This window comes from Fuerstiella sp. (genome assembly GCA_022447225.1).
Lineage (GTDB): Bacteria > Planctomycetota > Planctomycetia > Planctomycetales > Planctomycetaceae > S139-18.
This window is the reverse complement of sequence record JAKVAZ010000006.1, coordinates 749728-797558: the sequence shown is the minus strand read 5'-3', so window position 1 is coordinate 797558 and position 47831 is coordinate 749728. Positions and strand designations below refer to the sequence as shown.

At 53.7% G+C, this 47831-nt stretch carries 32 protein-coding genes; 19 read left to right on the top strand and 13 right to left on the bottom strand.

Annotated features, from left to right (window positions below; all coding sequences use genetic code 11):
* Positions 1-147: 147 nt before the first annotated feature.
* The 3 genes from MK110_07475 (at position 148) to MK110_07465 (ending at position 3521) form a co-directional block, all read left to right on the top strand.
* Positions 148-312 (top strand): hypothetical protein, encoded by a 165-nt coding sequence (locus MK110_07475; GenBank protein MCH2211126.1) that lies wholly within the window; start codon positions 148-150, stop codon positions 310-312.
* Between the two features lie 83 nt (positions 313-395).
* Complete coding sequence (locus MK110_07470; protein ID MCH2211125.1) at positions 396-1571, top strand: MFS transporter; 1176 nt, start codon at positions 396-398, stop codon at positions 1569-1571.
* A 135-nt stretch (positions 1572-1706) separates the two neighbouring features.
* The gene (locus tag MK110_07465) at positions 1707-3521 is read left to right on the top strand and encodes a hypothetical protein (GenBank protein MCH2211124.1); all 1815 of its coding nucleotides are present in this window, start codon (positions 1707-1709) and stop codon (positions 3519-3521) included.
* Positions 3522-3529: 8 nt separating this feature from the next.
* Here the strand turns inward: MK110_07465 and MK110_07460 are convergent, their stop codons facing one another.
* The 3 genes from MK110_07460 to MK110_07450 all read right to left on the bottom strand — a co-directional run bounded on the left by MK110_07460 (position 3530) and on the right by MK110_07450 (position 7350).
* On the bottom strand, positions 3530-4567 hold the full coding sequence (locus MK110_07460; GenBank protein MCH2211123.1) for a sugar transporter: 1038 nt from the start codon (positions 4565-4567) through the stop codon (positions 3530-3532).
* A gap of 278 nt (positions 4568-4845) precedes the next feature.
* Positions 4846-6576 (bottom strand): ABC transporter ATP-binding protein/permease, encoded by a 1731-nt coding sequence (locus tag MK110_07455; GenBank protein MCH2211122.1) that lies wholly within the window; start codon positions 6574-6576, stop codon positions 4846-4848.
* A 228-nt stretch (positions 6577-6804) separates the two neighbouring features.
* On the bottom strand, positions 6805-7350 hold the full coding sequence (locus MK110_07450; protein ID MCH2211121.1) for a hypothetical protein: 546 nt from the start codon (positions 7348-7350) through the stop codon (positions 6805-6807).
* Between the two features lie 376 nt (positions 7351-7726).
* Between MK110_07450 and MK110_07445 the strand changes: the two genes are divergently transcribed.
* Positions 7727-9091 carry a PQQ-like beta-propeller repeat protein gene (locus MK110_07445; GenBank protein ID MCH2211120.1) on the top strand — a complete coding sequence of 455 codons (1365 nt, stop codon included), beginning with the start codon at positions 7727-7729 and terminating at the stop codon, positions 9089-9091.
* Between the two features lie 106 nt (positions 9092-9197).
* Here the strand turns inward: MK110_07445 and MK110_07440 are convergent, their stop codons facing one another.
* Positions 9198-10577, bottom strand: coding sequence for a DUF1501 domain-containing protein (locus MK110_07440; GenBank protein ID MCH2211119.1), 1380 nt, complete (start codon positions 10575-10577; stop codon positions 9198-9200).
* A gap of 436 nt (positions 10578-11013) precedes the next feature.
* Positions 11014-12297: a BBP7 family outer membrane beta-barrel protein gene (locus tag MK110_07435; protein MCH2211118.1), complete on the bottom strand. Its 1284-nt coding sequence runs from the start codon at positions 12295-12297 to the stop codon at positions 11014-11016.
* Positions 12298-12842: 545 nt separating this feature from the next.
* Between MK110_07435 and MK110_07430 the strand changes: the two genes are divergently transcribed.
* From MK110_07430 to MK110_07420, 3 genes are all read left to right on the top strand, one after another.
* The gene (locus tag MK110_07430) at positions 12843-13526 is read left to right on the top strand and encodes a LysM peptidoglycan-binding domain-containing protein (protein ID MCH2211117.1); all 684 of its coding nucleotides are present in this window, start codon (positions 12843-12845) and stop codon (positions 13524-13526) included.
* Positions 13527-13689: 163 nt separating this feature from the next.
* Entirely contained in the window at positions 13690-14073 is a 384-nt protein-coding gene (locus MK110_07425; protein ID MCH2211116.1) for a hypothetical protein, read from the top strand.
* Complete coding sequence (locus MK110_07420; protein MCH2211115.1) at positions 14070-14441, top strand: hypothetical protein; 372 nt, start codon at positions 14070-14072, stop codon at positions 14439-14441. Before MK110_07425 ends, MK110_07420 begins: the two co-directional genes overlap by 4 nt.
* Here the strand turns inward: MK110_07420 and MK110_07415 are convergent.
* From MK110_07415 to MK110_07395, 5 genes are all read right to left on the bottom strand, one after another.
* A complete protein-coding gene (locus MK110_07415) occupies positions 14438-15874 on the bottom strand; it encodes an ATP-dependent DNA helicase (GenBank protein ID MCH2211114.1) in 1437 nt (478 codons plus the stop codon). The genes MK110_07420 and MK110_07415 overlap by 4 nt on opposite strands.
* A gap of 150 nt (positions 15875-16024) precedes the next feature.
* Entirely contained in the window at positions 16025-17284 is a 1260-nt protein-coding gene (locus MK110_07410; GenBank protein ID MCH2211113.1) for a 6-phosphofructokinase, read from the bottom strand.
* A 240-nt stretch (positions 17285-17524) separates the two neighbouring features.
* A complete protein-coding gene (gene accC / locus MK110_07405; GenBank protein ID MCH2211112.1) occupies positions 17525-18862 on the bottom strand; it encodes an acetyl-CoA carboxylase biotin carboxylase subunit in 1338 nt (445 codons plus the stop codon).
* A gap of 178 nt (positions 18863-19040) precedes the next feature.
* Positions 19041-19547 (bottom strand): acetyl-CoA carboxylase biotin carboxyl carrier protein, encoded by a 507-nt coding sequence (gene accB, locus MK110_07400; protein MCH2211111.1) that lies wholly within the window; start codon positions 19545-19547, stop codon positions 19041-19043.
* 281 nt (positions 19548-19828) lie between these two features.
* Positions 19829-20938 carry a Xaa-Pro peptidase family protein gene (locus tag MK110_07395; protein ID MCH2211110.1) on the bottom strand — a complete coding sequence of 370 codons (1110 nt, stop codon included), beginning with the start codon at positions 20936-20938 and terminating at the stop codon, positions 19829-19831.
* A 375-nt stretch (positions 20939-21313) separates the two neighbouring features.
* On the opposite strand from MK110_07395, the gene ppdK reads away from it, so the two are divergent.
* The 8 genes from ppdK (at position 21314) to MK110_07355 (ending at position 36625) form a co-directional block, all read left to right on the top strand.
* Complete coding sequence (gene ppdK, locus MK110_07390; GenBank protein MCH2211109.1) at positions 21314-24043, top strand: pyruvate, phosphate dikinase; 2730 nt, start codon at positions 21314-21316, stop codon at positions 24041-24043.
* 255 nt (positions 24044-24298) lie between these two features.
* The gene (locus MK110_07385) at positions 24299-26068 is read left to right on the top strand and encodes an ABC-F family ATP-binding cassette domain-containing protein (protein ID MCH2211108.1); all 1770 of its coding nucleotides are present in this window, start codon (positions 24299-24301) and stop codon (positions 26066-26068) included.
* A 116-nt stretch (positions 26069-26184) separates the two neighbouring features.
* Positions 26185-26973: an MBL fold metallo-hydrolase gene (locus tag MK110_07380; GenBank protein ID MCH2211107.1), complete on the top strand. Its 789-nt coding sequence runs from the start codon at positions 26185-26187 to the stop codon at positions 26971-26973.
* A 112-nt stretch (positions 26974-27085) separates the two neighbouring features.
* Entirely contained in the window at positions 27086-28657 is a 1572-nt protein-coding gene (gene cimA, locus MK110_07375; protein MCH2211106.1) for a citramalate synthase, read from the top strand.
* A 170-nt stretch (positions 28658-28827) separates the two neighbouring features.
* Positions 28828-31890 (top strand): valine--tRNA ligase, encoded by a 3063-nt coding sequence (locus MK110_07370; GenBank protein ID MCH2211105.1) that lies wholly within the window; start codon positions 28828-28830, stop codon positions 31888-31890.
* 136 nt (positions 31891-32026) lie between these two features.
* Positions 32027-33505 carry a DUF1501 domain-containing protein gene (locus MK110_07365; GenBank protein ID MCH2211104.1) on the top strand — a complete coding sequence of 493 codons (1479 nt, stop codon included), beginning with the start codon at positions 32027-32029 and terminating at the stop codon, positions 33503-33505.
* Between the two features lie 299 nt (positions 33506-33804).
* On the top strand, positions 33805-34914 hold the full coding sequence (locus MK110_07360) for a dipeptidase (protein ID MCH2211103.1): 1110 nt from the start codon (positions 33805-33807) through the stop codon (positions 34912-34914).
* A gap of 265 nt (positions 34915-35179) precedes the next feature.
* Positions 35180-36625 carry a hypothetical protein gene (locus MK110_07355; protein MCH2211102.1) on the top strand — a complete coding sequence of 482 codons (1446 nt, stop codon included), beginning with the start codon at positions 35180-35182 and terminating at the stop codon, positions 36623-36625.
* Between the two features lie 42 nt (positions 36626-36667).
* Here MK110_07355 and MK110_07350 read toward each other — a convergent pair whose 3' ends face one another.
* The 3 genes from MK110_07350 to MK110_07340 form a co-directional block, all read right to left on the bottom strand.
* Positions 36668-37579: a hypothetical protein gene (locus MK110_07350; protein MCH2211101.1), complete on the bottom strand. Its 912-nt coding sequence runs from the start codon at positions 37577-37579 to the stop codon at positions 36668-36670.
* Positions 37580-37801: 222 nt separating this feature from the next.
* Entirely contained in the window at positions 37802-39571 is a 1770-nt protein-coding gene (locus MK110_07345) for an exo-alpha-sialidase (GenBank protein ID MCH2211100.1), read from the bottom strand.
* 68 nt (positions 39572-39639) lie between these two features.
* On the bottom strand, positions 39640-41001 hold the full coding sequence (locus MK110_07340) for an MFS transporter (protein MCH2211099.1): 1362 nt from the start codon (positions 40999-41001) through the stop codon (positions 39640-39642).
* A gap of 823 nt (positions 41002-41824) precedes the next feature.
* Between MK110_07340 and katG the strand changes: the two genes are divergently transcribed.
* The 4 genes from katG (at position 41825) to MK110_07320 (ending at position 47799) form a co-directional block, all read left to right on the top strand.
* Positions 41825-44029, top strand: coding sequence for a catalase/peroxidase HPI (katG, locus tag MK110_07335; GenBank protein ID MCH2211098.1), 2205 nt, complete (start codon positions 41825-41827; stop codon positions 44027-44029).
* 334 nt (positions 44030-44363) lie between these two features.
* Positions 44364-45050, top strand: coding sequence for an FKBP-type peptidyl-prolyl cis-trans isomerase (locus tag MK110_07330; GenBank protein MCH2211097.1), 687 nt, complete (start codon positions 44364-44366; stop codon positions 45048-45050).
* 469 nt (positions 45051-45519) lie between these two features.
* Positions 45520-47073: an OprO/OprP family phosphate-selective porin gene (locus MK110_07325; protein ID MCH2211096.1), complete on the top strand. Its 1554-nt coding sequence runs from the start codon at positions 45520-45522 to the stop codon at positions 47071-47073.
* A gap of 588 nt (positions 47074-47661) precedes the next feature.
* Entirely contained in the window at positions 47662-47799 is a 138-nt protein-coding gene (locus MK110_07320) for a hypothetical protein (protein MCH2211095.1), read from the top strand.
* Positions 47800-47831 lie beyond the last annotated feature (32 nt).

Genomic DNA, 47831 nt, shown 5'->3' with positions numbered 1-47831 from the left:
ATCTTGGCCATCCGTATGAACACGAATGTGTGGCTATAATCCGTAACACCCGAATGTCTTCACTGACATCAGTGCTCTGCACTCTCGTCCTTTTCAGCTTTACCACAGCCTGATGCTGGTGCAGCAATATGGTGTCTGGAACAAATTTTGTTTGGAAGCGACTATCCATTTACGACAGTCGATGCGTCAGTCGACGGCCTGCGCATCCTGAACGCTCTGCTTGCGGGGACGGCCCTGGCGGGTCAGGATGTAAATGAGATCGAAGATCTGATCCATCGTGACAGTCTGGCAATTCCTGGAATCGAAATATGATGGCTGTAAGAAATGTGGATTTCGTGTAAGAAACTCCTGTGAAAAAATCCGTTGTCAAATCTGCTGAAGGAAGTCAACGTTCGGTGAATCTAAATTCGCTTGGCGTGATTAGCCTGTTGCACTACTTCGTGGACTCTTACGCGTCGGTTTTTGGACCATTGGTGGCACTGGCGCGGCTGGACCCGGCCCGCATCGGCATCCTTGCGATGCTCTACTCGGCGTCAACTTCGTTTAGTCAGCTTGCATTCGGGTATCTTTCAGATCGTCTGGGATCACGACGATTTGTCGGCCTGGGATTGATGACATCCGCAATTGCGTTGTCCGTTGCCGGGTTACTCATTGAACGACCGATGCTCCTTGCCCTGGTTCTTGTCGTGGGCGGTCTTGGTGTTGCTGCTTTTCACCCGGCAGGTGCGGTACTGGCGGCGAAATCACTGCCGCACAGTCCCACATGGGGAGTTTCTGTCTTCATTACAACGGGGACTACCGGATTCGCGTTGGGTCCCGTGCTGTACGTCCTGTTTGCCGAACAGTATGGCCTGGAAAGCACATGGTGGCTGATGCTGCCGGGGTTACTGGTACTGCCACTGCTGTGGGTTTTGCCCGACTCGGTTGTGTCGGTCCCGTCCGTGTCCGGAGATATCAGACAGAGGGTGCAGACGTTTTTGACAGCCCACGGTCCCGCACTGATGCCGATCTATGTTTTCGTGGTTGTCCGCTCGGCCGTACAGATTTCACTGACATCCTTTGTGCCCTCGATCATGCTTGAGCGGGGCCATCCGACCACGGCGGCCGGTCTTTCAGCCATGTGCTTTAGCGGTGCCGGAGCACTGGGCATGTTGGTATGGGGGATGCTGGCCGGACGCTGTGATCGTCGTCTGCTGCAGGTGATTTCGGTTGTAGGAGGAGTCCCCGTTTCTCTGCTGTTTTTATATGCAGACGACGTTTCGCTGCCTGCCTCTCTGGCTCTTCTCAGTCTGGCGGGATTTTTTATCCTGTCCACAAATACCATGCACATCGTCATGGGGCAGGAATTGTCGCCCGAGAATGCCAGTACGATCTCCAGCATCGTCATGGGATTTGGCTGGGGGGCGGGATCTGCGGGACCGGTGATTGTCGGCGGACTGTCACAATCATGGAGTCTTGAATTGTCACTGGCGTTGGTGTGCCTGATGCCCGCACTGACCTTGCCGCTGGCTCTGTTTCTCCGCGGACGACCGCTCGTATCCGCAGCAGGAGGGATGAGGGATGAGGGATGAGGACAGTTATGCTCAGACTCAAGTTGCAGGAGCAGCATTGCCGGATCATTCTCAATCCGACTCATGCTGGCACAGGCGTGTGGTTTTCACCAGAATGGCTGTCATACAACAGTCCATTAACGAGAGGAACGAGCATTGAAGTCTCAACGAATACGAGCACTTGCAGGATTATCGTTTTTGGTTCTTGTGGCTCCCGCTGTCGCAGACGTTCAGGTCGTTGTGGAAGGTCCGATGGCGCCTCCCTACTGGGCACTTCTGGAACGGCAGCTGATCGAAGCTCACACACCGGCATGTCAGGAATTTTACGATCGTTACTTCGATTCACGCGGTTATTTGCTCTGTGTGGAACGCTGGGGAGGAGACGATGGACCGGATGACGCACCGGAAAATCTGAACGGCTGGCCTATTCTGCATGCGCTTGGGGGGGACGACTCCATTATTGAGATGTGCAATTCCATGTGGGAGGGGCATCTTCGGCAGTACACCGAAGCAAAAACAGTGGACGTACCGTTCGCTCGTGACGGAATGTATTACAAAGAATTTCCGGTGACGATGGACTGGCTGCATAACGGTGAAGGTCTCGCGGTGTTCAATGTGATGCCGTTGTCAGACCCTTACAACATCCAGAACCAAATGCGCATCAAACGATATGCCGGGTTCTACATGAATGAAGATCCACAGGCACCGAACTACGATTCCGAACACAGGATCATTCGCAGCATGTTTAACGGCAGTCGCGGGCCACTGCTTCGCAAAGCCACCGGACTGGACTGGGCTGGGGATCCCATCGAGATCAGAAACCGCTTCAAGCCGCTTCACGGTGAGGAAAACTATGAGCAGATGGTGGCGCACTTCAAGGACTACAACGACATCATTGGTGATCATCCTCAAAACATGGCCGCAACTTCACTGGCCGTGAACGCGTATATGCTGACGGGCGATGAAAAATACAAAAATTGGATTCTGGAGTATGTGGATGCCTGGGTCGCACGTTGTGAGGAGAACGGCGGAATCATTCCCAGCAACATCGGACTCGACGGAGTGATCGGCAGTGCGGCCGGCGGCAAATGGTATGGAGGAGTGTATGGCTGGGGATTTCGCGTTGAGGTCCCGCAGAGCCCGGGTACCTATGCAAATCGGAACACTGTGGCTATCGGACTCCAGGGATTCGTGAACGCGTATATGCTGACGGGTGATGAAAAATATCTCGACGCCTGGCGCGGAACGCTCGACGGCATCAATGCGAACGGAAAAAGAATCGATGGCAAAATGATGTATCCGTCGGCGTATGGAGATGACGGCTGGTACAACTTCAGTCCGGGCAGATACAACGCCGGTGCCGGCACCGTGTACTACATGTCAATGAACCGGGACGACCTCAGACGCATGGACATCGGCAGTGGCTGGTACGGATATCTGGAAGGCAACGACCCCGGGTTTCCGGAACGACAGTTGCAGAATGATCTCAGTGAGATTCGTACGCGTGTGGAAGGCTCCCGCAATGACACGACAACACCCGACACGCGTCTCTCTGATGATCCGATGGGCTATAATCCGGCACGTATCGGGACATTGGTCAACCTGATGCTCGGTGGTCCGACTCCTGGCGGGATCGGAAGGGTCCTGAAAGCTCGGCTTCGTTATTTTGATCTGCAACGACGTCGTGCAGGGGTACCGGATGACGTTGCTGCTCTGGTTGAGTCACTGACGGACACAGAAACAGTGGTGACATTTGTTAATGTGAATCCAACGGAATCACGCACATTTATTGTTCAGGCCGGTGGCTACGCCGAACATCAGTGTCTGGACGTTACCTGTAACGGCAGAATTCAGGCTGTGGACGACACACACTTTACGGTGCGACTGGCTCCCGGGGCCGGCGGCAGGCTCATCATTCGAATGAAGCGATTTACCAACCCGCCCAACTCCGCCTTTCCGTGGGATCGCTGAGAGGCATACTACACCGGCTGAACAGCAACGACGGAAGCCGCTTCACCGTCTGCATGAACCGTGTTGATGAGGGCGGCACCGAAATCAGGAATGACCCGAACCTCGTCGCCTTCCTGATATTTCCAGTCGCGTTCTCCATAGCTCAATTTGCTTGTGCCGAAAAAATGCAAATGAACGTCACCGACAATGCGATGTTGTGGATACTTGAAATGATGGTCCTCGCAATTTGCAAGTGAATGGCACATGTGCTGTTCGCCTGTCAGTAATTCGCCGCTTTCGTAGATTGTTTCTCCGTCACGGATCACTTCACAATGGAGCTTCTGTTCCTGAAAATCGAGGTCTGTTACTAATTCGGGCCCAACGGCGCACTGTCTGAGCTTGGACGGTGCCAGATAAAGGTAATTGATCCGTTCAGTGGCGTGATCTGACCATTCATTGCCCAGTGCAAAACCGATCCGTCGCGGGATGCCCCGCAGGTCGATGACGTAGCAACCCACGATTTCAGCTTCTTCGCCACCGTCATCTGCAAATCCTGGTAGCTGCAAAGTCCAGTGATGTCCACGCAGATTGTGACCGTTTCCCTTATAGAACCATTCCGGTGATACTCCGCGCCGACCTGCGGTCGGTTTTCCATCTCGGAGGCCCATTGCAAACATTTTGGCTGAATCCGTCATTTGTGTCTGATCCTCGGATTCCTGCGCATGCATGCTGTCACGTGACTGCATGCTGCCCAGATGAGTGAGTCCGGTTCCCGTGATGGTGACGCGATGCAGGTCTGCCGCGTCAAGCGGTGGATGGAGGAACGGAATATCGCCGCCGGGGTGGGCGCTGAGCAGCGATTGATAGTCGAGCCGATTCACGGCTGACTGTCTGGCTGCTTCGATTGGTAACTCGCTGAATGGTCGGCCCATCCTGTCCGATTCGTGAAATATGTCGATTGTTCTCAGCCATGCGGGGCGTACCGACGTCAGGTCAATGACAGCATCGTCTTCGACGATGCCGGTGCGGCGGCCCTGACCGGGGATTTCAAACTGAACGATGCGCATTACCTGTGTCTTTCCGGGGGCGAGGAATCAATTCCGTATCAGGTTTGTGGAGATTCAATGGAAGCTGACCCAGTCAAAAACGGTCCCTTACCAGACAGGACCGACACATGCTGCGGGTCGTATGAGCATCGAGACTGCATCCGGCAACCCATCGACTGAACGTTGCTGCAGACAACCCAAGTTTCTCACGTTGCGACCGGCTGAACAACAGTCAGACGCACGTGGAGATAGTTTTGATTTCAGTCGAACAGTGTCTTCGTTTGATGTCATTGTTGAATTTACCAGACCGCGTCTTCCTGCAGTCGGCAAACCTCAGCCAGATGACCTCGCTGTTCGACCAGTTCGTTCCATGTGCCTGTTTCGACGACCCGACCGTCTTTGAAGACAACGATGCGGTCTGCATCCCTGATGGTCGATACCCGGTGTGCGACAATCAACACCGTCCGCCCTTTGGTTGCCTGATGTACGGCTTCACGAATTTCAGCCTCTGATTCTGCATCGACGGCACTGGTGGCTTCGTCAAAGACGAGAACAGGAGAGTCCTTTAACAACGCCCGCGCGATCGCAATTCGTTGTTTTTGACCGCCTGACAACCGGATCCCCCGCTCTCCAACGCTGGTGTCGTATCCGTCAGGGAAAGAAAGAATAAACTCATCGGCCCGAGCTGCACGAGCAGCCGCCTGGATATCTTCATCACCGGCATCTGGATTCCCCAGACGAAGGTTGTCACGAATCGTTCCGCTGAACAGAAAGACATCCTGCGAAACCAGTGCGATTTGCTTACGCAAAAAATCCAGTGGCAGGTCGCGGACATTGTGGGAACCGAGTCGTACTGCTCCGAAATCCACGTCGTAAAAGCGCACGAGTAAATGGCAGGCTGTTGTTTTGCCGACACCGGATGCACCGACCAGGGCAACTGTTTCTCCTTCGCTGACGTGGAAGTTTGCTCCGTTCAGAATCCGGCTGCCTGATTCGTAGCTGAAATCTACCTGCTCGAATGTGATGTCATACCTCATCTGTGAGGGGACGGTTGCGTCCGGTTTTCCGACGATTTCCGGTGGTTCGTCCAGCAAATCGAAAACACGGGCTGCGCTGGCTGCTGCTTTCTGCAGGTTTTCCGTCATGTTGGCCAGCCGGAGAAACGGCAAGAAAATCTGGCCCAGATACATCAGGAAGACCACGAGGTCAGCCACATCAATCTGCATCGGGCCGTTTCCGGTCATCCATATTCCGCTGAGTACGATGAGTACCAGGCCAGCTCCGCTTGAGGCTTCGATCAATCCGGCGGGTAACAGCGACCACGTATTGGCATGGATGATGCTGTCGCGGTATTGACGGCTTTCACGGTCAATTCGTGATGCCGCTGCGGACTCTGCGGTGAACGACTGAATCACCGGCAGCCCGGACAAATGATCCTGAATCTGTGCAGAAAGCTCGGCGAAACGATGGCGCACATTCCTCCAGGAATTTCTCACCCGCGTGGTCAGTACATAGGCTGCCGCAGCGACAATGGGAAGAGGCAGCAACGCGATCACTGCCAGTTTCCAGTTCAGCAGGAACAGGACGACACTCATTGTGATCGGAATGACGATCGCCAGCAATGTTTCCGGAATTCCGTGTGCAATGAAGTCCTCAACCGCCTGTACATCTCCAATCGTTCGAGCCACAAGTCCACCGGAGTGTCGACGGCTTTGATAGGACGGAGGCTGACGCTGCAGGTGGGCATAAACGGCATTGGTCAATCGGTGTAGCGTACGGTAGGCGGCGATGTGAGACATCAGTCCGTAAAAATATCGCGACATACCGCGAAGCAGATAAACACCGGCAACAGTCAGAGCCAGCCAGACAAACCCCTGAGCTGCCTGAGGTTGTTCCAGACCGCGGATCATTTGTCGCACCAAAAGCGGCGGAATGATGCCCAGACCTGTGAAAATGAAGCCAAACGCGAACGACCACAGGATCAATCGCCGATCAGCCGCCAGCCAGTTCCAGATTCGACTCAGAAACACAACCAATAGATTTCTCCGTTAGTGATTCGGTTTTGGGATTAGAGGTCTCCTCGGGCATTTATTCGGACCGGAGACCAGGTTAGACGATTGGTGGCCTGTTGGCTTTGGGCTGCCCTCAAGCATAATCGGTTGCGTTTTTTGCGCCGGATACCGATTCGATGCTCTTTTGATTTTGTAGCTGGGGTCACCGCTAAGATGATTCGGGATCGCTCGTCTCTGGTGGTCGCTTTAGTCCTTGATCGAGCCAAGCCACAACGCGAGTTCCTTTAATTCTTCAGCACTCATACGGAGTACCAGGTCTTCTCGATGACTGGCATGTACTGCGAGTATGTGCTTTTGCTGCAGGACAAGTTTGTCCCCGCAATGAATGTTATGCAGTCGAGTCTCAATCAGCGGATTATCCACGACTCCTTTGAGATAGTCGTCTTCACTTTCTGTGATCCGTACCCAGAAATCTTCTCCCCAGCCTCGCGACGGGATGTTTTGCGGAGTCGTCGGTACCAGAGTGGCTGGATGGTCGTGTCTCAGAATCGGCTTAGACATCTCGCCATGACAGGAAGGACACGTACACAGTTCGGCATCGTCTTTGTGCACAGAAAATCGAGGTGAATCAATTCGGACTTCAACGAAGTGGCCGGTACCAACGTGCCGCCTGATCACGGAAGGAGGGATCTGAAACCGGCTGCCATGACTGGAATGCATGGCTTCCCCGTCTACCAACTGGTAGGCGTTGGAGAAATTTTGCCGGACAAATTGCTGCTTCAATGATGTCATCGTATTTCAGACCCCTTGCCATTCAGCCGGCCGGGAACTCGTTCTCAGCATACGGTCACTGTGTGTCGGAACATATCAGGTTAGTCAATCGATCTTAAATCAGTAATCAACTCACGCTGACAGGATAAACAGGATCGGGACTCCAGCACAGTGATCCGTGGTTGGTTACCATCAGACGGACGCGAGCCTGACGACGTAAAAGGCAGCGGAACGAGGGTGACAAATGCGCTGCAATGGTGAGAATCTCACGAGGTTTCGTCAGATTATCATGACCAGATTCAGAGTCTTCCGCCAGAACAGGTCAGCAGACTGCAAAACCAAACTCGCAGCACCGTTCAGCTTTCTGTACGGTATATAAAAACACCACGTGCCCGCCATGGATGCCAATATGCTGCCCTCTGCATTTCTTCGCCGGAATTGTGTTTTTGAACTACTGCTGTTACTGGCTGTTCAGGCCATACAGGCTTCGGCAGACGACTGGCCTCAGTGGAACGGCCCCACTCGAGACGGAGTGCTGCGCGAGTCCGGAATTATCACCCGGATCCCCGACGGCGGTTTGCTGAAGCTTTGGGAGCAACCGGTCAATTTAGGCTACTCGGGAGCGGCGGTTGTCAATGGGCGGGTCTACGTGACGGACTACGTGAAGGCGTCCGGGGATGTAACGAACAATCCAGGCAGTCGTGACAATCTTAAGGGGACAGAACGCGTTCTGTGTTTTGACGCTGTCCGGGGCACGCCCGTCTGGGAATACAAATACAATCGGCCGTACGCTGTTTCGTATGGCAGTGGGCCTCGAGTGACACCCACGATTTACGATGGATTGGTTTACAGTCTCGGTGCTGAAGGAAACCTGATTTGTCTGCATGCAGATTCGGGAAAAGTTGTGTGGGATTCCGACTTCACAAAGGACTACAGTGCTGAAACTCCCCACTGGGGACACTCAGCGGCACCGCTGATCTACAGGGAAACGGTGATTTGTCTGGTGGGAGGCGAGGGCACTCTGGTGGTTGCCTTTGATCGCAGAACCGGTCAGGAGCACTGGCGCAGCCTGTCCGCATCCGCAACCGGCTATTGTTCACCGACAGTGATTCGGGCCGGCGGAACCGACCAGTTGCTGATCTGGGATCCGGATACACTGCACAGCCTGAATCCGGCGACTGGTTACGAATACTGGAATCACCCTTTGAAACCGGGATTCGGTATGTCCATTCTTCCGCCGATTCACGAGGGAAATTTGCTGTATGCTTCGGGAGTGAGTCGAGTTTCAGGGATGTTTCGGCTGGCAGATGATCGTCCCGAGGCGGAAGTCTTATGGCGAGGAAATCCTCGTAATTCCATCTATCTGGCGACCTCTGCGGCAGTCTTTGACCAAGGCTACCTGTACGGCGCTGACACTCACAGCGGAGCGCTTGTTTGCGCACGGGCATCGGACGGCAAACGCATTTGGCAGACAGCTCGCCCGACGTCCGGAGAAGACGGCCTCCGGGGAAAATCAAACGCCTCCGCGTTCCTGATTAAAACGGAAAACGGATATTTGATCCTTAGCGACACCGGTGACCTGATTTCGGCAACCCTCACTCCACAGGGCTACACTGAAACGGGTCGGTTCCATGCGATTGACCCAATTGAAGTCATAGGAAAACGCAACGTCGTGTGGACATTTCCTGCTGTGTCGGATAGACGACTGTACCTTCGAAACGGTCAGTCGATCGTGTGTTACAGCCTAAAGGATAACTCGTAGCTAAGTCGAAATCCGGACAACTGTGTCTGATGAGTCAGTGGCCGTGTTCTGACAGCCTGGGTTCAGACAGAGGGATCGCAGGAAACTGCAGTGCCGGCACGAACTCTTATAACAACTCGCGAATTGGCTCGCCGTGCGGGATGAGCGGAACGGGACGCCCGCTGGTGTCCGGAACCATGGCCTGATGGTCAATGCCCAGATGTTGATAAACGGTTGCCAGCAAATCGTTGGGATCCAGTCGGCGGGTCTTTGGTCGTTCACCCTTGGCGGTTGTCGATCCGACAACCTGACCGGTTTCCATGCCGGCCCCGGCGACAAGGACTGACATCGCGTACGGATAGTGGTCACGGCCTGGCTGAAGGACTTTTGATGCTGTTCCCTTTCGCGAATTGATCCGCGGGGTACGGCCGAATTCACCTGTTACAATCAACATCACCTTTTTGTCCAGGCCACGATCGTAGATATCCTGAACCAAAGTCGAAATGGCCCGATCGAACACTGGCAGGCGGGCGCGGGTATCATCATACAAGTGGCCATTGACCGCGTGGATATCCCAGTTTCCAATCCCGCCGGGAATGCCCGGATTCTGCATTTGCATGGTGACGAAACTGGTACCCGCTTCGACCAGTCGGCGTGCCAGCAGAGCTCGCTGGCCCCATTTATGGCGACCATACCTGTCACGGAGTTTGGGATCTTCCTTTGACAGATCGAATGCCTCCCTGGCTTTTTTGCTGGTTAGCAGATCGACGGCTTCCCGGTTGAACTGATCCATTGAATCCATCAGACCTGACGAATCGACCTCCCGCCGAAGATCATCGATTGAAGTGAGCAAGGAACGTCGATCGTCAAGTCGGGTCTTCATCGCGGGGGCCAGCGACAAATTGTTGACTTTAAAATCCGGTGAATTCGGATCACCACCAACCGTGAACGGCAGGTAAGCCGGCCCAAGACCGGCGCCGCCACCTCCATACACGTTTTGAGAAGAGGCAACATACCGCGGCATGGCTGGATCACGACGGCCATCCAGCATTTTTGATACGACAGGACCGAGACACGGAAACTGTGCCTTGGGATCGAGGACTCTCAGAGGATTGTAACCTGAAAGAAACCGCCCGGCTCCTCCCGCGTGATTGGCAAAATTGTGTGCGATCGATCGGATGATCGTGAATTTATCCGCCACCGCAGCATGCATGGGAAGATACTCACAGACATCCAGCCCTGGTACGACCGTGGGAATTGGTGACAATAATCCTCGGTAATCCAGAGGGGCGTCCGGCTTCATGTCGTACGTTTCCATGTGACTCGGCCCGCCCTGCAGCCAAATCAAAATCACAGATGTATCGGCCGCTGCCACTCGATCTTCTTTTGCCTGCGCCCGCGCCTGCAGCAAATCACTGAGACCCAGGCCACCCAGGGCCAGCGATCCTGCCTGGAAAAAACTGCGACGAGCCATGGGATTTGACGAAACCGACTTTGCTGTATTCATAGGTTCGACTCGCACACGCGTTAACGACAGCGTTCAGAGAGGCGGGCACTCGCCATCACCTCCCTTTACATCACCTGAACGTATTGTCTCTAAATTCGACGGAATGTGCCAGCTTTTCCGAGAAATTGCTCGCAATTGAGTGTTTTCCAGGGATTTCCGGCCGGTCGTTCTGCTGACGGATGAATTTTTGGGGGCGTCCTGTCAACTTGGTGCGTCACCAGTCGGGAGACCGGTCGTATTGCCGACGCGTGTTTGTTTGTTGGTGATCAATGCCTCTGCAGGCTGTTGATCGTGGTGTTTCCGATGTGAACTCTTGCTCACATTTTCGAGATCGGACATGGATTCGGACGATATGGTCACCGCGCAGGGAAAAACCCTGCAGGGCACCAGCTGCCGGCAGGGTTTTTGAATGTGGACTGCAATCTCGTTCTTCGTCTTAGTACGTAAACTGCATGCCGGCGTTAATTCCTCTGGCATAGAATTCCGTAAGCGAAACATTCTGTCCGATATTTGGTTCGAACACGCCTCCTGCTCCGGGAACACTGTCATAGACAATATTGTGATTCGGCCGTGACGTATTGAACATATACAGGAAATCATAGCCGCCAAAGATGCTGAAATGTGTTCCAAGATGGATCTGCATCTTCAGATTGACTTCAACGATGGGTGCGAAGTCGATCGATTCCTCAGTGACTCGCACAATCGGTTCGTTGGCGACAGTCAGAGGACCGGTTATCACAGTGGATGTATGATCATTAATTGACGCGGCAATTTTAGGAGTGACGCTTAATGTTACGTATTTTGTTGTGATACTGGCACGACCACCAATCTGAGGGCCATAGATATTGTTCACGGTGTCACCACCGATTTGAGTAATACGATCGATGCCAATAGCAGCACTGTCGACCGACGTGCCGATCATTGCATATTGTTCATCGACGTTGACGTAACGGAACCCGGTAGCCCACTGCCAGTTGAATATGGTGCCTGGCAGATACTTTTCTTTGAGCAGGAAGATTTCGGCGCCCCAGAGTTGAGCGTTCAGAGAAGCCAGATAACTGTTGTCGAAGACAAACGCATTCATCGCGGTTCGGTTTGACGCTCCCCCTGACGTTGTCAAAGGGGTAACAATATTCGGATTCACCGTTGTGCCGTATTGGGGACCGGAGGGTACAGTTGTCGTTGTCGTTGTCGTTGTCGTTGTCGTCGTTGGAGGCGTCACACGTCCGATCTGCAGATTGTCAAAGATCAGATCGCTTTCTGACTGTTCGGTTCCAAAGAATGCCCATTCTGATTCCCATCCGTCCGCCAGTGCGACTCCCAATGTTCCTTTGAAACCGGAAGTGTCTTCCAGTACCAGACTTCTGGCATTGGGAGTAATTCCCAGCCCTGCGGATGCTCCACCGTTCAGGTTGTCAAATACCTGATAGGGTATTGCAGCATTCGGCACGTCTGTGATCTGTGCTCCCAGATTTCTGCCGGCTGGCGAATTGAGATTCCAGTGCAGATACCCCGCCTCAAACCAGCTCCGCTTGGCCACCGCCGAGAACATTCGTTCGAGGGGCATGGACTCATCCCAGATGTCGGGATACTGCTCACCAACATATCGATTGAGTGCCCGTGGCTGAGTCGGAAAGTACGGTCCCTGAGCGTCAACGTCTGCCGTGAACAGAATCGTCAGAAGGAACGCCGGAATTCGGAACAGGTTCGAACAAGACATGCGAACCGGACCTTTTCTCGTTTTCGTCGGGAGGGCACCCTGTTGTCCGTAATCCGAGTCAATCGCTCAGTTTCAGAAACCAGACGATTGATCAGGCAGACAGAAGTCAGACAACCGTGACCATACCGACCGCGTGGAAAACACAGTCTGCTGTCGTCCTATCGGTTTGTAGGGATTGTTAACTTTTGTCCAATTCTTTCGCTGCTGCATATTTTGATGGTTGTACAAAATAGGTGGTTTAAATCGAGCGGACACCGACGTTGACTGATCGATCGAAACGTATTGATTCGGCCAGCCGGTCGTGATTCAACAGCGTTCGGCAGTTTTCGCCGATTGATCTCATTCGTCTGATGCAGGGTGCCGATACCGATTGCGTGGAAGTCCATCGGTGATGATTGTCCGGTTAACCTGCTTTCAAGCCCGAAACCAGCGCAGATACTGGTTTGGCTTTTCCCGTGCCGGCAGGTTTTTTCCGATGTTTCGCGAAGTCGATCACGGCCGACCGGTAAAAAAGGTTCCGGATTCAGCGGGCAGGTGAATCTTCAATGGCAGGTGCGACCAACGAATCGGATTGGGCAGCAGACCGTAAGGTTGGATTCGCAATGGGAATCCTGTTGATCGGCGTTGTTGCTGCTTTGTTTTTTCGCAATGAGCCGCTGTCTGTAGAGAAAATCCCGCTGGTTGAACGCGAAGAATTGATCGATTCGCGACTGCGCGATCGCAATATTTCGATCTATGCTGATGAGCGGGACGTGGTTCCTGATGAATCGAACCATGTGTGGACACTTCCGGAGTTGTTCGACCAGTTCAAACAGCAGGACGCGGGTGTCGTACTTCCGATTGGACAGGGGAATTTGTCCAGAGGGTCGAACATCGGTGACGGAGATTCCAAAAATTATTTCCACTCCCCAACAGACTCTGAATCGCCGCCTTTTGCCCCGCCGACAGCTCAGGCCACCGGGATTGATAAAACCGTTTCCGAGACCGTCGGACCTGATTCTGTCAGCTTCGCTGATGAAGCCGACGCAGCAGGTCACGGCAGTGAGGAGAGGCCAGCGGTGGAGTATGTCGAATATACAATTCGTTACGGGGACACACTGTCGGGCATTGCTGAAAAATTAATGGGCTCTCCCGATCTTTATCAGGAAATTTACCAGGCAAATCATGACCGAATGGACAGTCCTCATCATCTGAGGGTGGGTGCGGCGATCCGAATCCCACGTCGTTGATGCAGCGGTTAATTCAGTGTCGTTTCTGCGGTATTGTGTTTGTGACAGGCATGTGACAGCTGCTTTTCCTCGACTTCACAGTCTGATCCGGTTGTGTGATACCTGAAGCTGCGCGGACAAGGGGTCAAACGCACTCCGTCACAGCATCATGAGACCTCTGATTATGAGATTACCCGTTATACAGGGTGTGATTGACCGACGGATTCTTGTTAACTTCCGGATCGCGTCCGATGTTCTCGCTGCTCAATTGCCGGCGCCGTTTCGTCCTCAATTGGTTCGAGGCTTTGGTGTAGCCGGAATCTGTCTGATCCGACTCAAACAAATTCGTCCGCGTTTTCTGCCTCGTTTCGCAGGAGTGGCTTCCGAAAACGCGGCGCATCGGATAAATGGGATACACCGGATGGTGTCAAAACAGGCGTTTACGTCCCTCGACGCGATTCCGCCTTCTGGCTCAACGTACTGGCTGGTGGTCGGGTCTTTCCTGGTGTCCACCACCGCGCCCGCTTCACTGTACGAGAGTCAGATCATGAGTATTACGTGGCTATGAAGAATCTCGACTCCGATACACGTGTTCTCGTGGACGGAGTTCCGGCATCGAGCCTGCCGACAGGGTCTGTCTTCGAATCCGTCCGGGAGGTGTCTGATTTCTTTGAATCCGGAAGCCTTGGATACTCCCCGTCGTCCACAAACGACGGGTACGATGGACTTGAACTGCGGATCCGTGGCTGGCATGTTGCACCACTTGATGTGTCTGTCTGCGAATCTTCGTATTTCGATAATCGAAGTATTTTTCCGGAGGGATCTGTTGAGTTCGATAACGCACTTCTGATGACGGGAATTGAACACGAGTGGCACGGGCGGGAACCGCTGAGTTGTGCGCCATCGCACTCGGCTGTGCCGCGTGTTTCCGCTTAACGATTCACACCGAAGTAGTCATGGATGAAGTCGACCCGATCCCCGTCGGTCTGCACATACTGGACGAGTCCGTACAGCTTCTTTTGATCACGGATCAGCTTTGCCTCCAGTAGCTCCTGGTCGCGCAGGGGATGCGGCAGTGGTCCGTTGATACTCACCGCAGACAGATCGATCTCATCTTCGATCACACCATAGCGCTGCATCATTGCTAACGTGGTTTCAACGCGCCGGTCGTGTCGCTGCCGGTCGCAAAGTCGTTCTCTCAGCCATTCAATTCCGAACGCGTGAATCTGTTCCTGATCGTTCTTCAGATGATTGTAAACGCGTTCATAGAAGTCAGCGTCCGGATTGCTCCAGCGGATAAATTCCATTTGCGTGTTGAGATCACGCTGGTCGTACAGCAGGAGACACTCCGACGGCCGGCCATCTCGTCCGGCGCGACCGATTTCCTGGTAGTATGATTCCATCGAACCGGGAACATCCGCGTGCACCACAAATCGAATGTCTTCCTTGTCGACTCCCATACCAAACGCATTCGTCGCCAGGACCAGTCGTCGGGTCCCGGCCATGAAGTCTTCCTGAATGTGTTTGCGCGAGCGACGTTCGAGATCCCCGTGATAGCACACATGATCGATGCCGCGTCCGGTCAGACGTTCGCTGAATTCCTCCAGTGTTCGAATCAGAGTGAAGTAGACAATTCCGCTGCCGACAGATGTCATTGTCAGCCAGCGGTCCACTGTTTCGATGATTTGCTGTTCCTTTTCCTCAGCATCCCAGACATCTTTGACCAGCAGTTCCAGATTGGGGCGATTAATTCCTTCATGGTACAGTTCGACTTGGTCTCTGGATAAACCCAGCTGCCTGATGATGTCAGCCTGAACTTCGACTGTTGCTGTTGCAGTCAGAGCGATGGTCGGCGGAGTACCCAGTATTTCCCGTAATTCTTTTAGTCGAGTGTAGTCCGGTCGAAAATCGTGGCCCCACTCACTGATACAGTGAGCTTCATCGACAGCAAGCAGTCTGACCTGCCGCCGACCAATAACGTCAAGAAACTCCGGTTTGCGGAACCGTTCCGGAGTGACATACAGCAAATCGAACTGTCCCTCGGCGATCCCCGTGTATCGTGCCTCGCGTTCCGGTCGGCGCAAGGATGAATTGACAAATGTGGCGTTAATGCCACGTTCCTGCAGTGCATCAACCTGGTCCTTCATCAGTGCGATCAGAGGCGAAAGAACCAGAGTGATCTCAGGCAGCGGCTGTGTTTGCATCGACGGCATCAGTGCGGGAATCTGAAAGCACAACGACTTGCCCATCCCGGTCGGCATGATCACGAGCGCATGACCTCCCGCATACACATGCCGGATGATCTCTTCCTGCGGACCTCGGAAGGATTCATAGCCGAAATATTTCTGGAGCACACTGGCCGGAGTCATTTGACAGGCATACACAATCGTTTTCGGACCGTCTTGCGCGGCCGGAAAAAAAACAGGACTGTTCCGGTTCCGGCTGTTGTCTAATGCGGTGTGCCGGAACTGTTGGCCGCAGGAACCAGGACCACCTCTCACTTCAGGACCATTTGAGCACTAGTCTGCGACCAGAGTTTCAAGGAATCTGGCGAGCCGATGAAAATCAGAACCGGGATTAATGAACCGCACTTTTGTTACCAAAGTTTCCGGATCCACCAGGTCGTCAAACGGAACGAAGTGCAGGTCGAGCTGTCCTGAAACAGAAACCATCACACCGTCGAGTTTCTCTTCACACAGGGCACGGTAGGCCCCAACTCCCAGCTGACTGCCCAGCATCACATCAAAAGCATGCGGCCGGGCACAGCGAGACTCGTATCCGAGTTGCAGGCCGGTCACTTTTCGTTTGGTTCCTGTCTGTCGCTCATGTTCGTCGGCTACCCGTTTGGCAAACATTTTTCCAAGGTCGACATGTGAGACTGAAATATGTCCGTGGTCATCGCGAGGTATATCGGACAGGACTTCGTCCGACAGATATTCGGCAAGACCTTCGGCCAGAACCACCACGCCGTATTGTTTCCCGTTTGTCTCCTCGCGGTACCGCATCATGCGAACAATTTTTCCGACAACGGCGTCGATATTCATTACGGTCCGTTCATCGGTCGATTCCGGAGCTCGCAGGTCGCCGACAATATCTTCGATACTCAGCACCATATTTGCTTCACCGGCAATGGCCGCGCCATAAGCCAGCCATCCGGCACTGCGACCCATACTTTCCACAATAAAGTAGGCCCGCGAAGCCTCCGCATCTGCATGCAGATTGCTGATCTCCCTGCCCAGTGTTTCCACGGCCGTAAAGTAGCCAAAGGTAAAATCAATTCCTGAGTAATCGTTGTCGATTGTCTTGGGGACATGAACAATCGGAATTCCGGGACTGGTTGCCGGCAGTCGATCCTGGAACATTCGGAGCTTGTTAGCTGTTTTAAGGGTGTCATCTCCACCGATCGAGACCAGTGCGTCCACATCAAGAGACCTCAGGCCTTCGTAGACCTGACGCAGTGGAGCGATCTTGTTTTCGTCCTCAAAATCCTCCGGGCGGGTGACGTGTTTTCCGGGATTGGTGCGGGCCGTTCCTATTAGAATGCCCTGCTTGCTCCGCGTGCGGCGGAGCATGATTTCGTGGAGTTTCATGTAGTCCTCCCCTTCGACCAGGGGATTCTGCGGCTGATAGTTAATCAGGCCGGAATAGCCATGCCTGATGCCGACAACATCGATTCCGTTATTGATGCAGGAAATCGCACAGGAAGAGATGACTGCGTTGGCTGCAGGGGCAGGACCTCCGGCGAAGAGCAGGGCGATCTTTTTGATATCGTCAGGCATGGGGATTTCCGAATGGGTGAAGCGGCGCTGCTTTTAGCGGAACACGATAAGATTATTGTCTTTGCACGCCGATCTGAGGGAGCTGAAGAATCTTCCCTTATCAGGAAGCCATAACTCGTTCTGATTGTATTGAAGCCACTTTGTGGTTTCTGTGCCGGAACGATACGGATACGGATACGGGTAGCACGTTTCCCGTTAAATCAATTCTGAACGACAACATGTGAGCAACGTCTGTGTGAGTCACCATGTGCGTTCAACGAACGTGGTATCCACGGTTCCGTCGACAAATCTTGAGTGGTTGAACATTTTGACAGCGAGTGGAAGTGTTGTTTTTACGCCGTCCACAACGAATTCCTTCAGACAGCGTTTCATCCCGGCGATTGATTCATCACGAGTCGGTTTATGCACAATGAGTTTACCGATCATGGAATCATAGTAGGGGCTTATTGTGTAACCTTCATATACATGCGAATCAAAACGAATTCCAGGCCCGCCGGGCAGACGTAACTTTGAAATCCTGCCGGGGCTGCCCCGGAATTCATTATCCGGATCTTCGGCATTAATCCGCAATTCGATTGCCGATCCTGAGCATGGGATGTCCGCCTGTGTGAACGGCAGTTCTTCACCTGCAGCGATCAGAATCTGCTGCTTAATCAAATCAATTCCTGTTACCAGCTCTGTGACCGGATGCTCCACCTGAATTCGGGCATTCACTTCGATGAAGTAGAAGTTGTGATCCTTGTCGACAATGAATTCGACTGTTCCGGCATTCTGGTAGTCAGCGTGTTTAATCAGCCTCACCGCGGCTTCGCAAATTTTTTCCCTAACAGGACCTGGCAGATTCGGTGCCGGGCTTTCTTCGATCAGTTTTTGATGCTTCCGCTGCATCGAACAGTCGCGTTCCCACAGATGGACAGCATTTCCGTGCCTGTCTGCCAAAATCTGCACTTCAACATGACGGGGACGTTCCACAAATTTTTCCAGGTATACACCCGCATTACTAAAGGCTTTTTCGGCTTCAGCCGACGCTGCCTGCAGTCCCGCTCTTAGCGAAACTTCATTGCCGGCCACACGCATCCCTTTGCCGCCACCACCTGCCGTGGCTTTGATCAATACCGGGTATCCAATTTCGTCGGCCACGCGAACCGCTTCCTGAACGTCGCTGATGAGGCCATCGCTGCCGGGTACGCACGGCACATTAGCGCTGCGCGCGATTTCCCGGGCACTGACTTTGTCGCCCAGTTGAGCCATTGCATCATGTGGCGGGCCAATGAATTCAATATTGCATTCACGACAGACTCTGGCAAAGTGAGCATTCTCTGCCAGAAATCCATAGCCTGGGTGAACGGCCTGCACATTCCCGATTTCCGCCGCACTGATCAGATTGTTGATCAGCAGGTAACTTTCAGACGCCGGTGCAGGGCCAATGCACCAGGCTTCGTCAGCCAGCTCAAGATAATGAGCGCCGCGATCAGCCTCGCTAAAAACGGCAACGCTCTCGACACCCAGCTCACGGCAGGCCCGGATGATCCGCAGAGCAATTTCTCCGCGATTTGCGATGAGAATTCGCTGAAACATGAATGGTCAATCTGTCAATGTCGTATTCAGGTCCGAAATCTGATGACGCGCGAATACCGGGATGTGTTCGTCCTGTACGGGTGTCTGAAACTGTTCACGGGGTGGACTCAACGGTCAAACGGTGATCCGTACTTTCCGACAGTCCCGGGTTACCGCCGGCGATCTGGTTGCTTTCCTGTTATTCAATACGAAACAGCGGTTGACCGAATTCAACCGGTTCACCGTTGTCAACCAATACCTCCACAACTTTACCACTTGTTTCCGCCGGTATTTGATTGAAAACCTTCATGGCTTCGATGATGCAGACGATCGTATCCGCTTTTACAGTGGATCCCACACTTATAAACGGTTCATCTTCAGGGTTGGCTGCTGCATAGAACGTCCCCACCGTTGGAGCGTCAATTGTTTTTCCGGTGGCTGCGGCTGACGACGTCTCCTGTCCTGCTGCAGTGGGGGTTCCGGCAGCCACAGGATCGGGCGAGGATAGAGGGGGGGTAGAGTAGACCGGGGGCGCAGAGTACATCGGGGCTTCCACCACCTGTTTCGGCCCGCGCCGTACTTTCCAGGATTCCTCGCCCTTTGTGAGTTGCGTTTCTGTGACCCCGTATTTGTCCATCAACTGCAGTAGCTTGCGGAATCGATCAAGATCGAAACCACCAGAATCACTTTCAGATGATTTGGCCATGGTCGATTGTCTCCTTGCATCTGAATTTCAGCATTCCCGCGGGAAGTGTGTCAGTATTTTTGTTTGGTTTGAAGCCAATAGTCTGGAGGTGCTCTTTTTTATTGTGACTGATGAACGCAGGCTCATTCCTGTCAGGCACCCGGTGGTTGCGGCAGTACTGATATCAGTGCTGCCCCGATTGGATAATATGATCGCCTGAGTGAACTCAGTTGGTGTCGTCGATATACGTATTCAGGATCACAGACTGTGGAAAACCGGAAAGCTTTGTCAACCAGCCTGAATTATGCAAGGAAATCAATCATTGCATCATCGAATTCCTGGGGAACAGACGTCAGCACCTGGAATCCGCCTCGCGTTACCAGCACATCGTCCTCAATTCGAACTCCAAACCGGCCTTTCAGGTAAATACCTGGCTCTACGGTCACAATCATACCCGGTTTGAGGATTTCATTTGACCCAGGCCCCAGCCGGACGGCTTCGTGAATGTCCAGGCCAATCCCATGGCCGAGTCCGTGGCCGAATTTTCGTCCATATCCTGCGTCGGAAATGATTCCCCGGGCGACCGCATCCACGTCTTTGCAGGCCACACCTGGTTTGATTTTCTGAATCGCGGCCTGCTGGGCGTCCAGTACTGTCTGGTAGACATTCTGCATCTTTTTTGTGACGGTTCCGGTGAAGAACACACGAGTTAGGTCACTACGGTACCCGGATTTCGATTGTGCCCCCCAGTCAACCAGAAGCAGCGGAGATTCCTCAATCATACGTACTCCGGAGTGTGCATGGGGGAGTGCAGCGGTCGGCCCAACTCCCACGATCGGTTCAAATGCCGGGCCGGCGGCCCCGAAATCCCGCATCGAAGCTTCCAGTGCATACCGTATTTCCGTTTCCGTCTGGTTCGGGCGGACACTGGCTCGCAGGACGGCAATTCCGCGTTCAGCCTGATGGATCGCCTGTCGAATCTGAGCGATTTCCCATTTGTCTTTAATGACACGCAACTGCTCTGTCAGCGAATCGGTGACAATTAGTTGAGCTCGGGTGACCGTATTCTCCAGCGATGCGTGTTGAGATATGGTCAGGTGATTTCCTTCAACTCCCAAATGAGTCACGCCTGCTTTCTTGACGATAGCAGCGGCAGCGTCCGGCATGGATTTGCCGACACCTCTGATTTCGGTATCGAGACCCGGACATTCTTTACCAATCTGAGTTGAGTACCTGGAATCACTGATCAGGATCGTGTTTCCGGAGCTGATGAATAGCCAGCTTGAATCTCCTGTAAATCCGGTCAGATAACGAACATTGGTTTCACTGGAAACCAGCAGTGAGTCGATGTCGGCCGACTTCAAACTGCGAATAAGTTTGTGGCGGCGAAGCTCAAAATCCTGTGCGGACATGAATCACTCCAGAGCGGCAGGCAGTTTTGGCAGGTAATAATCAGGAAAGCGTATCGAGACTCAGGACGAACAGTACATGCCACTGATCTGTAGGAAGCGTTGTCTTTTTGAGAATGCCGGAATGTATGGCACACAGTAGCAGTAATTCGACGAAACAGGGGTTTTATCGAAAGGACTGCATCAACTTCTCAACCCTGAGCCGACAGGCCGGGAATGGCATGCCTGCTTGAATCTGCACATGGGCACTGCTAATTTTGCCGACAGTTCGACCGTTCGAATCGCGGCTGTGTTGCGCGCGGCGTGACAGGATGGTGACAGCTTCCTCAACAGGCTGTGCGTTTGTCGTGAATCTGACCCTGAAATGGCAGGAAATCAATGTCTGAGAAGTACGTTTATACGTTTGGTGACGGCAAAGCTGACGGCAATTCAACTCAAAAGGCACTGCTCGGTGGTAAAGGTGCCAATCTGGCCGAAATGAGCCGAATCGGTATGCCGGTGCCTGCCGGGTTCACGATCACAACTGAAGTCTGTACCTACTTTTATGACAATGACCGCAGTTATCCTCCGGAGTTGAATGACCAGGTCATTGCCGCAATCAGTAACGCAGAGAGCGTTATGGGGCGAAAATATGGCGACCCCAAAAATCCGCTTTTGCTGAGTTGCCGGTCGGGCGCACGTGAATCCATGCCGGGGATGATGGATACCGTCCTCAATATCGGAATTAATGAGGAAGTCGTTCAGGCACTGATTCGGCAGGCAGGGAATGAACACTTTGCATGGGACAGTTATCGACGTCTGATCCAGATGTACGGAGACGTTGTCCTGGACCTGAAGCCGGAGTCGAAAAATGATCCTGACCATTTCGAAGACATTCTGGAAAAGGCTCGTGATGCAGTCGGTGCCGAACACGAAAAAGACCTGAGTGTCGAGGCACTCAAGCAGATCGTGATCGACTTCAAGGGGGTGATTAAGAAACATGCCGGGATTGAATTTCCGGAAGATCCCATGGAACAGCTGTGGGGTTGCATCGGGGCTGTCTTTGGCAGCTGGATGAACGACCGTGCTATGGTTTACCGTCGACAGTACGGCATCCCGCACTCGTGGGGGACAGCCACCAACGTTCAGGCCATGGTCTTCGGGAATCTTGGTGATGAATGTGCAACCGGTGTTGGGCTCACTCGCAATTGTTCAGACGGAACGCCGGGCTTCTGCGGGGACTATCTGATCAACGCGCAGGGTGAGGATGTGGTTGCGGGTACGCGTACGCCAAAACGAGTCGAGGAAACACTCAGCCTCGATAAACCGGAAGCGTTTGAGCAGCTGACTAACATTGGCAAGGCTCTCGAACAGCATTACAAAGATACACAGGACATTGAATTCACGGTTGAGAATGGCAAAGTCTGGATGCTTCAGACACGTAATGCCAAGCGAACAGGTTTTGCGGCAGTTCGGATTGCTGTGGATCTGGTCAATGAAGGACTGATCGACGCTCGTACAGCACTTGAAAAACGTCGAATTCCGGCTGACGATCTCAACCAGCTGCTGCAGCCGATCTTTGATCCGGCTGACAAGAAGAAGGCCGAAGCTGACAACCGACTGCTGGCGAGGGGAATTAATGCCGGCCCCGGGGCGGCGACCGGGCAGATCGTGTTTCATGCATCGGATGCCGAAGAACGCTGGAACGCTGATAATGACCTGCAGCTGGTTTTGGTTCGTAAAGAGACCAGCCCGGAAGACCTGCGGGGCATGAAAGTGGCCAACGGAATTCTGACGGCCTTTGGAGGAGCATCTTCGCATGCGGCCCTGGTTTCCCGCCAGATGGGAAAGACCTGCGTCTGTGGCTGTGATGCCCTGAAAATAGACTATGAGGCAGGGACCGTCACTGTGGGTGACACGGTGCTGCGGGAGGGGGACTGGATGTCGATCGACGGCTTCAGTGGTGAAGTTTTCACCGGAAAGATCGAAACCAGTCCGTCGGAAGTGATGGAAGTATTGACCGGTAACAGGAAACCGGAAGATTCAGACGTCTATCAACGTTACGCTCAGCTTATGACGTGGGCGGATGAGCACCGTAAACTGAACGTACGGGCCAACACAGAATCGCATGACGCAGAAGTTTCGGTCCAGCTGGGCGCTGAGGGTGTGGGGCTGTGCCGAACCGAGCACATGTTCTTTGATCACCTTGACGAAATGCGCGAAATGATCTTTTCAACCAGCAGGGAAGATCGTGAAGCTGCACTTTCCAAGCTGATCAATTTCCAGCGTGACGACTTCACGCACCTGCTCAGAACAATGGGCGAAAGACCGGTCACAATTCGGCTGCTGGATCCACCTCTGCACGAATTCCTGTCTGAACATCACATGCACGAAGATCCGCAACTGGCCGGAAAGCTGGCAAAGACGTTCGGTGTGACCGAAGAAGATGTTAAACGTCGTGTTGCGGAGCTGGTGGAATCGAATCCAATGCTTGGACATCGCGGCTGTCGACTGGGAATTGTGTATCCCGAAATTACGTCGATGCAGGCTCGGGCAATCCTTGAAGCGGCCTGTGCCCTGAAGAAGGAAGGCATCGAATGTCATCCGGAAATCATGATTCCACTGGCCGGATACAAAACCGAAGTTGATAATCAGACCGCGATTGTCAAAGAAACAGCGGCCAGAGTCTTTGAAGAACAGGGTGTTACCGTGGATTTCATGACCGGGACAATGATTGAAATTCCGCGGGCTGCCCTGACGGCCAATGAAATTGCACAGACGGCTGAATTCTTTAGTTTTGGGACCAATGATCTGACACAGACCGGGTTGGGAATCAGCCGGGACGACTACAAGGGATTTATCGGTTACTACACGGAAAACGACATCATGCCGGCCGATCCGTTCCAGACGGTCGACCAGACAGGGATTGGGCGGCTGATGAAGATCGCCGTCGAAGACGGCCGAGGTACTCGCAGTGACCTGAAGATCGGGATCTGCGGTGAGCATGGTGGTGATCCCAAATCCGTGTACTTTTGCCACGAAATCGGCTTGAACTATGTCAGCTGTTCGCCTCGCCGAATTCCAATCGCTCGACTTGCCGCAGCTCAGGCGGCTGTTGAGGCCGGATGACCGGCGGTTAGTTCTTCCGTTCCTGTTTCAGATCGAATTCAAGCCAGGCATCAAACAACAATTGAGTAGCGTCTCGCCGAAACGTGCGGGAATTTCACCGGATCAGTCATCCGGGATCCTGACAAGATAACCGTGATCCGCTGCTCGTTGCTGTAACACTTCTCTGTCTATTTTTCCGGACAGGGGATTTCATTTGCTCGAATCCATCGACTTCCACCATGGCCATCTCACTCTGCCACGCTGTTCCTTAATCGCATGTCAGTCCTTCTTCAACTTACCGATGCCGTTAAGAGCTACGGTGATCAGCAACTTCTGAATGCCACCAGCGTTACGATCCATGAAGGAATGAAGACGGGTCTAATTGGTCGCAACGGTGCCGGAAAGTCCACTTTACTGCGCGCGATGCTGGGGGACGAAGATCTGGACAGTGGACAAGTTATCCACAGTCCGAATCTGCGCATCGGTTACCTCAGACAACATGATCCGTTCAGGTCCGGTGAATCGACACTCGACTTTCTTATGCGTGACAGCGGGCAGCCGGACTGGAAGTGCGGTGAAGTTGCCGGTCAGTTTGAACTCAAAGGTGTCACCCTTGATGGCCCGGTGCATGAGCTGTCCGGTGGCTGGCAAACTCGAGTCAAATTGGCAGCTCTGCTGCTTCATGACCCGAATCTGCTGATGCTCGATGAACCGACGAACTTTCTTGACCTCCGGACACAGATTCTGCTCGAACATTTTCTCCAGAGATTCCCGGCTGCCTGTCTGATCGTATCCCATGACCGGGCTTTCCTCACTGCGACCTGCGAATCAACACTGGAGCTGTCGCGGGGAAAGCTCACGCTGTATCCCGGGAAAATCGAGGCCTATCTTGAACAGTTGGAGGAACAGCGTTTGCGTGATCAACGTACAAACGCGGCAGTAATCACCAAACAAAAACAGCTGCAGCGATTTATTGACAAGAATCGCGCCCGTGCGACAACGGCGAGTCAGGCTCGATCCAAGCAAAAACAGCTGGATCGTCTGCAAACGGTGGAAATCGAGAGTGATTTGCCCACGGTTCAGATCAAGGCCCCGGTTGTTGAACCGCGTCAGGGGCCGGCGGTCCGATGCCTCGATTTGTCAATCGGGTATTCCGACCACGTCGTAGCCGAACGAATCGACCTGGAACTGGAGCACCGCCAGCGTGCGGCCATTGTTGGTGACAACGGACAGGGCAAAACAACCTTACTGCGGACTATCGTGGATTCGTTGAAGCCCCTGGCCGGTCGTGTCAAGTGGGGGTTCGGCTGCAATGTCGGCGTATACGCTCAACATGTGTACTCTACGTTACCCGAAGACCAGACCGTTCTGGAGTACCTCGAGTACAACTCCATGCCAGGTGTGACCACGCAGGACTGTCTGAATCTAGCCGGTGCACTGCTGTTCCGCGGTTCTCACGTGAAAAAGTCTATTCGGGTCCTTTCCGGAGGCGAACGTGCACGTCTGTGCATGGCCGCACTGCTGCTCGGCGATTATAATGTGCTGGTTCTCGACGAACCAGGTAACCATCTGGATGTTGAGTCGGTTGAGTCGTTGGCGGAAGCGTTGATTGCCTACCAGGGAACAGTTCTGTTCACCAGTCACGACCGACACTTCGTCAGTCGCATTGCAACGAATGTGATTGAGGTTCGGGACGGGCGAGCCCGCAGTTACGGCGGAACCTACGAAGCCTATTTGTATGCGGTTAACAGCGAGATTGACGCCGGCGAACGGGAACGGGCAAAGAATCGTATGCCAACAGTTCCGACTGCCAGGCAGTCCATGTCGGGCAAACAGCAGCATAATGCCCGGCGTCAGCTTCGCAATCTTGAGAAGAAGATTGCGAAGCTGGACGACGACAAGAAAGAGCTGAACGCACAGATGCTTAATGCGGCTGGTGCAGAAGACGCACTTAAACTGCATCTGCAGATCGAAGCGATCCAGAAACAACTGGCGGAGACCGAAAATTCCTGGTATGACCTGCAGGTGAAGCTTGGGGACGTCTAATTTGCGTTCCGAGAACATCTTGGTATCTGTCCCGACATTGCTGCACTGTCGTTCGCAGCTTAGAATGAGCAGTGAACGGATTCCCCACAGCTAATTTCAATCCGAAAGTCCGGTCAATGCTGACTCGACGAGAGTTGTTCCCCAACGTTATCGAAATGAATTTCCAGGCGCGTCGGCGCTTTGGCTGCTGTGTCTATCTGGTGTTTTCCGGTACCGACTGGATGCTGATCGATATTGGCTACGAAGACACTGTAGACGAAATTATTGAAATGATTCGGCAGATGGACTTTCCGCTTGCCGGCTGTAAGTACCTGATTGCCACACATGCCGATGCGGACCACGTGCAGGGACTTCAGCGAGCTTCTGAACTGTTGCCGGGATCAGTGACCGTCGCTCATGGTGATGCGAAACGGATTCTGGAAGAAGGTGACCGGATCGCATCGTTCGCGGAGGTTCCTGCACAGGGAATTTCCATCGTAATGCCGGAATCTCATATCGCCAAGACAGTCAGTGATGGTGACGTCCTTCAACTGGGGGACCTGAGCCTCGAAATCTGGGACACACCCGGACACGCAACAGGGCAGTTGTCTTTTCGCTTGGGGAATCTGCTGTTCTCCGGCGATAATATATTTCGGGATGGGTGTGTCGGAAGCATTGATGCCCACCATGGATCCGATATTCCGGCATTCATCCAGTCACTCACACGCATTCGGGAAAGCGACGTCGAATGGCTGCTGCCGAGTCATGGACCTGCGTTCTCAAAAGATGTGAATCTTCTGACATCTGCAATTGATCGATTGACCGGCTACCAGTACATGGCTGACTTTGGAACCTGTGCCATCGACTGGCCACTGCTTAACGAATGGGATGAAGAGTTGGCTCGCGGAACCGCGCCGCAGGCATAGAGAGAAGTTCATCGAATCCCCGAGCTTCTGATTCAGAGCCGGCAAAAATCTCAGATAGTCCTGAGCTGTTTGCTGAAAGACACTTTGCTCTCAGTCCCGGAAAGTGGCAATTATGACAGCCGTTCAGCTGTACGACACAACACTGCGTGACGGTGCCCAGGGGGAAGGTGTCAATTTTTCTCTGCATGACAAGTTGATGATTGCGGTCCGGCTGGACGAACTTGGTTTTGATTACATTGAAGGTGGCTACCCGCTTTCCAATCCTAAAGACGAAGAGTTCTTTCGCCGCGCGGCCGACATGGACTGGAAGCACGCAAAGGTGAGCGCGTTCGGCATGACGCGTCGGCGAGGTGTTGAAGCCTGTGATGACATCGGCATGCAGGCACTTGTCAAAAGTCGGGCGCCCGTCATTACGATTGTGGGAAAGACGTGGGACTTGCATGTGACTGAAGTGCTCAATGTCACGCTGGAAGAAAATCTGGAAATGATTCGCGATTCGATCGCATATGCGAAGTCCGAAGGCCGCGAAGTGATCTATGACGCGGAACACTGTTTTGACGGATGGCTGGCGAATCCTGAATATGCACAGCAGACATGGCAGGCGGCGGCTGACGCGGGGGCCAATATGATTTGTATGTGCGACACCAATGGAGGTCGGCTGCCGGGGCAGATAGCAGAAGCCGTGAAAGCATTGAAAAATAATTTCAATACTCCGGTGGGAATTCATACCCACAATGACAGTGAACTTGCGGTTGCGAATTCCCTGGCAGGTGTTGAAGCCGGTGCTGTTCAGGTGCAGGGAACGATCAACGGGATTGGAGAACGCTGTGGGAATGCGGACCTGATTTCTGTCGCCGGGAATCTATCGTTGAAACTTGGCCGTGAGATCCTGGTCAAAGATGGAATTAACCGTCTGACGGAACTTTCTCGTTATGTGTACGACATCGCGAACATGAACTTCCGCAACGGTCAGGCCTTTGTTGGGTCCAGTGCGTTTGCGCACAAAGGCGGCATGCACGTACACGCGGTGAACAAGGTTTCTCACAGCTACGAACATGTCAGACCCGATTCTGTCGGAAATGTACGCCGGGTTCTGGTCAGTGAATTGTCAGGTCGCTCCAATATCGTGGCCAAAACAACAAAATTTCGCCTGCAGGAGGACAGGGACCTGCAGGCGAAACTGCTAAAGGCCGTTCAGGACCTGGAAAATGACGGTTACCAGTTTGAAGCTGCGGAAGCGTCATTCGATCTGCTGGTGATGAAATACGCCGGCTCATATCAGAAGTCGTTTGAACTGGATCACTATCGGGTCAACGTTCTGAATCGGGATCGTGATCCGGTGACTGAGTCAATCATTAAGCTTACAGTCAACGGTGAAGAACAACACGTTGTTGGTGAAGGAGACGGTCCTGTCAATGCACTGGACACTGCCCTGCGGAAAGCACTTAACGCGGCTTATCCGTGTCTGTCCGAAATGACTCTCATGGACTACAAGGTGCGTGTGATTAACAGCACAGAAGGTACGGCTGCCCGCGTACGTGTTGTTATTGAAAGTCGTGATCAGCATAGTATCTGGAGCACGGTAGGGGTCAGCGAAAACATCATCGAGGCCAGCTGGATCGCACTGGTGGATGCTGTGGAGTACAAGATTCACAAAGACCGGGGAGCCGTTGGGAACCGGTGATCTGTTTACGTTGTTAACGTTCAGATCACCTCCGGTAAGCAGGCCGGAGAACCGTCCGACGGACAGATGATCTGTTTCCGCTTTTTTGTCCGGGAAAGGTATCCGAACGCCGGTTGACCTGTTTGTGTTCTGAACTTTCTCCATTTTCTCTGTGACCCTGTGATAAAACCATGACCGAACTTCCAAAAACCTGGGACCCCGCCACTGCTCAGAAGAAATGGATTACGCACTGGGAATCTGAGGGTTACTGTCATGCCGATCCGCACCCGGATCGTGAACAGCACACAATCATGATTCCACTGCCAAATGTTACCGGTGCTCTGCACATGGGACATTGTCTGAACGGCACGATTCAGGACTTATTGACGCGTTGGCGACGGATGCAGGGGCGTCAAGCGTTGTGGATGCCTGGTACGGACCATGCCGGAATTGCGACACAGGCTGTTGTCGAACGACGCATGCTGGAAGAAGAAGGCATCACCCGCCACGACATCGGACGCGACGCACTGGTGGTACGAATACATACCTGGAAAGACGAATACCAACAGCGAATTCTGAATCAGTTGAAACAGATCGGAGCCAGTTGTGACTGGCGTCGTGTGCGTTTCACGCTGGACGATGTCTGCAGTCGGGCTGTGCGGCGGACTTTTTTTCAGATGTTTTGTGACGGACTGATCTTTCGAGGAAAACGTCTGGTTAACTGGGATCCGCATCTGCAGACAGCGGTCGCTGACGACGAAGTTTTTACTGAAGATGTGGATGGTCATTTCTGGACATTTCACTATCCGGTTGTGGACAAGTCAGAGGAGCCGACGGGACAGGTGATTCGTTTTTCCACAACTCGTCCGGAAACCATGCTGGGTGATACGGCGGTGTGTGTGCATCCGACGGACGACCGCTACACAGATCTGGTCGGTCGACAGGTTCGTGTTCCGGTCAACGGTCGTTTGATTCCCATTATTGCAGATGCTTTGCTGGCGGATAAACAGCTGGGTACAGGAGCTGTGAAAGTTACACCGGCCCATGATCCCAATGACTATGCCTGCGGCCTGCGAAATGGCCTGGAGATGGTCAATATTCTGAATGCTGACGGCACGGTCAATGAAGAAGGTGGAGAGTTTGCCGGTCTGGATCGTTATCAGGCCCGTAAGGCAATCGTCGAGCAAATGGAATCGCTGGGTTTTTATGATGGAGTGGAAGACCGAACAATTCCCGTTAAACACAGTGACCGCAGCAAGACGCCGATCGAACCTTATCTCAGTGATCAGTGGTTCGTGAAAATGGATACACTGGCCCAGTCAGCGATGGATGCCGTTGACGATGGCCGGGTCAAAATTTTTCCCCAACGCTACAGAAAGACATATCTGGACTGGCTGGGTGAAAAACGTGACTGGTGCATCAGTCGCCAGTTATGGTGGGGACACCGTATTCCTGTGTGGTCACAGAAGGTGAAAAATCGATCGGAGAGTGTGGAGAGTCTGTCTTGTTTTGGCGGCTCACTGGCAGAGGATGGAACTATTACCTTTGCGGAAGATTATACCGAAATCCTGTCGGCTCAGTTTGCCGACGGACTGATGCCGGGTGAAGAACTTCTGCTGGCCTGCGTGGATGGCGGTCATGAGGATGTGGAACTGAAACTGGCCGAAACGGGGTTCACTCAGGATCCGGATGTGCTGGATACGTGGTTCAGTTCTGCGCTGTGGCCGCATGCCACCCTGGGGTGGCCGGATCGTGACCACAATCCACCAACTATCGATGCTTCAGGCACGACACAGACTGATAGCGGTCAGTCTGACAGGAATGAAGTCCTCGACTTCTTTTACCCAGGATCCGTGCTGGTCACATCGCGAGACATCATCACGCTTTGGGTCGCCCGGATGGTACTCACGGGACTTTATAATATGGGTGACGTCCCGTTCCGGGATGTCTACATTCATCCCAAGATTCTGGATGGCCTGGGCCAGACAATGTCTAAGTCGAAGGGCAACGGAGTCGATCCGCTGGAACTGATTGACAAATACGGTACAGACGCAGTCAGGTTTACGATTTCGTCACTGGCCGGCGAAACGCAGGATGTTCGTCTGCCGGTTGGTTACGAATGCCCGCACTGCGAAGCTGTGACGCCTCAAACAAAGAAGCACCAGAGTATGAAACCGCTGGGCGGAGAGACTCCGACCCTCAAGTGCGGCCAGTGTAAGACTGATTTTCAGTTTCCGAGTCCGTGGTTTACTCCGGATGAAGGATCGCCTGTTGCCAGAATCGTCAGTGAACGTTTTGACTACGGTCGCAACTTCTGCAACAAGCTGTGGAATGCCTCACGATTTGCTTTTATGAATCTCGAGGGATTTACACCTGGTACCGTAAGTCGTGACAAGCTTCAGATGGAAGATCGGTGGGTACTCAGTCGTCTGGCCACGACGACTCAACAGGTGACGACGCTGCTTGACCGTTATCAGTTTGATCAGGCCACCCGCACAATTCGTGATTTCACCTGGAACGAATTCTGCGACTGGTATCTGGAAATGATTAAGCCGCGGTTACGTGATGATGCTTCGCGACCGGTCGCTCAGCGCGTGCTGGTTGAAGTCATAGATAATCTGATTCGTTTGCTGCATCCGTTTGCGCCATTCATCACCGAAGAACTCTGGCACACACTTAATCAGCTGGCACCGGTGCGGGGTCTGAGTGAGCAAACACAGGCCTCGGAAAGCGTGATGATTGCTGCATGGCCCCGGCTGTCGGAAGAATTTTGCGACGAGGAACTGGAGAGTCGCTTTGAACGTCTGCAGGAAATCATTGTAGCTGTTCGTAACATTCGGGGGCTGTACAAAATCAGTCCAAAAGAACCGCTCAAACTGTTCATGCGCTGTGCGCCGGAAGTTGCTGCGCAGATGCACGCTGTGGCTGACCAGTTCGACAATCTGTCGCGGACCATGCTGGAAGCAGCCGGACTGAACGTAAATCGACCGGGGGCCAGCGCTAACTTCAGTCTTGAAGACGCGGATGGATACATTCCGCTTGAAGGATTAATTGACCTGAACGCAGAACTGGAAAGACAACAAAAAAAAGCGGCTCAGCTGCAGGGGCACATCACAGGCGCTGAGAAGAAACTGAGTAACAGCAATTTCGTTGACAAGGCTCCGGAAAACGTTGTAAACGACGTCCGTGAAACGCTCTCCGGACTGAAGAGTCAGCTGGAGAATGTCGAAAGGATTATCAAAGAACTGAGTTAATCGCTGATTTTTGCAGCAACCACACAGCAGTTTACCTGTTGTCACACCGAGCGGGGTCGAAAACTGTGGCCCGTAACGATCTGATTTGATACGCTGTCGAATCGGTTGGCCAACGACGCTGACATGGGAGCCTTCAATGGACCGCAAACCCGTTTCGTGCTGGCAGCACTCGATTGTTTCTCGTCGAACGGCCGTTCAGGCCGGTGCGTTGGGCGTCTTGGGTCTGGGCTCGAATCATCTGAGCGGACTCCGGGCGGCGGACTCCGGACAGATCGCGGCTGGCAGCGGGACTGCAAAAACCTGCATCTACATTTTTCTGTCCGGTGGATTGTCTCAGCATGAAAGCTTTGATCTGAAGCCGAACGCACCGGATGGTATCCGTGGCGAATTCAAGCCGATTTCCACAGGCACACCAGGTACGCAGATCTGCGAGCACCTGCCGGAACTCGCCAAACGCAGCAATCACTGGGGAGTCGTACGTTCGCTGACACACCCGACCAATTCTCACACCAGGGGTCATTTTTTTATGTTGACCGGTCGGTCGACGACGCCGGCTGGGTACAAGGGAGACCGCCAACCGCGGCCAACTGACTGGCCGTCGATCATGTCGGTGGCCGGTGATGTCGTACCGGCACCAAAGAATAATCTTCCCCCGACCATCGTGCTGCCGGAACGACTGGTTCACTGGTCCGGGGGTGTCATCCCTGGTGCTTATGGGGGGCAGATGGGCGCACACCGCGATCCGTTCTTTATCGAAGCTTCTCCTTACGGCAATCCTGGATGGCGAGGGGCCTATCCGGAATACACGTTTCCCAACATTGCTATGGATCCGCCCAAGCAACCCGATGCACGGGTTTACCAGGCTCCCAATCTTCAGTTTGCCCCAGGGTTGACGCGAAATCGGTTAAACGGGAGGCTGGGACTGTTACAAACGATCGATGAGCAGCGTCGGCGGATGGAAGATTCGGCTGTGGTACAGTCCTACGATCGTGAACGACAGAATGCAATTTCGATGCTGGCCAGCCCGCGCATTCGCAACGCCTTTGATGTGACGAATGCCGACCCCAAAATACAGGAACGATACGGAGCCAACAGTTTTGGCTGGTCAATGCTGATGGCATACCGACTCACAGCAGCGGGTGTGCCGCTGGTCCAGGTCAATCTGGGAAACAACGAAACGTGGGACACGCACGGCAATTCGTTTTACCGCTTAAGGGAGAAACTGTTCCCTCCAACGGATCGGGCAATCAGTGCTCTGCTGGACGACCTGCAGTCCAGCGGTCTTCTGGATTCAACCATGATCGTTATGGCCGGAGAATTCGGCCGTACGCCCAAACTGGAGTATATGCCCGAGTCGTATCCTGGGCCCGGTCGGGGACATTGGGGAGCCGTTCAAAGTGTGTTCTTTGCGGGCGGTGCCATTCGGGGAGGAACGGTGGTGGGCTCGTCGGATGCAACTGGCGGTTACCCAGCGACAAATCCGAAGACACCGGAAAACATGGCTGCGACGCTTTATCATGCATTGGGCATTCCGCACACGGCGGTTTGGAATGATGACGTTGGTCGTCCGCACCAGGTGTACCACGGGGAGCCGATCCACGAACTGCTGGGATAAAACCCGGTCGCTCGCTCAGGACCCTGCAGTCGTTCGGTGAACGGTTCGGCTTCAGCCGGCTGTCAACTTCGTTCCTCGGCAGCTTCGCTCGAACAGCTGATAACAGACAAAGCGAAGTCTCGACTGTCCACGGACTCGCAAACGGACCGGCTCTCAGCTAATTTTTCAAACAGCGATTGTCCGGCGATCGTTTCATTCACCCCCTGTCAGCAAACAGGGGGCGTGACGTTTTCTCAGTCCTCCGATCGTGAGCGGGGTGGTACCTAAGTCGTCCCCCGCAGCAGCAACGGATTCCAATCATGTTAATCATCGACGGTGACTACCCGATGGCCTACGGTTCAGTTGACGCTGATCGTGACCTCACACAGTCCATCTCGGAGGTACGCAGTGCCGAACCTGGAATCCGAGGACAATTCGGCCCTCCGGACAGCGAAACGATGGCGACACTCCCGGAGATGCGTCGTGGGAGCATCGCAGCTGCACTCGTAAAAGTCGCAGCACGTATTGAAAGGCCAGGAAGTCCGCTCTGGGGATACCGCAGTTCCCGGACAGCCTACGCAGCCGCGCAGGCACATCTGGCATATTACCGGATTCTGGACTCTGTGGGGGAAGCACGGATTCTTCGATCACGCGGTGAGTTCATCGATCACATGCGGATCTGGTCGGAAACGAGCGATCACGAAAAATTACCGGTCGGGTTCATCGTAGGCATGGAAGGTGCCGACCCGATTTTGAATCCACAGCATGTTCACGACTGGTGGGAGGGGGGAGTACGCGTGGTGAGCCTGTCGCATTACGGCGTCAGCACCTATTGTCACGGGACCGGAACAGGGACCGAGGGAGGACTGTTTCCCATGGCCGCCGAGTTGCTCAAAGAAATGGAATCGCTCGGAATGATTCTGGACCTGACCCATGCATCAGACCGGTCCGCTCGAGAGGCACTCGATCTGTTCTCCGGACCGATCCTGGCCAGCCACCAGAACTGTCGCGAACTGGTTCCCGGTGAACGGCAGTTTCCCGATGACCTGCTGACAGCTGTTATTCAGCGAGATGGCATCATTGGTGCATCGATGGACACCTGGATGTTGTACAAGCCGGGAATCGACTGGACGGCAAAAATTCCGTCACGGCGGACGTTGTTCCCTCGAGACGCCATTACGCTGGACGATCTGGTGGACCACATTGACCATGTTTGCCAGCTGGCCGGGAATTCTCTGCATGCAGGAATCGGCGGTGATACGGATGGTCAGGGAGGGCGAGAAGGCGCACCGCTGGAAATCGACACGGTTGCCGACTACCAAAAACTGGCGGATGTCCTCGATCGCCGCGGTTACACACAGGAGGACATTGCTAACGTGATGTATCGCAACTGGCAGCGGTTTTTTGCAGACAGGCTGCCTGCGGAGTAAATCCGCTGACGATTGGCCGAAAAGCCAAAATGTTCGGATTGACTGCTAACGGGAAGATCATCCTGGGATCGCAGCCGGTCGGAGGATCTGCGCGAATCCGAATTGAACTCAATGTGGAGTTTACAAACGTAGGAACTGTGTGCGATTCATTTGGCCACAGTGATTCATTTGGCCACAGTGATTCATTTGGCCACAGTGATTCATTTGGGCACAGTGACTGTGAATGTAGAGTGTGAATGTAAAATACTGAGTGATCGGGACAAACATGAACAACAGATTTGTGACGAGACGTCACTGGCTGATGACCACAACAGCCATGGCTGCGACGTCTCTGATGCAGCCGACTGTCAGTGCTTTCCAGCCAGGTGAGCCGGTCCCAGGCGATGTTGCTGACATCGGGTCACGGCGTGAATTGTTTGTGGATCGATTTCTGATCGCCAGACTGAACGGAGTTCAGCTCAAACTTCATAAGCCGCAACCTGCTCCACCGCTGGTTGGGCGGGTCAACAGCCATGAAATGGAAATTGCCACGATCATCAAAGACGGTGAATTGTTTCGGCTGTATACGCGTGATCCGCGCGGGATGAAAAAAACCGGCGATGACACAATTGTCACACGATATTACGAGAGCTTCGACGGGATTCACTGGACGAATCCTACCCTGGGACTGCATGCAGTCGACGGCAGCCGCGCCAACAACGTCATCCTGCATGAAGGGGGAATCTGTGCTACTTTTTCGCCCTTTCTCGATACGCGACCTGGCATCTGGATTCCGGGACGGCCTGAAGTGCCCAATGACCATCTGGCCGTTGACCGAAGATTCAAGGCACTGGGTGGTGTTCTCAGAGATGGCGGTCTGTTCGCGTTCACTTCAGATGACGGGATTCACTGGACGAAGCTGCGTGAGGAACCTGTGATCACCTCCGATGAGCTTGCGTTCGACTCGCAGAATGTTTCATTCTGGTCCCAAACCGAACAGTGCTACGTTTGCTATTTCCGCACGTGGAAGACGGTCCACGGAAAACTGCGAACGATCAGCCGCACCACTTCGCAGGACTTCGTTTCATGGAGTGATCCGGTTGCACTTGAGCCGAACTTTCCCGGCGAGCAGTTATATACGAGTCAGACTCATCCGTATTTTCGGGCTCCTCACATCTACGTGGCCCTGCCCACGCGACTTCATCCGCCGCGAGGTGACAGCACCGATATCATGTTCATGACAGCCCGTGGTGACAGTCCCTATGACCGTACATTTCGTGAAGCATTCATGCGACCGGGACCAGATATCAATCGGTGGGGTGACCGCGGCAATTACGCTGCGCTGAATGTTGTCCCCACCGGCGCGACCGAGATGTCGATTTACACAACCCCCTTCCGCCGCTTCACACTGCGAATGGATGGCTTTGCATCGGTTCATGCCGGTGCAGACCATGGTGAGATGCTGACCCGTCCGGTCCGTTTTGATGGCAGTTCACTGAATGTCAATTACTCAACCAGTGCCGGTGGCAGCCTGAAAATAGAACTTCAGGACGCTGGTGGCCATCCGCTGCCGGGCTTCGGCCTTGACGACTGTCAGATCATGGTTGGTGATCGGATCTCTCAGCAGGTGAACTGGACAGGCGGTGATCTCTCCGGTCTGTCCGGTACGCCGGTGCGACTTCGATTTGTCATGCTGGAATGCGACGTTTTCTCACTGAAATTCAATTCGTGAATTGTCTGTGCCCTGACCGTGGGAGATGCTGACGCTGATTGTTCAGTCAGAAGCTGAATCGCCAAAGTCGCTTTGATAGCGATCCAGCACATTCTGCAGGGATCCGTCCATGAGATAGGTGGCCCCGCGTGCCGTGACCCATTCGCCGGGTTCAACCTTATTGGCGATGACAGGAGCCAGATGGATACACAGGTGAGGCCCGTGACTGACGGGGGACTTCCTGTTCCACGCCTGAGCCAGTAATTTTTGACCATCCAGAGATCTACAGACAATCAATGGCAGATCCACTCGATGTCCATCTTCCTGATATCGCTTCCATCCCCCGTCCGTATGTACCCAGACGTGCTGCGGCAACACTTGGTCCTGCCATCGTGAGACCATTCCCAGATAAATTTCGCGGGCGGCCTTTTGAGGATCCCTGCTGACCGGTGGCGGCGGAGCCGGCTGGAAATCCGGGTTGAACCAGTTGTTGGGAGGCTGGAAGTCTCCCCATCCCGAACCCGAACAAAAGTTAACGGACAGGTTTCGCCACGGCTCCGACGTCTCGTTGCGAATGCGGAAGTTCAGGTAGAGAGCATCGACCGTGGTCGATAATTCGATCTGGTAGGTCAGGTATCCCGGGTGGGTCTGTGTCATCCGCCATCGACCGTTCCCGAGATCCTCCCAGTCAGTGGGCTGCATATGGTAGTACGAATGAACGGGTCTTTTTTCCGCCGCCAGGATTTCTCTGCCGTCGTTATGGATATATTCAGGCAACAACATCTCGAACAACGGCCGATCTGCGGTGCCCGGTCCGCTGTAGACATACACATACGCTGCGTTCGGATCCGGCCGTCGAATGTGTAAGGCCGTGGTCGATGACCGGGATTTCGCTACTGTCTCGGATACGTCGGCGAACGTGACGAAACTGGTCACAGGAAAAGTCAGCAGATAAACAAGCATCATTTTTCGCACAGGAACGGCTCCTTACAGGAACGATGGCTGAGACCTGAATCGGGAACACTTTCGTTTCCGGTCATTAACTCCGGCAAAACAGGAAAATGAAAATTTGGGGTGACAGGTCATGGGCTACTCACCGGCATGACACTGCAAAACGTCAAGTCAATGTACGCGCCCTCCGGACCGCAATATTGATTGGTTTCGATGTAACATCCGGAACAGCAAGGATCTGTATTTTCACTGACTGGCTTTATCGTCAATTTCAGCCAGGGTGAAACGTACACTCACGATGTACGCCTTTTCACCTCGGGTCCAGTGACCATAGGTGGTCGCCACAAACGTGCCGTCCGGAAGCAGTTCGAGTCCGGAATAAGCACAGTCTGCGCCCTTATGGTTTTCCATCAGACGGACGCGGTACTGACCTTCGCGTCCGTTTGCGATGTCATCCCAGGTGCCGACCCATCCCACCCAGTCGCCACGTGTGGGACTCTCGTGTGTTGTGTCGCGGAAGGTGATAAACAGTCGGCCGTCCGGTGCATATTTGCCATTGTGTCGGTCACCGGTGAGTGCACCGGGCAGTTCACGCGGTTCCGTCCACGACTTACCTTCGTCGTCTGAAAAGATCACAAAAGAATTGAATTTACGACTGTTTTCCCGCATAAGTACTGCCAGATGTTTGCCGTCCGGTGAACGGATGACTCCCGGTTCACAAAGATGAGCTTTCGGATGCCGGGCAATGGTCACCGGAGGACCCCAAGTGACGCCACCGTCCGCAGAAACAAATTTGAATACCTGAAATCTATCCGTCTTCAGGCCGGTAGCACCGACAAAGCGTCTGCTGTTGTTGGACAATGCCATGTAGTGTCCGTTCCTGAGTCGAATCATGCCGGCCATCACGCTGCCCCCGAAGTTGCCAACAGGTTTCCTCAGCGTCCATGTCAAACCGTCATCTTCAGAAATCGACTGCAGAAACGGATACAGGTTTGAGAACATCAACAACCGTTTTTTTCCCTGAGGATCGATGGTGGGGTAGATCGTGGGGACTTCGTCCGAGGCCGCCCAGTTGGCAGGCGTCGGCAGACGTTCCGACCAGGTCAGACCACCATCGCTGCTGCGTTTGAGATTGATCCGACCTTTGCCATGGCCGGCGGGATATACGATCACGATCGTCCTGCCATCATCCAGCAGAACGGTGGTGGGATGACCCAGATACTGCCCCGGTTCCCTGTCGACAATGACCTGCCGATGTGTTTCTGAGGCCAGATCGATGAGCGGAATACTGTAGTCGCGAGGCGGAGCACCCCCAGGTTCCGTTTGCACCTGATACCCGTGAAAAAACAAACGTGTCTCAGGCAGATACTTCTCAAGCCGCCGGACTCCCTGTTCGGTTACCTCGGTTCCAAACATGTAGATGCGCTGCATGTTTCGCAGGCCGGACAGATGGACCAGTCCGTCGTCAGTGATCGGGCCGGACAACTTCAGATGAGTCAGGCTGATCAGAGTCTGCAGATGGGCCAGACCGGCATCTGTGACTTCGGTTTGTTCCAGGTTGAGCACCCGCAGATTTTGTAATTTTGCGAGGTGGACCAGTCCATCGTCAGTGACGGGTGTGCTTTCAAGGTACAGTGTCTGCAGCTGTGTGAGACCTGCAATGTGTCGCAGTCCGCGATCGGTGATCTGCGTGTTGAAACCAAGATACAGCCATTCCAGACTGGTTAGCGGACTGAGATGCCGCATCTGTAAATCGGTAACGGAATCGGACAGGTACAGTCCCCGAAGCCCATGCAGGTGCTGCAGTTCGTCGAGGAATTTGTCAGCAACCGGACCGTGAAGGAAGGCTACCTCACTCACCTGACCGTGATCATTTGTTTGTAGTCGCGCTCCGGATTCCCTCAGTCGTGACACGATGGATGCAGGATCCGCCTCTGTGCCTGCAAAAGCCCTCGGCTGTTCAGTTCCGACAGTCACACTGCACATCAGGACAGCAACGCATATCAGGTGTTTCATCTGGGAAAATTCTTTATACGGTGTGATGACAAATATCTGATGAGTCCCCATGAATTGTATTCGCTCAATCAGGATTGTGACCGATCTTGGTTTCTATTCTGTGGCAGTGCAACCGACTGCGGAGGATGGTTCGTGTTTGACATTTCGGGCCGCGCCGTTGATGCCTCGTCGGGGCACATGGAACCGAGAAATTTGGCCGCTGAACCGGTTGAATCCTTCTGCATGAACAGGAACCAGCGGCAAAAAACAGCGATCTGGACGACGATCAGTACTGCAAGCACGATGAAGGACAGCACGTATGGAGCACGATTTCCAATGAACGTGCCGAGGACACCGGCAGCCGCTGTGCCGGCAGCCATTCCGGCTGCCAGTGTCGCTTCATGAATTCCAGCCGCCAGTGTACGGCTCTCCGGGGAGCTTCCGACCGTGCTGTAAAACAAGCCCGAAAAATAGTTGTACCCGGCAAGTTGAGAGTGCAGGGTCAGTCCCACAATCAATGTGACTGCCGAGTCTGCACAGGCAAACATAATCAATCCGATGGCGCCAAGAACCTGTGACACCAGCGAGACACTAAATCGATAGTGCCAAAAACTATTAACGTGCATCAGCAAATAGGTCGCAATCACCACGCCCCGTCCGTAGGCAAGCAGACTTCCGTGACTGTCAGCTGGAATTCCGATGGTTACCACAAGATCGGGCAGCAGATGAAGTACAAGACCGGTGCCAAAGGTGCCTCCCGAATTCGCAATCCAGCCCAATCGCTTGAAGTGTACAGCAACTTTGGTGTTCACGGGATCAGAACCCGCGAATCGGTCGCTCACTTCGGTCGTGTCTTCGTTGCCGGTGACTGAGGTAACTGACGGAGCAGCTACCAGTCGGGACGCGGCAATCGCCAGGCAGACGTTGGCAATCGAGGCACCAAACGCGAGTCCGTACAACCATGCCAGACCCTGGGCAAACAGCCAGCCGGCGGTCAGCTGTCCACACATCATCCCCACATTCCATGCCACACAGTACAGAATCAGGGTCCGACTGACTCCCCGACGATTCGTACGGACATCTTCATTTCGATTGAGCCAGCCGATCAACGTGGGATAGATGAACCCAAGTCCGATTCCCAGCAGACAATACCGCAGCAAAAAACCGGCATGAGTTGTGTCACCGAATGCGCAGGCCATGACACCGAGTGCCACGGTGATGCATCCGGATACGAACACGAATCGGCTGTCAAATCGGCTGGACAGCCAGCCGCTCAGTACGCTGGTTAATCCGGCACTGAAAGAGAATGCGGCACCAAACATTCCCAGGTACCACAGATCTGCCTGTTGCTCCGCCAGTCGGCGGGTCACAGCGAATATGACAACAAACGCGCAAAAATCGGTCAGCAGACAGATCAGATACAGCAGTTGTTTCAGCCGGGAGTTTGGCAAAATTGTTCCTGGATAACTGAATATCGGGGAGCAGAACATAACGAATCTGATCGTAACAACCGAGGCTGTGTCCGGATTCAACGCAACCTTCGAAGCTGATCTATAAACCAAGACTTCATTTGTATTTCTGGAACACAGACAGTGACATGCCAGTCCACGCTCTGGAAATTCCCTGTGCTGGACTGGACTTGTTTATGACTGTCCACGGAACCAGACTGGCCGTTGCGCATTTCGACGGTTGTATTCGACTGATTAATCTGTAGCAGGACTCCGGTCAGTCGAATCGTGTCGGAGATTGCTTAGCGATCCGTTGGGCAGGGTCTGTGAGACTCAACCCGTGGGGCATTCACTGCAGGAATATGCACGTCGATACGCCTGTTTTGAAACCGCAAAGCGGATGTTGCTCAGGTTCGAACGATTGAGTCGCCCCCGTCTGTCTCGCTTTGATCGCTCACGAGGCACCCGGGTTCACTGGTTGCTGTTGCCGACGTGACCGACCAGCAGCATTTCTACGGGGTGCAGTCAAATGGTTGATCGAGTCCAAAATAGGAATATGATCCAATTGTTGGTAGCGAATCAGCTGGTTTCATTCGTAACGAAGGTGTGCAGGTCCCGGTTCAACATTTGACCGCTTCCGATTCGGGTGATCAGATCGATGAGGTGAGACTGACGGGTCAGATGGAACTGATCTACTGGAGTACCTGTTCCGAGTGTCTCGGGGGGGCGCACGGGATTTCCCGGCGACTGAATAGACAAACAAAGCAACACGTAGAAAACCGACCAACCAACTTTCGAGCCAAACCAAACGAAAAGGAGAACACAGATGTCCGATAATGGAAACGCAGGCAAATGTCCGGTGCTTGGCGGAACTCATCAACACACGGCCGTTGGGGCAACGGCGAATCAGCACTGGTGGCCGAATCAGTTGAATCTGAAGATTCTGCACCAGAATTCTCCTCAATGTGATCCTATGGGAGAGACATTCAACTACGCCGAGGAGTTCAGCACGGTCAATCTGGAGGAACTGAAGAAAGACGTCGAAGAGGTCATGACGACATCACAGGCCTGGTGGCCGGCCGATTACGGCCACTATGGACCGCTGTTCATTCGGATGGCGTGGCACAGTGCAGGCACCTACCGCATTCAGGACGGCCGTGGCGGGGCGGGTTCCGGCACACTTCGCTTTGCACCTCTCAACAGCTGGCCTGACAATGTCAGCCTCGACAAGGCCCGCCGGCTGCTTTGGCCCGTCAAACAGAAGTACGGACGGAAGCTCTCCTGGGCCGATCTGCAGATCTTCGCCGGGAACTGTGCCCTGGAATCCATGGGGTTCAAGACGTTCGGTTTTGCCGGCGGACGCGAGGACGTCTGGGAGCCCGAGGAGGATATCTACTGGGGCCAGGAGACCGATTGGCTTGGCGATGAGCGTTACACCGGTGACCGGGAACTCGAGAATCCTCTTGGTGCCGTTCAAATGGGCCTGATCTATGTGAATCCTCAGGGACCAAACGAAAACCCGGATCCGGTCACGGCAGCCAGAGACATCAAAGAGACGTTCCGACGCATGGCGATGAATGACGAAGAGACGGTTGCGCTCATCGCCGGCGGACATACCTTTGGCAAAGCTCACGGTGCCTGTGCAGATGACCATGTCGGTCCGGAGCCTGAAGGTGCCAGTGTTGAGGAACAGGGCTTTGGCTGGAAGAACAGCTTTGGCAGCGGTGTGGGTGCCGATGCCTTCACCAGTGGTTTGGAAGGCGCATGGACCAACGAACCAACAAAATGGGACAACAATTTCTTCGAAAATCTGTTCGCTTATGAGTGGGAGCAGACGAAGAGTCCCGCAGGTGCTACGCAATGGACGCCCACCGATGCGTCCGCAGTGGCTACCGTGCCCGATGCTCACGATTCTTCGAAGAAGCACGCCCCGATGATGTTCACGACTGACCTTTCACTGCGGATGGACCCAGCCTACGAGAAGATTTCAAGACGCTTCCACGAAAACCCGGACGACTTCGCGGACGCCTTCGCCAGAGCCTGGTACAAGCTGACCCATCGTGACATGGGACCTCATTCGCGATGCCACGGGGCGTTAGTACCGGAGCCTCAGTTATGGCAGGATCCTGTCCCGGCCGTTGACCACGAATTGATCGACGAACAGGACATTGCTGACCTCAAGGCCAGGATCTTGGCATCTGGTGTTTCTATTTCTCACCTGGTACTGATCGCCTGGACGTCGGCCGCAACATTTCGTGGTACCGATAAACGCGGAGGGGCGAACGGGGCACGTGTTCGTCTCGCGCCACAAAAAGACTGGGATGTCAACAACTCACCCAGGCTGCCGGAAGTACTGCAGGCGCTGGAGCAGATTCAGACGGACTTCAACAGCTCACAGTCCGACGGAAAGAGGGTCTCACTCGCTGACCTCATCGTTCTGGGCGGGTGTGCGGCTGTTGAGCAGGCTGCGAAGAACGCCGGTTACGACGCGACTGTTGGTTTCACACCCGGCCGAACCGATGCGTCACAGGATCAGACCGATGTGGAGTCTTTCGCTGTACTGGAACCGACTGCCGACGGGTTCCGCAATTATGTCAAAGGCGAACCGACGAGACCGGTCGAAGAACTGCTGGTGGATCGGGCCCACATGCTGACGCTGACTGCTCCTGAAATGACGGTGCTCGTCGGTGGTATGCGCGTCCTGAAGGCAAATGTGGGACACACGGATCTTGGTGTCTTCACCGATCGACCGGAAACGCTGACCAACGACTTCTTTGTGAATCTACTGGACATGAACACTGAGTGGCAGAAGTCCTCCCGGTGCGAGCACGTTTACGAAGGGCGCGATCGGGCAAGCGGGGAGACCCGATACATCGGTACGGCTGTTGACCTTGTTTTTGGTTCGAACTCCCAGCTTCGAGCCATCGCGGAAGTTTATGCCTGTGAAGACTCACAGCAGTCGTTCGTGCATGATTTCGTGGCTGCCTGGAGCAAGGTCATGGAACTCGATCGTTTCGAATGTTCTGTCTGACCTGGGTGGACAGAACCGGCTTTAATGTAGACAGGTCGTGCGTTGTGCCAGGGAGGAGTGTTCGAACATTTCGTCAACCTGCCTGCGTTTGAGGAAAGCCCGAGCATGGCGGGAAAGGCCTGTGATCCATGCCCGGTGAAGTCTGGTTCCGGTTTGGAGGATAGTGCTGTCGCTTCTGAAAAATTCCAGGTGCGTCGCTATGTCTTGCTGGTTTAGGCGGTTTGCCTGGTGTCGTAAGTTCATCTCCTGTGGGGTTGCCGGTTTCAGAATTGGTCGTATTTTAGCTCCGGGTGAAGTATTCTCTGATTTTGAAATATCTCTGAAAGGAACATCGATGAAATGGACCGCCGGCCTGATTGCCCTGGCCTTGTTTGGGTTGTGGTTGAGTTCGGACAGTTTTGCCCAAAAAGAGAGCCAAAACGCCGGAGCTCTCGAGACTCTCCCTGAGAAAGTCAGCTACTCCCTCGGTTACCAGATTGGACAGAATTTTGGCAACGATCTGCAGGTCGGTCTCCTCGTCAAAGGATTCCAGGATGCTCAGGCCAATGCTGAATCTCTGCTCACCCCGCAGATAATGCAGCAGAGTTTGCAGGACTACCAAAAACAACGTCAAGCTCGTGAAGGCGAAGACAATAAAGCTGCCGGAGTCGCTTTTCTGAAGGCAAATAAGGAAAAGGAGGGCGTGGTCAGCCTGCCCAGCGGCCTTCAGTACAAGGTCATGACGAAAGGCAGCGGGCCCAGTCCGGCCGCGACTGACACGGTCACAGTGCATTACCACGGGACCCTCATCGACGGACGAGTGTTTGATAGTTCTGTCGATCGAGGACAACCCGCGACCTTTCCTTTGAACCGGGTCATTCGCGGCTGGACCGAAGGACTCCAGTTGATGAAGGTTGGTGGGAAGTGGACTTTCTACATACCGTCCGAGATGGCCTATGGTCCGCAGCGCCGCAGCGCCGTCATTGGCGCCAATTCCACTCTCATCTTTGAAGTGGAGTTGCTCTCCATCGACGGTAAATAGGACTAAATCCCCTCGCTGAAGTTTGAAGAGTCAACTGCGACCAGGTGTACTCATGCGCCTTGTCCCGGAACGAAGGGGCCTCGCATTCAAACAGACCTTTCTCAATTGGTTTGTTTTTGAAGTTGACTGTCGGAGGAAAGAGGGACGTGACTTTCCGCGATAAGAGTGCCGATCGGATCACGTAGATCCAATACTTGATTTCTATGGTGACCCACAGTTCCACCAGGAAACGGTACGGCAGATATTGCCGCAACGGGTGCTTTCAGCAAGCTATTCTGTGTCTGTGTCTGTGTGGGATTTGGATCGGTATGTCTTAATGTGTTTTGTGTTAATTTTATATTTGCGGGGACCGTCTTTGTATTGATGCACTAACGATTGTTCCGATCACAACAATTGTAACGGGGAGAAATTCGCTGTGAATTTGCCCTTTGATTACCTTGTGTGACACACTGTGTGCGGAGCATTCGACGTGGTGTTGTTTCGAATTACAGGTTTGATCTGTTTGGCAGTACTGGCCTTAATGGGAGGTCCGGCAGCGTTTGCGCTGGATGAACCGGAGCAAAGACTGATTCAGCGTCTGGAAGCGGCAGAAGCTCGCATTAAGGAGCTGGAAAAACAGCTGCCGATTCAGGAAAAATCCTCTGATACCAGCTCAGAACCGTTCACTTCAGCGTCGTGGGCCCCGAAGCCTGGCACTTATGTGAAAGATCCCAGCAGTGACTGGCTGGAAAAATGGGAAGAACAACAGGAAGCCAACGATGAACTCACGGCCTCCATTAAGAAATCAGTCCAGTCCGGCACCTCGGCCACCAAATCCATGAAAGTCGTCGGCCGTATTCATGCTGACTATTGGGGAATACCCGACTCGAGTCCGGGCATCAACGTGATTGAAACCGGGGACCCCAACAACACACCTCAGGACCGCGCCGGATTCCGCCGGATGCGGTTCGGTGTCAGGGGTGATGTCAGTCCTAACATGGGCTACCGGATCGAAATGGAATTCGCCGGAGGCAACGACTCTGAATTTCGTGATGCTTTTATTTCTGTGAAAGACGCATCGTGGCTGCAAACCGTCATCGTCGGAAATCACAAACGCCCCTATGGTCTTGACCACCTTAACAGCAGTCGACACAACGTGTTTCTGGAACGTCCATTTGTGATTGAGTCGTTCAATCAGGATTGCCGACGTCTGGGAGTTTCGTCCAACGCTGTTTCAGAGGATCAAGCCTGGAACTGGCGCTACGGTGTCTGGAACCAGCGTCTGATTCAGGACGAAGGAAACTACATCAGCGACCATCTGCAGGGCGAAATCGCAGGACGACTGGCGAATACCTATTGGTACGACGAATCTTCCGGAGGCCGTGGTTACGCTCACTGGGCCGTGTCCACAACATTCGCCCATCCGGACGGATCAACGGGGGGCGATCCCACTGACTTTGGGGAAACGGAGTCCCAGAATGAAGCACGTTTTCGTCATCGTCCGGAAGCGAGAACGGATCAGCGATGGCTGGATACAGGCCGCATCGCCGGGGCCGACTGGTATGAAATGATCGGTCTGGAAAAAGTCATTAACATCGGTTCCCTGCAGATTGTCGGGGAGTACCAAAATATGTTTATGCAGCGAGATACTGGCTTCAGTGATCTGCATCTGCACGGCGGTTATGTGTATGCATCATACTTTCTGACCGGTGAACATATGCCATGGAATCGCAAGAACGGCACGCTGAACCGAGTCAAGCCTTTTGAAAACTTCTTCCTCGTTGACCGCTGCGACGGTGGAAGCGGTACCGGCTGGGGAGCCTGGCAGGTGGCGGCACGCTATTCCTATGCGGACTTCAACGATCAAAACATCTTCGGCGGCGTTGGAGAAAGTCTCACTCTTGGTCTGAACTGGCTGTGGAATGCCAATACCCGCATACAGTTCAACTACATCAACGGAACGATCAATGACCGTGCTGTGGGTGGACAGTTGACGGGTGGTGACTACGACATCTTCGGCACCCGATTCATGATCGACTTCTAAGTTGTCTGAGTATTCCCTGTGGTCATGAGTTCCCTGGGGGGGGAGCCGGTTTTCTGTATCCGATGTCGCCAATACGGTTTCTTTCCGGGGGACGGTGCTGCATTGGTACCGGTTTGTGCCGGACGCGTACGGCTCTCAAACCACTCGTTCTCAAATCAACATCCCGTCTTCCAAAAGAAACATAATATGAACGTTTTACAATGCTTTGTCGTGTTGGCATTCGTCCTGACTCTGGGAACGCGGTCCGGCCAGGCTGACGTTGGTACCTGCAAACCGGACGGATGTGGTGACACGTGCATCAGCAGTTGTCAGCCAACGAATCTCAGCTGTCAAAACACGGTCAAAATCAAAAAAGTCAAGAAACATTGTTACAACGTTGAATGCAGTTACATCTGTATTCCGCCGGTCCGGCTGCCGCCATGTCCTTTTCCGTTCTTTCGGAGTAGTAACAACTCCGGAAGAGACGGCACGTGCAATGAATGTGGAGTCGAGGGCTGCCAGGACAGTCCACGCTGCCATGCCGAATCCGGAATTCTGGGGAGCCTCTTTTCAAAATTGACGGGATGTCGTATTCGCCAGGTTCGTAAAATGAAGAAACAGGAATACGAAGTCGAAGAGTGTGTGTGGGAATGGTCGGTTGCCTGCACGCAGGATTCCGGCGGTGGCAAAGGTTGTGGTGAACAGTGTTGCGCTCCTGCGTCCGGCTGTGTTCCGTGCGCTCCTTAGAGCAGGAAAGAGAAATTCGACCAGAGTGCGGT

Excerpts from the sequence above, each read along its gene's own strand:
- MK110_07460 (MCH2211123.1), bottom strand. The coding sequence starts at position 4,567 with ATGCGCATCGTTCAGTTTGAAATCCCCGGTCAGGGCCGCCGCACCGGC.
- MK110_07450 (MCH2211121.1), bottom strand. The coding sequence starts at position 7,350 with ATGACATCATTGAAGCAGCAATTTGTCCGGCAAAATTTCTCCAACGCC.
- MK110_07445 (MCH2211120.1), top strand. The coding sequence starts at position 7,727 with ATGGATGCCAATATGCTGCCCTCTGCATTTCTTCGCCGGAATTGTGTT.
- MK110_07440 (MCH2211119.1), bottom strand. The coding sequence starts at position 10,577 with ATGAATACAGCAAAGTCGGTTTCGTCAAATCCCATGGCTCGTCGCAGT.
- MK110_07435 (MCH2211118.1), bottom strand. The coding sequence starts at position 12,297 with ATGTCTTGTTCGAACCTGTTCCGAATTCCGGCGTTCCTTCTGACGATT.
- MK110_07430 (MCH2211117.1), top strand. The coding sequence starts at position 12,843 with ATGGCAGGTGCGACCAACGAATCGGATTGGGCAGCAGACCGTAAGGTT.
- MK110_07425 (MCH2211116.1), top strand. The coding sequence starts at position 13,690 with ATGAGATTACCCGTTATACAGGGTGTGATTGACCGACGGATTCTTGTT.
- MK110_07420 (MCH2211115.1), top strand. The coding sequence starts at position 14,070 with ATGAAGAATCTCGACTCCGATACACGTGTTCTCGTGGACGGAGTTCCG.
- MK110_07415 (MCH2211114.1), bottom strand. The coding sequence starts at position 15,874 with ATGACTCCGGCCAGTGTGCTCCAGAAATATTTCGGCTATGAATCCTTC.
- MK110_07410 (MCH2211113.1), bottom strand. The coding sequence starts at position 17,284 with ATGCCTGACGATATCAAAAAGATCGCCCTGCTCTTCGCCGGAGGTCCT.
- accC (MCH2211112.1), bottom strand. The coding sequence starts at position 18,862 with ATGTTTCAGCGAATTCTCATCGCAAATCGCGGAGAAATTGCTCTGCGG.
- accB (MCH2211111.1), bottom strand. The coding sequence starts at position 19,547 with ATGGCCAAATCATCTGAAAGTGATTCTGGTGGTTTCGATCTTGATCGA.
- MK110_07395 (MCH2211110.1), bottom strand. The coding sequence starts at position 20,938 with ATGTCCGCACAGGATTTTGAGCTTCGCCGCCACAAACTTATTCGCAGT.
- ppdK (MCH2211109.1), top strand. The coding sequence starts at position 21,314 with ATGTCTGAGAAGTACGTTTATACGTTTGGTGACGGCAAAGCTGACGGC.
- MK110_07385 (MCH2211108.1), top strand. The coding sequence starts at position 24,299 with ATGTCAGTCCTTCTTCAACTTACCGATGCCGTTAAGAGCTACGGTGAT.
- MK110_07380 (MCH2211107.1), top strand. The coding sequence starts at position 26,185 with ATGCTGACTCGACGAGAGTTGTTCCCCAACGTTATCGAAATGAATTTC.
- cimA (MCH2211106.1), top strand. The coding sequence starts at position 27,086 with ATGACAGCCGTTCAGCTGTACGACACAACACTGCGTGACGGTGCCCAG.
- MK110_07370 (MCH2211105.1), top strand. The coding sequence starts at position 28,828 with ATGACCGAACTTCCAAAAACCTGGGACCCCGCCACTGCTCAGAAGAAA.
- MK110_07365 (MCH2211104.1), top strand. The coding sequence starts at position 32,027 with ATGGACCGCAAACCCGTTTCGTGCTGGCAGCACTCGATTGTTTCTCGT.
- MK110_07360 (MCH2211103.1), top strand. The coding sequence starts at position 33,805 with ATGTTAATCATCGACGGTGACTACCCGATGGCCTACGGTTCAGTTGAC.
- MK110_07355 (MCH2211102.1), top strand. The coding sequence starts at position 35,180 with ATGAACAACAGATTTGTGACGAGACGTCACTGGCTGATGACCACAACA.
- MK110_07345 (MCH2211100.1), bottom strand. The coding sequence starts at position 39,571 with ATGAAACACCTGATATGCGTTGCTGTCCTGATGTGCAGTGTGACTGTC.
- katG (MCH2211098.1), top strand. The coding sequence starts at position 41,825 with ATGTCCGATAATGGAAACGCAGGCAAATGTCCGGTGCTTGGCGGAACT.
- MK110_07330 (MCH2211097.1), top strand. The coding sequence starts at position 44,364 with ATGAAATGGACCGCCGGCCTGATTGCCCTGGCCTTGTTTGGGTTGTGG.
- MK110_07320 (MCH2211095.1), top strand. The coding sequence starts at position 47,662 with ATGAAGAAACAGGAATACGAAGTCGAAGAGTGTGTGTGGGAATGGTCG.